Origin of the sequence: Thalassospira sp., assembly GCF_048059015.1 — a bacterium.
In the GTDB taxonomy this organism is placed as follows: Bacteria; Pseudomonadota; Alphaproteobacteria; order Rhodospirillales; family Thalassospiraceae; genus Thalassospira.
The window spans coordinates 230,686-286,266 of the sequence record NZ_JBLLNT010000002.1; the positions used below are offsets into that span (position 1 = coordinate 230,686).

General features: G+C 52.7%; 62 protein-coding genes and 1 pseudogene (2 of these 63 cut by a window edge). 27 read left to right on the forward strand and 36 right to left on the reverse strand.

Going from position 1 to position 55,581, the window contains the following annotated elements; all coding sequences use genetic code 11:
* The 4 genes from mnmG to ACMZ66_RS01720 all read right to left on the reverse strand — a co-directional run.
* Positions 1–1,415, reverse strand: partial view of a tRNA uridine-5-carboxymethylaminomethyl(34) synthesis enzyme MnmG gene (mnmG, locus tag ACMZ66_RS01705; RefSeq protein ID WP_416933836.1) — the 5' portion only. Its footprint begins 490 nt before the window's first position; only the first 1,415 of its 1,905 coding nucleotides appear in the window; the start codon lies at positions 1,413–1,415; its stop codon lies beyond the left edge, outside the window.
* A 142-nt stretch (positions 1,416–1,557) separates the two neighbouring features.
* A complete protein-coding gene (mnmE, locus tag ACMZ66_RS01710) occupies positions 1,558–2,931 on the reverse strand; it encodes a tRNA uridine-5-carboxymethylaminomethyl(34) synthesis GTPase MnmE (protein ID WP_416933838.1) in 1,374 nt (457 codons plus the stop codon).
* A gap of 205 nt (positions 2,932–3,136) precedes the next feature.
* Positions 3,137–3,460: a (2Fe-2S) ferredoxin domain-containing protein gene (locus ACMZ66_RS01715; protein WP_416933840.1), complete on the reverse strand. Its 324-nt coding sequence runs from the start codon at positions 3,458–3,460 to the stop codon at positions 3,137–3,139.
* A 5-nt stretch (positions 3,461–3,465) separates the two neighbouring features.
* A complete protein-coding gene (locus tag ACMZ66_RS01720) occupies positions 3,466–3,717 on the reverse strand; it encodes a DUF6489 family protein (RefSeq protein WP_416933842.1) in 252 nt (83 codons plus the stop codon).
* A gap of 216 nt (positions 3,718–3,933) precedes the next feature.
* On the opposite strand from ACMZ66_RS01720, the gene ACMZ66_RS01725 reads away from it, so the two are divergent.
* The 3 genes from ACMZ66_RS01725 (at position 3,934) to ACMZ66_RS01735 (ending at position 7,590) form a co-directional block, all read left to right on the forward strand.
* On the forward strand, positions 3,934–5,973 hold the full coding sequence (locus ACMZ66_RS01725; RefSeq protein ID WP_416933844.1) for a thioredoxin domain-containing protein: 2,040 nt from the start codon (positions 3,934–3,936) through the stop codon (positions 5,971–5,973).
* 42 nt (positions 5,974–6,015) lie between these two features.
* Complete coding sequence (locus tag ACMZ66_RS01730; protein WP_416933846.1) at positions 6,016–6,504, forward strand: methylated-DNA--[protein]-cysteine S-methyltransferase; 489 nt, start codon at positions 6,016–6,018, stop codon at positions 6,502–6,504.
* A 111-nt stretch (positions 6,505–6,615) separates the two neighbouring features.
* Positions 6,616–7,590 carry a quinone oxidoreductase family protein gene (locus tag ACMZ66_RS01735; RefSeq protein ID WP_416933848.1) on the forward strand — a complete coding sequence of 325 codons (975 nt, stop codon included), beginning with the start codon at positions 6,616–6,618 and terminating at the stop codon, positions 7,588–7,590.
* A 142-nt stretch (positions 7,591–7,732) separates the two neighbouring features.
* Here the strand turns inward: ACMZ66_RS01735 and ACMZ66_RS01740 are convergent, their stop codons facing one another.
* The gene (locus tag ACMZ66_RS01740) at positions 7,733–8,317 is read right to left on the reverse strand and encodes an HD domain-containing protein (RefSeq protein ID WP_416933850.1); all 585 of its coding nucleotides are present in this window, start codon (positions 8,315–8,317) and stop codon (positions 7,733–7,735) included.
* 111 nt (positions 8,318–8,428) lie between these two features.
* On the opposite strand from ACMZ66_RS01740, the gene ACMZ66_RS01745 reads away from it, so the two are divergent.
* A complete protein-coding gene (locus ACMZ66_RS01745; RefSeq protein WP_416933852.1) occupies positions 8,429–8,734 on the forward strand; it encodes a hypothetical protein in 306 nt (101 codons plus the stop codon).
* 37 nt (positions 8,735–8,771) lie between these two features.
* Here the strand turns inward: ACMZ66_RS01745 and ACMZ66_RS01750 are convergent, their stop codons facing one another.
* From ACMZ66_RS01750 to ACMZ66_RS01810, 13 genes are all read right to left on the reverse strand, one after another.
* The gene (locus ACMZ66_RS01750; protein WP_416933854.1) at positions 8,772–9,332 is read right to left on the reverse strand and encodes a GNAT family N-acetyltransferase; all 561 of its coding nucleotides are present in this window, start codon (positions 9,330–9,332) and stop codon (positions 8,772–8,774) included.
* Between the two features lie 188 nt (positions 9,333–9,520).
* The gene (gene rho, locus ACMZ66_RS01755) at positions 9,521–10,783 is read right to left on the reverse strand and encodes a transcription termination factor Rho (RefSeq protein ID WP_416933856.1); all 1,263 of its coding nucleotides are present in this window, start codon (positions 10,781–10,783) and stop codon (positions 9,521–9,523) included.
* A gap of 390 nt (positions 10,784–11,173) precedes the next feature.
* A complete protein-coding gene (locus ACMZ66_RS01760; protein ID WP_416933858.1) occupies positions 11,174–13,231 on the reverse strand; it encodes a methyl-accepting chemotaxis protein in 2,058 nt (685 codons plus the stop codon).
* 267 nt (positions 13,232–13,498) lie between these two features.
* Positions 13,499–13,858, reverse strand: a complete 360-nt coding sequence (locus tag ACMZ66_RS01765; RefSeq protein WP_416933860.1) for a helix-turn-helix domain-containing protein — start codon at positions 13,856–13,858, stop codon at positions 13,499–13,501.
* Positions 13,855–14,502, reverse strand: coding sequence for a Smr/MutS family protein (locus ACMZ66_RS01770; RefSeq protein WP_416933862.1), 648 nt, complete (start codon positions 14,500–14,502; stop codon positions 13,855–13,857). The genes ACMZ66_RS01765 and ACMZ66_RS01770 overlap by 4 nt, the downstream gene beginning before the upstream one ends.
* A complete protein-coding gene (locus ACMZ66_RS01775; RefSeq protein ID WP_416933864.1) occupies positions 14,480–14,638 on the reverse strand; it encodes an LUD domain-containing protein in 159 nt (52 codons plus the stop codon). Before ACMZ66_RS01775 ends, ACMZ66_RS01770 begins: the two co-directional genes overlap by 23 nt.
* 79 nt (positions 14,639–14,717) lie before the next feature.
* Positions 14,718–15,665, reverse strand: a complete 948-nt coding sequence (locus ACMZ66_RS01780; RefSeq protein WP_416933865.1) for an ABC transporter substrate-binding protein — start codon at positions 15,663–15,665, stop codon at positions 14,718–14,720.
* Between the two features lies 1 nt (position 15,666).
* Positions 15,667–16,380, reverse strand: coding sequence for a DNA polymerase III subunit epsilon (gene dnaQ / locus ACMZ66_RS01785; protein WP_416933867.1), 714 nt, complete (start codon positions 16,378–16,380; stop codon positions 15,667–15,669).
* A 17-nt stretch (positions 16,381–16,397) separates the two neighbouring features.
* Positions 16,398–16,982: a dephospho-CoA kinase gene (gene coaE, locus ACMZ66_RS01790; RefSeq protein WP_416933869.1), complete on the reverse strand. Its 585-nt coding sequence runs from the start codon at positions 16,980–16,982 to the stop codon at positions 16,398–16,400.
* 14 nt (positions 16,983–16,996) lie between these two features.
* Positions 16,997–17,440, reverse strand: coding sequence for a GNAT family N-acetyltransferase (locus tag ACMZ66_RS01795; RefSeq protein WP_416933871.1), 444 nt, complete (start codon positions 17,438–17,440; stop codon positions 16,997–16,999).
* A gap of 53 nt (positions 17,441–17,493) precedes the next feature.
* The gene (locus ACMZ66_RS01800; RefSeq protein WP_416933873.1) at positions 17,494–18,360 is read right to left on the reverse strand and encodes a shikimate dehydrogenase; all 867 of its coding nucleotides are present in this window, start codon (positions 18,358–18,360) and stop codon (positions 17,494–17,496) included.
* A 159-nt stretch (positions 18,361–18,519) separates the two neighbouring features.
* A complete protein-coding gene (locus ACMZ66_RS01805) occupies positions 18,520–19,119 on the reverse strand; it encodes a Maf family protein (RefSeq protein WP_416933875.1) in 600 nt (199 codons plus the stop codon).
* A 25-nt stretch (positions 19,120–19,144) separates the two neighbouring features.
* On the reverse strand, positions 19,145–19,969 hold the full coding sequence (locus ACMZ66_RS01810) for a pyruvate, water dikinase regulatory protein (RefSeq protein WP_416933877.1): 825 nt from the start codon (positions 19,967–19,969) through the stop codon (positions 19,145–19,147).
* 694 nt (positions 19,970–20,663) lie between these two features.
* Between ACMZ66_RS01810 and hemE the strand changes: the two genes are divergently transcribed.
* The 3 genes from hemE (at position 20,664) to hemJ (ending at position 23,589) form a co-directional block, all read left to right on the forward strand.
* Complete coding sequence (hemE, locus tag ACMZ66_RS01815) at positions 20,664–21,704, forward strand: uroporphyrinogen decarboxylase (protein ID WP_416933879.1); 1,041 nt, start codon at positions 20,664–20,666, stop codon at positions 21,702–21,704.
* A gap of 202 nt (positions 21,705–21,906) precedes the next feature.
* Positions 21,907–23,022 (forward strand): ferrochelatase, encoded by a 1,116-nt coding sequence (gene hemH, locus ACMZ66_RS01820; protein WP_416933881.1) that lies wholly within the window; start codon positions 21,907–21,909, stop codon positions 23,020–23,022.
* A 138-nt stretch (positions 23,023–23,160) separates the two neighbouring features.
* Complete coding sequence (gene hemJ / locus ACMZ66_RS01825) at positions 23,161–23,589, forward strand: protoporphyrinogen oxidase HemJ (RefSeq protein WP_416933883.1); 429 nt, start codon at positions 23,161–23,163, stop codon at positions 23,587–23,589.
* A 114-nt stretch (positions 23,590–23,703) separates the two neighbouring features.
* On the opposite strand, the gene secB is transcribed toward hemJ, so the two are convergent.
* Together secB and ACMZ66_RS01835 are read right to left on the reverse strand one after the other, a co-directional pair.
* Entirely contained in the window at positions 23,704–24,198 is a 495-nt protein-coding gene (gene secB / locus ACMZ66_RS01830; protein WP_416933885.1) for a protein-export chaperone SecB, read from the reverse strand.
* Positions 24,199–24,549: 351 nt separating this feature from the next.
* Entirely contained in the window at positions 24,550–25,146 is a 597-nt protein-coding gene (locus tag ACMZ66_RS01835; RefSeq protein ID WP_416933887.1) for an FxsA family protein, read from the reverse strand.
* 603 nt (positions 25,147–25,749) lie between these two features.
* On the opposite strand from ACMZ66_RS01835, the gene ACMZ66_RS01840 reads away from it, so the two are divergent.
* The 4 genes from ACMZ66_RS01840 to ACMZ66_RS01855 all read left to right on the forward strand — a co-directional run bounded on the left by ACMZ66_RS01840 (position 25,750) and on the right by ACMZ66_RS01855 (position 28,609).
* Complete coding sequence (locus ACMZ66_RS01840) at positions 25,750–26,445, forward strand: Tim44/TimA family putative adaptor protein (protein WP_416933889.1); 696 nt, start codon at positions 25,750–25,752, stop codon at positions 26,443–26,445.
* Positions 26,446–26,625: 180 nt separating this feature from the next.
* The gene (locus ACMZ66_RS01845; RefSeq protein ID WP_416933891.1) at positions 26,626–27,894 is read left to right on the forward strand and encodes a murein transglycosylase A; all 1,269 of its coding nucleotides are present in this window, start codon (positions 26,626–26,628) and stop codon (positions 27,892–27,894) included.
* Entirely contained in the window at positions 27,891–28,247 is a 357-nt protein-coding gene (locus tag ACMZ66_RS01850; RefSeq protein ID WP_416933893.1) for a Dabb family protein, read from the forward strand. Before ACMZ66_RS01845 ends, ACMZ66_RS01850 begins: the two co-directional genes overlap by 4 nt.
* Positions 28,244–28,609 carry a Dabb family protein gene (locus ACMZ66_RS01855; RefSeq protein ID WP_416933895.1) on the forward strand — a complete coding sequence of 122 codons (366 nt, stop codon included), beginning with the start codon at positions 28,244–28,246 and terminating at the stop codon, positions 28,607–28,609. Before ACMZ66_RS01850 ends, ACMZ66_RS01855 begins: the two co-directional genes overlap by 4 nt.
* 33 nt (positions 28,610–28,642) lie before the next feature.
* Here ACMZ66_RS01855 and ACMZ66_RS01860 read toward each other — a convergent pair whose 3' ends face one another.
* From ACMZ66_RS01860 to ACMZ66_RS01870, 3 genes are all read right to left on the reverse strand, one after another.
* Positions 28,643–29,533, reverse strand: a complete 891-nt coding sequence (locus tag ACMZ66_RS01860) for an EamA family transporter (protein ID WP_416933897.1) — start codon at positions 29,531–29,533, stop codon at positions 28,643–28,645.
* A gap of 182 nt (positions 29,534–29,715) precedes the next feature.
* Positions 29,716–30,954, reverse strand: a complete 1,239-nt coding sequence (gene rlmN, locus ACMZ66_RS01865; RefSeq protein WP_416933899.1) for a 23S rRNA (adenine(2503)-C(2))-methyltransferase RlmN — start codon at positions 30,952–30,954, stop codon at positions 29,716–29,718.
* Between the two features lie 260 nt (positions 30,955–31,214).
* The gene (locus tag ACMZ66_RS01870; RefSeq protein ID WP_416933901.1) at positions 31,215–31,778 is read right to left on the reverse strand and encodes an invasion associated locus B family protein; all 564 of its coding nucleotides are present in this window, start codon (positions 31,776–31,778) and stop codon (positions 31,215–31,217) included.
* A 13-nt stretch (positions 31,779–31,791) separates the two neighbouring features.
* Between ACMZ66_RS01870 and ACMZ66_RS01875 the strand changes: the two genes are divergently transcribed.
* Positions 31,792–32,031: a hypothetical protein gene (locus ACMZ66_RS01875; protein ID WP_416933903.1), complete on the forward strand. Its 240-nt coding sequence runs from the start codon at positions 31,792–31,794 to the stop codon at positions 32,029–32,031.
* Between the two features lie 25 nt (positions 32,032–32,056).
* On the opposite strand, the gene ACMZ66_RS01880 is transcribed toward ACMZ66_RS01875, so the two are convergent.
* The 4 genes from ACMZ66_RS01880 to ACMZ66_RS01895 form a co-directional block, all read right to left on the reverse strand.
* Positions 32,057–32,539, reverse strand: a complete 483-nt coding sequence (locus tag ACMZ66_RS01880) for a hypothetical protein (RefSeq protein WP_416933905.1) — start codon at positions 32,537–32,539, stop codon at positions 32,057–32,059.
* Between the two features lie 50 nt (positions 32,540–32,589).
* The gene (locus ACMZ66_RS01885; RefSeq protein ID WP_416933907.1) at positions 32,590–33,303 is read right to left on the reverse strand and encodes a bactofilin family protein; all 714 of its coding nucleotides are present in this window, start codon (positions 33,301–33,303) and stop codon (positions 32,590–32,592) included.
* 73 nt (positions 33,304–33,376) lie between these two features.
* Positions 33,377–34,054 (reverse strand): EI24 domain-containing protein, encoded by a 678-nt coding sequence (locus ACMZ66_RS01890; protein WP_416933909.1) that lies wholly within the window; start codon positions 34,052–34,054, stop codon positions 33,377–33,379.
* Positions 34,055–34,559: 505 nt separating this feature from the next.
* Entirely contained in the window at positions 34,560–35,258 is a 699-nt protein-coding gene (locus ACMZ66_RS01895; protein WP_416933911.1) for a LolA family protein, read from the reverse strand.
* A gap of 51 nt (positions 35,259–35,309) precedes the next feature.
* Between ACMZ66_RS01895 and ACMZ66_RS01900 the strand changes: the two genes are divergently transcribed.
* Both ACMZ66_RS01900 and gshB read left to right on the forward strand, forming a co-directional pair.
* The gene (locus ACMZ66_RS01900) at positions 35,310–35,513 is read left to right on the forward strand and encodes a hypothetical protein (protein WP_416933913.1); all 204 of its coding nucleotides are present in this window, start codon (positions 35,310–35,312) and stop codon (positions 35,511–35,513) included.
* Positions 35,476–36,420 (forward strand): glutathione synthase, encoded by a 945-nt coding sequence (gene gshB / locus ACMZ66_RS01905; protein WP_416933915.1) that lies wholly within the window; start codon positions 35,476–35,478, stop codon positions 36,418–36,420. Before ACMZ66_RS01900 ends, gshB begins: the two co-directional genes overlap by 38 nt.
* A gap of 87 nt (positions 36,421–36,507) precedes the next feature.
* On the opposite strand, the gene ACMZ66_RS01910 is transcribed toward gshB, so the two are convergent.
* Positions 36,508–36,807 (reverse strand): cupin domain-containing protein, encoded by a 300-nt coding sequence (locus ACMZ66_RS01910; RefSeq protein ID WP_416933917.1) that lies wholly within the window; start codon positions 36,805–36,807, stop codon positions 36,508–36,510.
* A 187-nt stretch (positions 36,808–36,994) separates the two neighbouring features.
* Between ACMZ66_RS01910 and ACMZ66_RS01915 the strand changes: the two genes are divergently transcribed.
* The gene (locus tag ACMZ66_RS01915; protein WP_416933919.1) at positions 36,995–38,464 is read left to right on the forward strand and encodes an alkaline phosphatase D family protein; all 1,470 of its coding nucleotides are present in this window, start codon (positions 36,995–36,997) and stop codon (positions 38,462–38,464) included.
* A 49-nt stretch (positions 38,465–38,513) separates the two neighbouring features.
* On the forward strand, positions 38,514–39,161 hold the full coding sequence (locus ACMZ66_RS01920; RefSeq protein ID WP_416933921.1) for a glutathione S-transferase N-terminal domain-containing protein: 648 nt from the start codon (positions 38,514–38,516) through the stop codon (positions 39,159–39,161).
* A 152-nt stretch (positions 39,162–39,313) separates the two neighbouring features.
* On the opposite strand, the gene ACMZ66_RS01925 is transcribed toward ACMZ66_RS01920, so the two are convergent.
* Positions 39,314–39,868 carry a carboxymuconolactone decarboxylase family protein gene (locus ACMZ66_RS01925; RefSeq protein WP_416933923.1) on the reverse strand — a complete coding sequence of 185 codons (555 nt, stop codon included), beginning with the start codon at positions 39,866–39,868 and terminating at the stop codon, positions 39,314–39,316.
* Positions 39,869–39,984: 116 nt separating this feature from the next.
* Here ACMZ66_RS01925 and ACMZ66_RS01930 point away from each other — a divergent pair, with 116 nt between their 5' ends.
* From ACMZ66_RS01930 to ACMZ66_RS01940, 3 genes are all read left to right on the forward strand, one after another.
* The gene (locus ACMZ66_RS01930) at positions 39,985–40,581 is read left to right on the forward strand and encodes a TetR/AcrR family transcriptional regulator (protein WP_416933925.1); all 597 of its coding nucleotides are present in this window, start codon (positions 39,985–39,987) and stop codon (positions 40,579–40,581) included.
* A 98-nt stretch (positions 40,582–40,679) separates the two neighbouring features.
* Complete coding sequence (locus ACMZ66_RS01935) at positions 40,680–40,916, forward strand: hypothetical protein (RefSeq protein WP_416933927.1); 237 nt, start codon at positions 40,680–40,682, stop codon at positions 40,914–40,916.
* Positions 40,917–41,030: 114 nt separating this feature from the next.
* On the forward strand, positions 41,031–41,531 hold the full coding sequence (locus tag ACMZ66_RS01940; protein ID WP_416933929.1) for a GNAT family N-acetyltransferase: 501 nt from the start codon (positions 41,031–41,033) through the stop codon (positions 41,529–41,531).
* 8 nt (positions 41,532–41,539) lie between these two features.
* Here the strand turns inward: ACMZ66_RS01940 and ACMZ66_RS01945 are convergent, their stop codons facing one another.
* On the reverse strand, positions 41,540–42,019 hold the full coding sequence (locus ACMZ66_RS01945; RefSeq protein ID WP_416933931.1) for a MarR family winged helix-turn-helix transcriptional regulator: 480 nt from the start codon (positions 42,017–42,019) through the stop codon (positions 41,540–41,542).
* Between the two features lie 120 nt (positions 42,020–42,139).
* On the opposite strand from ACMZ66_RS01945, the gene ACMZ66_RS01950 reads away from it, so the two are divergent.
* From ACMZ66_RS01950 to ACMZ66_RS01970, 5 genes and pseudogenes are all read left to right on the forward strand, one after another.
* A complete protein-coding gene (locus ACMZ66_RS01950) occupies positions 42,140–42,613 on the forward strand; it encodes a VOC family protein (RefSeq protein ID WP_416933933.1) in 474 nt (157 codons plus the stop codon).
* A gap of 58 nt (positions 42,614–42,671) precedes the next feature.
* Positions 42,672–42,854: a hypothetical protein gene (locus ACMZ66_RS01955; protein ID WP_416933935.1), complete on the forward strand. Its 183-nt coding sequence runs from the start codon at positions 42,672–42,674 to the stop codon at positions 42,852–42,854.
* 23 nt (positions 42,855–42,877) lie between these two features.
* Complete coding sequence (locus tag ACMZ66_RS01960) at positions 42,878–43,108, forward strand: YybH family protein (RefSeq protein WP_416933937.1); 231 nt, start codon at positions 42,878–42,880, stop codon at positions 43,106–43,108.
* 38 nt (positions 43,109–43,146) lie between these two features.
* Positions 43,147–43,554 carry a VOC family protein gene (locus ACMZ66_RS01965; RefSeq protein WP_416933939.1) on the forward strand — a complete coding sequence of 136 codons (408 nt, stop codon included), beginning with the start codon at positions 43,147–43,149 and terminating at the stop codon, positions 43,552–43,554.
* Between the two features lie 100 nt (positions 43,555–43,654).
* Positions 43,655–44,500: pseudogene (locus tag ACMZ66_RS01970) on the forward strand (YifB family Mg chelatase-like AAA ATPase); the annotation flags it as partial.
* Between the two features lie 367 nt (positions 44,501–44,867).
* On the opposite strand, the gene ACMZ66_RS01975 reads toward ACMZ66_RS01970, so the two are convergent.
* Entirely contained in the window at positions 44,868–45,368 is a 501-nt protein-coding gene (locus ACMZ66_RS01975) for a helix-turn-helix domain-containing protein (RefSeq protein ID WP_223304932.1), read from the reverse strand.
* A 658-nt stretch (positions 45,369–46,026) separates the two neighbouring features.
* Here ACMZ66_RS01975 and ACMZ66_RS01980 point away from each other — a divergent pair.
* Positions 46,027–46,353, forward strand: a complete 327-nt coding sequence (locus tag ACMZ66_RS01980; protein WP_255356165.1) for a TRAP transporter small permease — start codon at positions 46,027–46,029, stop codon at positions 46,351–46,353.
* 83 nt (positions 46,354–46,436) lie between these two features.
* Here ACMZ66_RS01980 and ACMZ66_RS01985 read toward each other — a convergent pair whose 3' ends face one another.
* The 5 genes from ACMZ66_RS01985 to ACMZ66_RS02005 form a co-directional block, all read right to left on the reverse strand.
* Positions 46,437–48,107 carry a methyl-accepting chemotaxis protein gene (locus ACMZ66_RS01985; RefSeq protein ID WP_063086832.1) on the reverse strand — a complete coding sequence of 557 codons (1,671 nt, stop codon included), beginning with the start codon at positions 48,105–48,107 and terminating at the stop codon, positions 46,437–46,439.
* A gap of 426 nt (positions 48,108–48,533) precedes the next feature.
* On the reverse strand, positions 48,534–50,456 hold the full coding sequence (locus ACMZ66_RS01990; protein WP_063086242.1) for a TRAP transporter permease: 1,923 nt from the start codon (positions 50,454–50,456) through the stop codon (positions 48,534–48,536).
* Positions 50,453–51,436 (reverse strand): TAXI family TRAP transporter solute-binding subunit, encoded by a 984-nt coding sequence (locus ACMZ66_RS01995; RefSeq protein ID WP_063086240.1) that lies wholly within the window; start codon positions 51,434–51,436, stop codon positions 50,453–50,455. The genes ACMZ66_RS01990 and ACMZ66_RS01995 overlap by 4 nt, the downstream gene beginning before the upstream one ends.
* 88 nt (positions 51,437–51,524) lie before the next feature.
* Entirely contained in the window at positions 51,525–53,006 is a 1,482-nt protein-coding gene (locus ACMZ66_RS02000) for an aldehyde dehydrogenase family protein (protein ID WP_063086238.1), read from the reverse strand.
* 186 nt (positions 53,007–53,192) lie between these two features.
* Positions 53,193–54,470, reverse strand: a complete 1,278-nt coding sequence (locus ACMZ66_RS02005; protein ID WP_063086236.1) for a Rieske 2Fe-2S domain-containing protein — start codon at positions 54,468–54,470, stop codon at positions 53,193–53,195.
* Between ACMZ66_RS02005 and ACMZ66_RS02010 the strand changes: the two genes are divergently transcribed.
* The gene (locus tag ACMZ66_RS02010; RefSeq protein WP_223304934.1) at positions 54,459–55,553 is read left to right on the forward strand and encodes a PDR/VanB family oxidoreductase; all 1,095 of its coding nucleotides are present in this window, start codon (positions 54,459–54,461) and stop codon (positions 55,551–55,553) included. The two genes, ACMZ66_RS02005 and ACMZ66_RS02010, sit on opposite strands and share 12 nt — an antisense overlap.
* Positions 55,537–55,581, forward strand: partial view of a Gfo/Idh/MocA family oxidoreductase gene (locus tag ACMZ66_RS02015; RefSeq protein WP_223304935.1) — the 5' end (the start) only. It continues 1,179 nt past the right edge of the window; the window shows 45 of its 1,224 coding nt (coding positions 1–45); the start codon lies at positions 55,537–55,539; its stop codon lies beyond the right edge, outside the window. Before ACMZ66_RS02010 ends, ACMZ66_RS02015 begins: the two co-directional genes overlap by 17 nt.

Consider the following 55,581-nt stretch of genomic DNA (forward strand, 5'->3'; position numbering starts at 1 on the left):
TCGCCCCAGACTTTCTCGCGGGTCGAAGCAATGCAGCCAATATTAAGACCACGATCGGTCAGTCGCTGATCAGCGTTATCGGCACGCAACATCAAACGATACTCGGCGCGCGAGGTAAACATACGATAAGGCTCGCGTGTGCCCAGCGTCACCAGATCATCGATCATCACACCGATATAGGCATCCGCACGATCAAGAACGAATTCGCGTTCGCCGCCTGCGGCGATCAATGCCGCATTCACACCAGCAATCAAGCCCTGCCCGGCTGCTTCTTCATAGCCGGTGGTGCCATTGATCTGACCAGCGAAGAACAGTGCCGCAACCTTTTTGGTTTCCAGCGTATGGCGCAGTTCGCGCGGATCGACGAAGTCATATTCGACTGCATAGCCCGGACGGAAGATCTCGACCTTCTCAAGACCTGGAATGGTGGCCAGCATAGCAAGCTGCACTTCTTCGGGGAGCGAGGTCGAGATGCCGTTCGGATAGACGGTGGGATCATCGAGCCCTTCGGGTTCGAGGAAGATTTGATGCTGATTCTTCTCCGCAAAGCGCACGACCTTGTCTTCGATCGACGGGCAATAGCGCGGACCACTGCTGGTGATCTGGCCACTGTACATTGGGGCGCGATGCAGATTGGCACGAATGATTTCGTGGGTCGCTTCGGTGGTCCAGGTCATATGACACGGGATCTGCGGAACCGTGATTTCCTTGGTCAGGAAGGAAAACGGATCGGGCGGGTTGTCACCCGGCTGTTCCTGCAGGCTGGCCCAATCGATGGTCCGCCCATCGAGACGCGCCGGGGTTCCGGTCTTCAGACGTCCAAGACGGAATTCGTATTTCTCAAGCGTGTCCGACAGACCCATTGCCGGGGCATCGCCAATGCGGCCTGCCGGCGTGGTCTTCTCACCGATATGAATAAGACCACGTAAGAATGTGCCGGTGGTCAGGACAACAGCACCGGCGCGATATTCAATGCCCTCGCCGGTGATCACACCGCCAACGCGATTGTTCTCGTCAATGATCAGGTCTTCAACACCACCTTCAAGGATCGTGAGGTTTTCCTGATTAGCGAGGATGTCCTGAACCGCTTCGCGATAGAGCTTGCGATCAGCTTGCGCGCGCGGGCCACGAACGGCCGGACCCTTGGACCGGTTGAGCATACGGAACTGAATGCCGGCGCGGTCAATCGCACGGCCCATCACACCATCAAGTGCATCAACCTCGCGCACCATATGCCCCTTGCCCAGACCACCAATGGCCGGGTTACAGGACATTTCACCAATGCGATCGGCGCGATGTGTGACCAATGCAGTATTGGCACCCATGCGTGCGGCAGCCGCTGCGGCCTCGCACCCGGCATGACCACCGCCAACAACAATCACATCAAAACGGTTTTGCAACACATTCTGTGACATCAAATTCCTCACTCAATCCCTGCGCGGATCATGGCTCGATCCAGCCGCAAGCATGAACCTTGTCTGGTTCAAATAGGCTTATCCGGTTCATCTGCTGAACCAGTGTTTCACGTGAAACAATCCTAGAGACTGTTTCCTGATCTTATTTGCCGATACAGAAATCCCCGAAGATAATATCGAGCAAATCTTCCACATCGACGCGTCCGGTAATCTTGCCGATTTCGCGCACTGCAAGCCGGACATCTTCGGCAGCCAGTTCGGCGATATCGGTCTGCATTCCGCGATCCAGATGATCGCTGGCACTTTCAAGTGCGCGGCGGTGCCGCAACCTGGTTAACGGTACAGGCCCCGCAAAATCGAGCCCCTCTTTTACGCGAGTCTCCAGCAGTTGCAAGAGGGTTTCCATCCCCTGCCCGGTCATGGCCGATATGGCCAAAACGGGAAGCTCAAGCCCGCGACCTTCAACCGATGTTCCCTGCCAGACCTTCGGGATTGATGCGCCTTCGTCCCCATCAACCTTGTTGATCAGAATGATGGTATTGCCATCAATCAATCGGGCTGCTTCGGGATCAATGTTGGGCCAGTCACCACGGTCGATGACGACAAGGCGGAGATCGGCATTCTCGGCCCGTTCGGTGGCACGACGCACACCTTCGGATTCAATCACATCTCCGCTTTCGCGCAGGCCTGCGGTATCGACCATGGTCACCGGAAAGCCACCGAGGTCGAGATGCACTTCAATCATGTCGCGCGTGGTCCCGGCGATCTCGGAAACGATTGCCGCATCACGTTGCGCAAGACGGTTCAGAAGGCTTGATTTACCGGCATTGGGTGCGCCAAGAATAACGATCTGAAACCCTTCGCGCAGGCGCTCGCCCCGGCGGTTATCCGCCAGATGTTTTTTGACATCACTATTCACCGCGATCAAATCGCCGCGCACAACCGGTACAATCCCGTCCGGAAGGTCTTCGTCGGGGAAATCAATATCGGCTTCGATATGCGCCAGTGCCTTCATCAGGCGTGCACGCCAGCCTTCGTACAATGATCCCAGCTCACCCGCCATCTGGCGCACAGCCTGACGGCGCTGGGCGGCGGTTTCGGCATCAATCAGATCGGCAATACCTTCGGCCGATGTTAGGTCCATCTTGCCGTTTTCAAAGGCGCGTCTTGTATATTCACCGGGTTCAGCGATGCGCAAACCATCCTGGCGCGACAGGCAATCAAGCACTCCTTCAATCACCGCACGCCCGCCATGCACATGCAGCTCAACCACGTCTTCGCCGGTAAAGCTTGCCGGACCGGCAAAATAGATCGCCACCGCATCATCCAACCGCTCGCCTGATTGCGGGTCGCGGATCGGCGCATAGATCGCATGACGTGCCTTTGGCATCTGATCCCGGCCCAGAAGCGCACAAAGGATCGGCCCCGATAACGGCCCGGACAAACGGATCACGGCGACACCTGCGCGCCCGGCCCCTGATGACAGGGCAAAGATGGTTTCTCGGCTTGCAATCATGATGGATCGTTCATTCTTGTGGTGATCGTCCCTGCGCGTATGCGCGGCCCGGGGCCGTAGGGACGGTTAAAAACATGCGTGCTGTCGATATCGTTCAGACAGCACCAAAGGTCAACATATCGAAGCTTTGGCAAACAGGGTTTTAACACGTTTCAAAAAACAAAACGGCCCCGAACGGGACCGCTTGTATTGGCTTGAACGCGGCCTATTGGTCAGGGCTGAGTTGCAATCTTTCGACGATCTGCCCGCCCACCAGATGGTCATTAAGGATCGCATCAATGTCTTCCATCGTCTCATAGCGATACCAGGTACCTTCCGGGTAAACCACCATCACCGGCCCCAATTCGCAGCGATCAAGGCAGCCTGCGGTATTGATGCGGGTTTGCGGGAGCCCAAGCTCCTTGGCCCTGACCTTCATATAATTGCGAAGCTTGGTCGCCCCTTTGAAATTGCAGCATCCGCGTTCATGGCCCGCGGGTCGTTCGTTCTGACAGACAAAAACATGTGCCTGATAGTAATGGTCACTCACGTTGATCAGTCCTTATCACCGCCGCCCGGCGTGCTGTTAAACTGGCCCCAGAATGCTTTTTGCAGCTGTTCCCAGTTCTGGATGCCCTGTGGCAGCCAGGTATTAAGCATGGTTTCCGGGTCCATTGCCGCCAGATTGGATTTCATGCGGTCTTCGATTTCCTGCATCATCGCTTTTTGCATCGGCTGGACATCGGGCAACCCGAAAAAGGTACGGGCCTCTTCCGGCGTGCAATCAATGTTTACAGTTACTTTCATCGCCCTGATCTCCTGTTCTTGTCGGTTCTTTTATCTGCATCGTTTGGCTGGGCGCCACAATATCATGGATTTGCGACAAAAGATTACAGGCATTTGCCTTTATGAATGAAGTCATTACCCTTAGACTCCTTCAAACAGCCTAACAAAGGGTTGCCGATCTTCGCCACGCCACCCGAAATGATAAACGCCGTCCCCCAAAACGGCACAGGACATGACATGGAACTCGCACGCAACAATCTTGGTTCGGAAACCAGCCCCTATCTATTGCAGCATCGCAATAACCCGGTGCATTGGCAGCCCTGGAGCGCAGAAATACTTGCCGCCGCCAAAGCCGCCAACAAGCCGATCCTGCTGTCGGTGGGCTATGCCGCGTGTCACTGGTGCCATGTCATGGCCCATGAAAGCTTTGAAGATGAGGGCATGGCAGCCCTGATGAATGATCTTTTCATCAATATCAAGCTCGACCGCGAAGAACGCCCTGATCTGGATGCGCTCTATCAAAATGCGCTGGCGTTGCTTGGCCAACAGGGCGGCTGGCCGCTGACCATGTTCCTGACACCCGATGGCGAACCGTTCTGGGGCGGGACTTACTTCCCCAAAGAAGCCCGTTATGGCCGTCCGGGATTTGGTGATGTGCTGAAGACGGTCGCCAAGATCTATGCCGAAAAGCCTGATGATGTGCGCCACAATGTCGATCAGATTTCAAACGCACTGGTTAAAATGAACAGTGCGGCGGTTGGCTCCGTCCCGACGCTTGAGATGATTGATCGCTGTGGTCATGGCTGCTTGCAGATCATGGACGGGGAAAATGGCGGCACATCGGGTGCGCCAAAATTCCCGCAGCCGAGCCTTCTGGCGCTGATCTGGCGGACAGGTGTGCGTACCGATGATGAGGAACTTAAACGCATCGTCAAACACAGCCTCGATCGCATGTGCCAGGGCGGCATTTATGACCATCTGGGCGGCGGTTTTGCCCGCTATGCAGTTGATGACCAATGGCTGGTGCCGCATTTCGAAAAGATGCTTTATGACAATGCCCAGCTGATTGATCTTCTGTGCGATGTCTGGCGGGCGGATGCCAATCCGCTTTATGCCAAACGGGTTGAGGAAACCATCACCTGGATCTTGGCTGAAATGCGCATCACCGGCGGTGCCTTTACCGCAAGTCTGGATGCCGACAGCGAAGGCGTCGAAGGCAAGTTCTATGTCTGGTCCGAGGTCGAGATTGATACCCTTCTGGGCTCTGATGCCGATCTATTCAAGAAGTTTTATGACGTCACACCGGGCGGTAACTGGGAAGGTCACACCATCCTGAACCGCACGGCGTCCGGCCTTGGTCTTGCCGATGATGCGACCGAACAAAAACTGGCTGAACTTCGCAGCAAGTTGCTGAGCGAACGGGCCAAGCGCATCCGTCCGGGCTGGGATGACAAAGCCCTGACCGACTGGAACGCAATGACGATTGCCGCCCTTGCCGAGGCCGCCCTAACCTTCAAGCGCCCGGAATGGCTTGATTACGCCAAGCTTGCCTATAATTTCGTGACCGGCACGCTGATGAAGGATGGTCGCTTCCTGCATAGCTACCGCGAAGGCAAGGCACAGCATGCCGGTATGCTCGAAGACTACGCGCACATGATCCGAGCCGCCCTGCGCCTGTTTGAATGCTTTGGCGAGGATGCGTATCTGCGTGAGGCCGTCGAGTGGTCGGAAACCGTCGAAACCCTGTTTGCCGATGCCAAGGGTGGCTATTTCCAGTCTGCATCTGATGCCAGCGATCTGATCATTCGCCAGAAACCCTATATGGACAACGCAGTGCCATCGGGCAATGCGATCATGGCCCAGAACCTGGCAAAGCTTTATGCACTCACAGGCGATACCAAATATCGCGATCGGGCGGAAATCACGCTTTCGGCCTTTGGCGGACGGATTGGTGACCAATTCCCCAATATGCCGGGCCTTCTTCTGGCGGCGGAAATGCTTCAAAACCCGGTGCAGATCGTACTGATCGCCAAGGATCGCAGCCAAGCTTACCTTGAAATGCGCCGGGCCATCTTTGCCAGCTATTTGCCCAACCGGGCGATCACCATCCTGGGCGATGGCGATCCCCTTCCCGACGGGCATCCGGCACAGGGCAAAACCGCGATTGATGGCAAGGAAACCGCCTATGTCTGTCAGGGGCCGGTTTGTTCTGCCCCGGTCACCAGTGCCGATGATCTTGCCAAATTGCTTGCCGATCTGCCTGCCAAGGCGGCATAAGGCAGCAATATTCATTTCTCGCCGCCCGGAAAGAACACACCAATGCCGCAAATCTCGATCAACAGCCCGATTGGTGCCCTGACCATCTTCGAGTTCGATGACCAGATCGTCGCCCTTGATTGGGGCTTTGTCGACGAGATGGAGCCAAGCCCGGTTCTGGAAGAGGCGAAAAAGCAGCTTAACGCCTATTTTTCCGGCCAACTGGGCCACTTTGACCTGCCCTTGGCACCCGATGGTACTGATTTCCAAAAGGCCGTCTGGGACGCCATGTGCAATATCCCGGCGGGCAAAACCGCGACCTACAAGGAACTGGCGGCTGCCGCCGGATCGCCAAAGGCATTTCAATCGGTTGGAACCGCGTGTGGTCTAAACCCGATCCCGATCATCATCCCCTGCCACCGCGTTCTGGCATCGGGTGACAAGCCCGGTGGTTATTCCGGTCAAGGCGGGCTTGAAACCAAGCGTGCGCTTTTGAAGATCGAAGGCGTTGATCTTTTGATTGGCAGCGATCAGGGCAGCTTTGATCTGTAAAGCTGCACGACTGTTCGGCATAAATCCGCTGCTGCAAAAATCACTTATCTGACCTACACTCGGCCCATTGATGAAACAAGCGTTCCAAAACGCACAGATGGGAGGTCACCAATGACCAAGGCATTCCGGTTCCATGAAACGGGCGGCAGCGATGTCCTGAAATTCGAAGATGTTGAGGTTGGCACACCGGGCGAAGGCGAAGTTCGCCTGGCCCAAAAGGCCGTTGGCCTGAACTATATCGATATCTATTTCCGTTCCGGCGTCTATCCGGCCCCGTCCCTGCCGTCCGGCCTGGGTCTTGAGGGTGCCGGCGTGATCGAGGAAATCGGTCCGGGTGTCACCGATCTTGCCGTCGGCGATCGCGTGGCCTATGCCGCACAGCCGCTTGGCGCCTATGCCGAAGCACGCGTGATGCCGGCCAAGGGTCTGGTGAAGATCCCTGATGATGTCAGTTTCGAGCTGGCGGCCGCCGCCATGCTTCAGGGCATGACCGCCCAGTACCTTCTGCGCCGGACCTATAATGTTAAAAAGGGTGACACCATCCTGATCCATGCCGCAGCAGGTGGCGTTGGCCAGATCGTTTGCCAGTGGGCCAAACATCTGGGTGCGACCGTGATTGGCACGGTGGGCTCCAAGGAAAAGGCCGAGATTGCCAAGGCCAAAGGCTGCGACTACCCGATCCTGTATCGCGAAGAAGTGGTATCTGAGCGCGTCAAGGAAATCACCGGCGGTCAAGGCGTTGAAGTTGTTTATGATTCGGTCGGTAAAGACACGTTTGAAGACTCGCTTAAATGCCTGAAACGTCTGGGCATGATGGTCTGCTTTGGCCAGTCCTCAGGGCCGGTTCCGCCGATCACGCTGGCGCAGTTGGCACCGGGTGGCTACTTCCTGACCCGTCCAAGCATCTTTAACTACAACGCTACCCGCGAAGAGCTTCTGGCAAGCGCGCAGGACCTGTTTGATGTTCTGAAATCAGGTGCGGTCAAAATCGACATCACGGCCACCTACCCGCTGGCTGATGCCGCCAAGGCCCATGAAGACCTTGAAGGCCGCAGAACCAACGGATCGATCATCTTTACGGTCTAAATATTTGATATCATGACATTTTCAAAGGCAGGGCTTGGTCCCTGCCTTTGGTGTTTGTACCTTTATCGTCGACATGCTGGTTTCCGGCCTGCGCGGGAATGACAAGGAATGGCCCCCTATGTATCGGAATCCATTCCCCGGATTATTTCCCTGCTTCTGCCTTTTGGTCTTCATGAAAGGCGCGCACATCGCGTGCAATCGCATCAAAGCGGTCTGACAGGCTGTCACTGACTTCACGGCACGGTGCGACGACGGCCTCTGCCCAATCAACATAGGCCAGTATCTGCTTTTCATCCCAGCCAATCGGGGTATCAGTCAGCATCGCACCGACATTGGCGACCTTGTCGGCCAGTCGGACGAGTTTTGCCCCGGCGGTCAGATGCGGGGCGGTTTCAACTTGCTTGGCTTTGCGTTCATCACGCGGCAGGGCCTTGTCATCACTGACTTCAAGGACGATGTCAGCAACACTGGCATTAAAGCATGCGGCAATTTCATCGCGGGTGGCACCACAATCCTCGATCACGTCATGCAAAATCGCGGCACACAGAATATCTTCATGCGTGCCCGGTTCACATTCGACAATCAGGCGGGAAACCTCAATCGGATGATTGATATAGGGTTCCTCGGCCGGGCCCTTACGACGCTGGTCACGATGGGCGCGCGCAGCGAAATCGACGGATTTGAGTAGAAGTTGCATCAAGCGCAGTAATGTAGTGAACGAAGACACCCAGATTCACATGGCTTTTGCGTTGTTTCAAGCCTTCATGACCTATCGACTTCGAAAATCGGGTCCCCACATACAAAACTGAGGTGTTTTTCAATCAGGAGGGTTCGATACGTGTCACAGGACATGCGACTGAAACTGACCTTACGCAATGAAAGCAGCCAAAGCCCCCTGCATCTGAGCACGTTGGCACCGCGTGCGGGCTGGAAGATCGATCCGCCCCATCATCTTGAGGTCGGTGATGCGGCAACCTGCGAGATCGAAACCGCAAGCGAGCTTGCCATCACCATGCGCTATGGCACCCATCATATCGGCCTGCATCTGGGCAATGGGGCATTCAGCTTTGAGCCGGGTGATGCCAAGGTCGAAGGCCAAAAGCTTGATGGGCATGTTGCAGAGCTGACACTGGTTTTGCCCTAACCGGGTAGACCGTGATGTTTCACATGAAACCACCTGATCACTTTGACTGCCACTCGGCACGCAATTGGGCATAGATAAATTCATCACCCCACTGACCGTTAAAGCAGTCATTTTCAATCAGATGCGCTTCGCGGCGAAAGCCTAACCGTTCAACAACACCAACCGAACCGCCATTTTTCGCATCAAGCCGGGCAAAGATCCGGTGAAACTCGAAATGATCAAAGCCAAGATCAACCATCGCCCGGACGGCTTCGGTGGCGTAGCCCTGCCCGGCAAATGTCGGATTGAAGATGTAACCCACCTCACCCTGGCTGGCATTGATGCTGGAAAGCTTTATCAAAACTTCTCCCAACACTGCGCCGTCGTCATCACGGGTCACCGCAAGGGTGAAGACATCACCATCCTTGTTGAAATCCGCGTTCAGCAGATCAGAAAACTGTTGTTTCAATGCATCGCCCGCCGGCGGATCGCAGTAAAGATACTGATAGACCAAAGATAACGCGTGATAGGTGGCGTATGCGTCAAAGTCAGAAGATACAAATGGGCGCAGGGTAAGTCGGCTGGTTTTAACCGGTGATGGTGGCAGGGATAAATTCATTGGAAAACAGTGATTTATTGAATGGACGCCCTATCTAGGCAGCCTCTTGTAAGGCTGCAAGTAGGCACTGTGACCTTGATCATGCAAGCACCCCCTTCAATCATCAGACAATAAAAAAACGGGGCCCAGAAGGCCCCGTTTAATCATCAGACGATTATCAAAAAATGGCAGAAATCTGCCGGTTTTCCTTATCCGTTCATGGAATCGAAGAAATCGTCGTTGTTTTTGGTCGATTTGAGTTTGCCCAGAAGGAACTCCATCGCGTCCTGCGGACCCATCGGGTTGAGGATACGGCGCAGCACCCACATCTTGGACAGCACACCCTTGTCGACAAGAAGTTCTTCCTTACGGGTACCCGATTTAAGGATATCAATCGCCGGGAAGATACGTTTGTCAGACAGTTTACGATCCAGGATAAGCTCGGAGTTACCGGTACCTTTGAATTCTTCAAAGATGACCTCGTCCATACGCGAGCCAGTATCGATTAGGGCGGTCGCGATGATGGTCAGCGAGCCGCCTTCTTCGATATTACGTGCCGCACCAAAGAAGCGTTTCGGACGCTGCAGCGCATTGGCATCAACACCACCGGTCAGAACCTTGCCCGAGCTTGGAACGACGGTATTGTACGCACGTGCCAGACGGGTAATGGAATCAAGCAGGATGACAACGTCATGCTTGTGCTCGACCAGGCGTTTGGCCTTTTCCAGAACCATTTCGGTCACCTGAACGTGACGCTGTGCCGGTTCGTCAAAGGTAGAGGAGATCACCTCACCCTTAACCGAGCGGTCCATGTCAGTCACTTCTTCCGGGCGTTCGTCAATCAGAAGAACGATCAGATAAGCTTCCGGGTGGTTTTCCTCGATCGCGTGCGCAATGTTCTGCAGCATCACGGTTTTACCGGTGCGCGGCGGTGCGACGATCAGGGCACGCTGACCTTTACCAAGCGGCGAGACAAGCTCGATCACGCGGTTGGTGGTGTCCTTGTTGCCTTCCTGATCCGTCTCGCGCTCCATATGTAGCGGCTGATCGGGATAAAGCGGGGTCAGGTTATCAAAGTTGATGCGATGACGGACTTTTTCCGGTGCATCAAAGTTGACCTTGTCGACCTTCAGCAACGCAAAGTAACGCTCGCCTTCTTTGGGCGAACGGATCTGACCTTCTACGGTATCACCGGTCCGCAGACCAAAACGCCGAACCTGGCTCGGGCTGACATAAATGTCATCTGGCCCGGCAAGATAGTTTGCCTCCGGGCTGCGCAAGAAGCCGAAACCATCGGGCAGCACTTCGAGAACCCCTTCGCCAAAGATGGCGTGATCGTTCTCGGCCAACTGTTTGAGAATGGCAAACATCAGCTCCTGTTTGCGGAGCGTGCTGGCATTTTCGATTTCGAGTTCCTCAGACAGGGCAAGCAGCTCGGTCGGAGATTTCTTTTTGAGTTCCTGAAGATGCATATGTGCGTTTAATGATCTGTGGTTGCCGGAAGGGCGAATATTTTGATGGGATTAGGATAGAAGGTGCGGTTGACCGTCAGGCAAGGCACTCAGGCATAAGCTGGGGCGTGCGGACGGTTCGAAACCTTGTAGTTGCAAGAAAGGCAGGGCATTTCATGTTTCTGGATCGAAACACCACCGATTGATACCCTCGAACTCCACAATAGTCAAACCGTGTTTGATGCAATGCAGCTATTTTGCTGCGGCCGTTGTATAAAAAACACAATTCTTCCGTCAATACAGAGCCATATGGGCATAAAATCTGCGATTTACAGGTTTGCCAAACGCATCGACCAGTCATAAACGTCGCTGACCTGCCTTTCCTGATTGCTTTACATTCCCAAACGGCCCTCAACCTGCTTGCGCTTCGTGGACAGAGTTCAGGAAGCCTTCGACTTCACGGCGCAGATCAAGCGCAACGGCCGTCACATTCTCACACGCGGTCAAAACATCGCCTGCTGCCTGTCCCGCCTGATCGGTGGCCACGCGGATTTCCTCAATATTGCCAGATACTTCGCTGGTCCCGTTTGAGGCCCGCTCAATATTGCTGGCAATTTCCGATGTTGCTGCCTGCTGCTGATTGACCGCAGCAGAAAGCGATGCCGAGGTCGTATCAATCACACCAATCCGCTCGCCAATCCGTTCAAAGGCGAGCACAGCCTGTTCTGTCGCCGATTGAAGGTTGCTCATTTGATCGGTGATTTCATCGGTTGCCCGTGATGTCTGGGTCGCAAGGTTTTTGACCTCGTTGGCGACCACAGCGAACCCTTTGCCTGCTTCGCCCGCACGGGCGGCCTCAATTGTCGCATTAAGCGCAAGCAAGTTTGTCTGTTCGGCAATATCGCGGATCAGCCCAATGACTTCGCCGATCTTTGCCGCCCCATTTTGCAGGGCTTCGGCAATCACATTTGAATTGCGGGCTTCTTCGGCGGCCTCGGACGCGGTATCGGCAGCCGCCGAAATCTGCCGGGAGATTTCCAGGATGGAGTTCGCCAGCTGTTCCGTTGCCGACGACACGGCAGAAACGTTCTCCGATGCCTCCAGCGCACTGGATGCCACCAACCCGGTACGCTCCCTGCTGCTATTGATCACCTTGGTCATGCCAGATGACGTGGTTCGCAAGCCGTCAGTTGATTTACCAATATCACCCAGAAGGGCATCAATATTGCCCTGAAACGCGCGCGCCAGGCTTTCGATCTGTTCGGTCTGAGCCACCCGACGGCGTTGATCATCGTCGCGCTGGCGGCTCATTTCCCGATTTTGTTCAAGGTTCTGACGGAAAATCTCGACCGCGCGGGCCATATCGCCGACCTCGTCACCGCGGTCTTTGCCCGAAATACTGTCTTTGGTGTTGCCCGCTGCCAGCTCCGACATGCTGGCTGTCATTTGCGCAATCGGGCCGGTAATGCTGCGCCCAACCGCAAGAACAAGGGCACAGGCCAGAATAATCACCACGACAAGCCCGGCCAAGGTGGCAAAGAAATAGGTTTCTGCCGTGATCAGCTTGCTTTGCGCCAAGGTATTGAGGTTTTCGGCAATATGGTCTTCCACCGCCTTGTAAAGATTGATCTTTACCGTGATCTTGCCAAACCATTCGTCACCACGAATGTCATTGGTTGAGCCCGATACCGGATAATCAAGCGCAATACTGCGCAGTTGTTCGACCTCGCCCACCGCCGGACTGGCCATCGTTTGTTCGTAGAACTGATTGATACCGGCCGGGGCAAATTCCTTAAACACCGACAAATAGGCGTTTTGCAGCGTGATCAGCTCAAGAAACCGGCGATAAAGACCCGGTTCGAACTTACCCATACCAAAGCCCGCCGCACCGGTTGCCCGTTCAAGGCCTGCGCGTTCCTTGGCCTGCATGAAATTGTTATAGGCGGCAATGACGCGCAGAACTTCGGGATCCTGACTTAGCGATCCCATGACATTCACGGTCGACAGCATGCTGGAAATGATCGAGGTATAAAAACCAACCACCTCGCCCAGCTTCATCTGTTGCGCATCGACTTTGCCGCGGGTGAGAGTCACCTGATCAAGCAAGCCGGTGAATTTGGAAATATCGCGCGCCAAAGATGCGTCATATTGCGACAGGTCGAAGTTACCAAGGATTGTGCGAAGTGCCGTGATGCGGGTATCTGAAAGATCGCGTTGCTGGGCCAGCTGTGGCCCGAATTGCGCCCCGCCGGATCCGATAAAGCCCGCGGATGCGCCGCGTTCCTTTTGCAATTCATGCACGGTTGCGCCGATATAACCGGCAACCTCGGTCAGGCCGCGAATTTTGCCAAGCTCGTCCATCTGTTGATAACGGCCGCTGACAATCACGATTGCCAAAATCACCAGACCAACCACAGGCGGCACCAGCGAAAGAACGATTTTTGGTCCAATACGAATAGAACTAAACATGTCTGACCCTCGAACACTTTGGTTTCGACGGCCGCCAGAAACTGCCCACTCCTGGGCGCAACGCCAATTATCCCGGTTCCCTGTCAGATACCGGCTATTGGATCATGTTTATTTGGTGGATGGCGCGATCACTGTCGCGATAGATATTGTGCCGCAATGCAAAAATACAAGCCCGGCCTGCGCCCATGACCAAACTTTTGGGCAGGAAATTCTGTAAATGATCCCAAAGGCTTGGTTCATTTCTCATACCGATGGCTGAAAAAACCTCTACGGATGGCGTTCGCGGACGATCTCAAGCATGCGGTTAAGCTGATCATCGCTTAAGCCGGCTATCCGTTCAGACAAAAGGTTGGCAAGCTCGGTTGCTTCGGGTTCGAGCCCTGCGGTATCCACGGTGATCTTGGGATGCGAGAGCTGGGCCAGACGTTTCACGTCATCGACCTCATCCCAGACCAGATTGAAATAGCCGCAAATCTGCTGCACCAGGCCCGGGCTTGGACGCCCCCGATGACCATGTTCCAAAGCCGACAGATAAGCTGGCGACAGCTGAAGCGCGCTTGCCATATCGGTCAGGGTGACATTGTTGCGCGCCCGCAGTTCCCTGATGCGATTGCCAAAAGGTGTCACGGGCGTCTCCGTTTCAACAAAACATAAAAGGCCCCGGCACCCCCATGCTGGATCTGGGCCTGATTGATCGCCAAAATGCGATTGCGCAAGCGCGGCGCACTTAACCATTGCGGGGTGCGTTGGCGCAAAAGGCCAGTCCGGCCATATTCATCGGCGCGCGACCCCTTGCCGGTAATCACTAGAACGCAGCGTTTCCCCGCGCGCCAGCTTTCCTCGATAAAGGCATTCAGCGCATTATGCGCCACATCCTGGGTCATGCCATGCAAATCAATCCGGCCATCGATCTGCATTTTGCCCTTTTGGAACTTGTTAGCGGTTGACCGGTCAATCCCGTCCGTCACACCCGGTTTCAGTTCCGCCAGGGATTTAACTTTCGTCTGCGGTCCCCGATCAGCATTGCGCGCAGATGGCAGATTGCGCGCCGCACGGTTTTGTTCCGACTTTTCGAGGTTATCGGCCAGATTATCGGGCAGTGGAATGGCGGTATCGCTGGTCGGGATGTCATCATCAGGCGAAAACAGCGCATCACCGCCATTGCGCTTTTTCTTACGCAATGGTTTCACGTCGCGGGTAAAGACCTCCCACAGGGTCTTTTCCTCGTCGCTGACGGTGCGGCGTCGCTTATTTGTTTTCTTTTGTGTCATCCACCAAGACGATATGCAGCTGGCGCGGTCCAAATGCGCCAAGCTGTATCGTCTGTTCGATATAGCCCGTCCGCGAAGGCCCGGTCACCCAAAGGAATAATCGCGGCATATTGCCGTTTCCTTCCTGTTCGCGCAACCACGCCCGCGCATTTTGGCCAAGACAAACGTTCCGTAGGGAAAATCGATTATGGTTTTGTGCAGCTTGGGGTCAGGACCTAGAGACCGCCCTCATTCAGATCAACACAACTCACACCGTTATTGCCAAGATCAAGCATCGCACGCAAAAACGAGCTGCCAGTGTCGGATGAAAGCCCATGCGCCTTGCGGTTTTCAATGAAAAACCCGTTGGTTTTAAACCCGTCAAGTGTGGTCTGAAGCCGGTCAATATCGCCATTGGGAACGTCTCCGCTGATCGCGATGTAAAGATAACAGGTGCGATAGGGTAAGGCGCCGTCAATGTCGGGCACGGGTTTGCTGCTATCATCAGCGCGGGCTTCGTCGATATAATGACGCAAAATATTGCCGCCAATGGCAATCAGATCGACCCGTTCGGCCAACATCATCGGCAAAAGAAGCTCTTCACGCGGCACAACAACAAGATTTGCTGCCCCGAGTTGACGCAAATAGGTTTCGCGTGCCGATCCCATCAAAACGCCAATGCGCGCATCCCGTAACAGGGTTTCCAAACCAAGTTCGGGCCAGCCGCGTTCTTCAAATCCATAAAGTTTCCAGATCGTTCGGCTGACCGGGCCCACCCATTTGAAGGCATTTTCACGATAATCAACGCGCGTGGTCGGATATAGAACATGGCCTGATTCATGCTCAGATAATTCCATCTGCCGTTTCCAGGGCATTTGATCAACGATGCGGCTTTTCAGGCCGGCCTGATCAAAAAGTGCAATTGCCAGACTGTCAAAATAGCCCGGTTCCGGCCGGTCAGAAGCACTGGGCCGATCACTTTCAGACAGATGAATGATGTATTCGCCTTCAAACGGCGTAGGTTCGGCCGGGGCGCTGTTGGAATAGTTTCCATCTTGGGCATGCGCCGATTTCTGCCCTGAATTTAGAGCAATTATAAAACCGGTAAAAAAGATCAGCGGGAATGCGCATTTCAGCAAATGCTGTTTGGAAAAACGGAATGAGAGCCAATCCCGTTCAAACATCTTATGCCTCTTGGTTCTTTAACCAGACCGCCTCTTTGACCTTGCTTTCGATATAGGCCTGATGAGCGGCCAGTTCTTCGTCACTGATCACGTGCGGTCTTGGCTCTAACCGGTTTGATTTCGGCCCCAAGCTTCTTGCGCCACCGCCTTGACCACCGATGTCGGCATTCTGGTCATTGGGATCAAGCGACAAACCATGCTGACGTCCGCCAAGCAGCTCAAGATAGACCAGCGCCAACAAATCAGAGTCAAGCAGTGCGCCGTGAAGGGTACGGTTGGAGTTATCGATCTTGAACCGGCGGCACAGCGCATCGAGGCTGACCGGCGAACCCGGGAATTTCTTGCGCGCCATTTGAACGGTATCAAGTGCGCGGTCCATGGCGATGCGCGGCTTGTTCAGCCATTCAAGTTCAGCATTCAAAAACTTCATATCAAAGGCGGCATTGTGAATGACCAGAACCGAATCATCGCCAATGAATTCAAGGAAATCATCGGCGATTTCGGCAAAGACCGGCTGATCTTTAAGGAAGTCATCGCCAAGACCGTGAACGTCAAATGCCTCTTTGGGCATCGGGCGTTCAGGATTGATATATTGATGATATTGCCGACCGGTCGGCATATGATTGATCAGTTCGATACAGCCAATTTCAACCAGCCGATGGTCGGCATAGGGATCAAGGCCAGTGGTCTCGGTATCGAGGACAATCTCACGCATATATCAGGGTCCGATGATCAGCTTAAATGGTCAACAATGCCTTGAATATATTGAAAAGTGACCGCACGCCCAAGTCCCGTCGGGATGATGAAATCAGCGCGTTTTCTCTTTTCAATATCGGGCATCTGTTTGCCTAGAATGGCGGAAAATTTATCATCCGTCATCCCCTGTCGCGCAAGAACACGCTGACGTTGAATAAAGCCAGGTGCTGTTACAACTGCAACCATATCACAGCGCTTCTCGCCCACCGTTTCATAGAGAAGCGGAATATCAAGCACGACCAGTTTGCGCCCAAGCCGTTGCTGATCGTGCAAAAACCGGATTTCAGCCGCACGAATCAGCGGGTGCAAAATGCCTTCAAGTTGTTTGAGGAGTGCGGGATCGCCAAAGACCTTCTTGCCCAGAAGCTGTCGATCAATCCGGCCATCACGGATGACGTCAGGAAAGGCATCGGCAATCGGATCAAAGGCAATACCATTTGGCGCCATCAAACGATGGTTGGTCGCATCGGCATCATGTACGGGCACGCCAAGATATCGAAACATCCCGGCCGCGGTCGATTTTCCCATCCCGATGGAGCCTGTTAAGCCCAGTATCACCATTCTATCTGTCCAACCTAAATCCGCTTACGCATCGAAACCGTATTGCCCTGACGTGCCGTTTCAACCCAGCCAAGTTTTTGATAAAGCTCAATATTATCCGTCATCTTTGCGTGGGTGTTTAGATGTAACTCACCATATCCTTGGGCACGGGCCTCTGATACGCCAAGTTCAATCAGCTTGCGGCCAATACCCTGACCACCATGTTCGGGATGCACCGCCAGATTGGCCAGTTTTAACACATCACCGAATATTGCCAGAACCAGACAGCCGATGATGGCGCCATCGCACTCAACGACCCATACCTGATTGGTGGTGATTTCTTCTGCGCAGCCTTCTGAAACCGGTGGCAGATCAGTGATCTGTCCCTGATATCTGGCATAGGCCGCATCGATGCAATGTGCCAATGCATCGGCATCATCAGGCGTTGCACGACGGATGGTAAATTGTTCTGAAGGCATGAACGCGTCCAAAAACTAGCCAGTAAACTTAATCTAGGATCAGGTGAGGATACTTAATCTGGCGAAAGAACGAAATCGCGCAGTTCCTGGGTCACTTCCGGATCAATCCCGAACCAGCGATGGAAGCCCGGTCGTGCCTGATGAAGCAGCATGCCCAAACCATCAACAATCGGATTGCCGCGTTTCTTTGCCTGCTGCAAAAGATCGGTCATCAGCGGCGCATAAACAATATCGGTTACCAAAGCTGATTGCGGAAGGCCTTCAAGATCAATCTCAAGCTTGGGCTGACCCACCATGCCAAGGCTTGTGGTATTGACCACCAAGGACGCATCGGCAAGGGCTTCGGGGGCAAGCGGCCAATCAACCACCTTGATGCGCGCATCATTAATCTCGGCCGCGAGGTCCTCGGCGCGTTTGCGTGTGCGGTTGGCAATGCGGATTTCCGGGCATCCTTCATCAAGGATCGCGACCAAAACCGCCCGCGATGCCCCGCCCGCGCCCAGCACCACCGCCGGACCGGATGCAAATGCGATATCCGGGGCTTCCTGACGCAGGTTTTCGATAAAGCCAAAACCATCGGTATTATCGCCCAACATGCGACCATCCTTTGCGAAGGTCACTGTATTGACCGCCCCGATGCGGCGTGCGCGATCAGAAAGCTCGTCACATTCGGGCATCGCCATTTCCTTTTGCGGAATGGTGACATTCACCCCGGAAAATCCAAGATTGCGCAGGGATGCCAATGCTGCCTGAAAGTTCTTTGGCTCCACGGGCAGCGGCATATAGCAGCCATCAATCCCGTATTTCGCCAGCCAATAGCCATGCAAACGCGGTGATTTGGAATGCGATACCGGCCAGCCCATCACACCTGCAAGGCGCGAAGTTCCTGACAATGTGCGAAACGGTATACGGGCTGTCATGATGGGGTGGTTCCTGCCTGAAAGATGTTTTTGTTTTAAGTGATGTGCCAAGCCTTGGGGACTCCCGCCTTCGCGGGAGTGACGGTTCTGAACAATTCGTTGCTCGTTTCGTCATGCCCGCGCAGGCGGGCATCTTCAAGGTTTATCATCCTGCTTTAATTATGCTTTTAGAACGCCGTGATCGCGCAAGAATCCGATCAGCGGCAAGAGCGGCAAGCCAAGAACTGTGAAATAGTCGCCGCGCACTTCAGTAAAGAGCTGCGCACCAAGGCCTTCAAGCTGATAACCACCCACACAATTGAAGATCTCTTCACCGGCGGCATCTAGATATTCATCAATCCATTCCTCGGTGAAGTTGCGCATGGTCAAATGGGCGGTATCGATCGTTCCCCAAATGCGCGAGCCCTCTTTATATATAACAGCAGCAGAGACCAACTGATGGGTCTTGCCGCGCAAGGCCAGAAGCTGGGCGCGGGTATTGTCGCGGTCCTTTGGCTTGTCAAACCAGATGCCGTTACATTCCAACATCTGATCGGCCGCAATGACGATGCCATCGGGGCGCTGACGATACATGCGCAATGCCTTCATCTCGGCCAGGGTCTCTGCGGCCTGCGCGGCATTGGCACCTTCGGCCTTCATCGCCTGTTTGTAGCCTTCTTCGTCAATCATCGAGGCAATGGCTTCGCATTCGACACCGGCATTTTTCAGCATGGTGTGACGGGCTTTGCTGCTTGAAGCCAGAATAAGACGATGATTCATAGATAAGATATCCTGTTCGTATCCATTAATGACCGCGACGGTCATACATGGTGGCCATGATCATGGCCGCGGTTTCTTCGATGGATCGGCGGGTCACATTAATGATCTTCCACCCGCGATCGGTAAAATAGCGTCTGGCCTGATGCACTTCATCACGCACGGCAACCGGATCAACGTAATCACCGCCCTCGCCGCGCTCAATCTGGCGCAGACGGTTTTTGCGGATCGAAACAAGCTGATCGACATCCTTGATTAGGCCGACCACCAATGGCTTTTTAAGCTGATCAAGTTCGGTCGGTAACGGGCAGCCCGGCACAAAGGGAATGTTGGCAGTCTTGATGCCACGATTGGCCAAATAGACCGAGGTCGGCGTTTTTGATGTACGCGACACCCCGACAATCACCACATCGGCTTCTTCCAGATCCCAGCCCGATTGCCCGTCATCATGTGACAGCGTGTAATCGATTGCTTCGATCCGGCTAAAATATTCTTCGTCCATTTTATGGAGCGCGCCGGTCCGGCCGCGCGATTGCTGACCAAGGTATCCGGCCATCATGGTGACGGTATTATCAAGCACGTGGCTATGAGGTACCTGAAGCCGGCGGCAGCCTTCTTCGAGTTTGCGGCGAATGTCACTGTCAAAGACGGTGTAAAGGACGATGCCCGGATTGCGTTCAATATCGGCCAAAACACGGGCCAGCTGCGCATCGGTACGGATCAGCGACCAGACATGTTCATGGGCACGCACATCAGGAAATTGGGCAATACAGGCACGAGCCACCCCATCAACAGTCTCACCTGTTGAGTCCGAGACCAGGTGAAGATGAAAGATATTTTCTGCCTCGACCATTGCCTGTCCAATTCGATGACCGATTTTTGGTCCATTTTTCGCGACGCAAGTCCGCATTTATCCACTTTTTGCGAACCAAGCGTTTTCTCAAACTTTTTTCGAACGCCAATTTTGGTGTTCAAAATTTCGATCACTAGCCAGACGGATAAGGCGTTTTAGCCCAACCCGAAGTTAGGGGGTCGGAGTCGGCCCTGTGGATAATTGTGGATAACGGGAGCGACTCCGGCCCGATTTTTTCCACAGGAATTATCCTCCCCCTCATACAAACTTTCTTAAAGGCTCTATCCCGACCGGGATAAGTGATCAATTTTTCCCGTAATAGCAGGGATAAGACGGCAAAAACCAGCCTTATTCACCTTATCCCCATTATTCAAAATCGGCTTTTCCCAAGGTAGAGTCTGGGAGTCGTTCGGAGTCGTACACAGTTTTCCCCAAATCGACTTGAGATGAATTATTTTTCCCGAGTCGGAATGTGAATAAACTGTGCGCTAAATTTAATCCCTGTTATCCACAGGTATCCACCTACAAACAACATCCTTTTTTATTAAATAAGGTTTTGTTAGGCAGAACGTGGAAAACGTCTTGGCACAGGTCTCAGGACAAAATTCACGGGATAACGAAACTGGGTCCGTCCTTTGGGTCAAAGGTTGGAACCAGATAAAAAAGCGATCGGGACAGACGAACAGGAAAGCCTATGCCCAACACTCAAAAGACGTTCTTGCGTGCCCTGAACGGTGAAACCCTCTCAGTGCCGCCGATCTGGCTTATGCGCCAAGCAGGCCGGTATCTTCCGGAATACCGTGCAACACGTGGCGAAGCAGGATCGTTTCTTGATCTTTGCTATAATCCCGATCTTGCCTGCGAAGTCACGTTGCAGCCGCTACGGCGCTATGATTTCGATGCGGCTATTTTGTTCTCCGATATCCTCGTTATACCGCAGGCACTTGGACAGCATTTGGCATTCAAGCAGGGTGAAGGCCCACAGCTTGAGGCCATCCGCGATGCTTCAGGCCTTGGCAAGCTTTCCATTGAAGGCATCCATGACACGCTTGGACCGGTCTATGAGACGGTTTCAAAGCTTTCACACGCCATCCCATCCCATACGGCCCTGATCGGCTTTGCCGGCGCTCCATGGACCGTTGCGACCTATATGGTCGAGGGTAAAGGCTCCAAGGACTTTGCCAATATCCGTCGCTTTGCCTATGGCGATCCGGACGGCTTTGCAAAACTGATCGACATCCTGGTCGAAGCCACGACCCAATATCTGCTCAAGCAGGTTGAAGCGGGTGCAGAATGCATTCAGCTGTTTGAAACCTGGGGCGGTGTTTTGTCTGAAACCGGCTTTAAACGCTGGGTGATTGAACCGACCAAACAGATCGTTGCCAATTTGCGCGCTGTTCATCCGGATCTGCCGATCATTGGCTTCCCGCGTGGTGCTGGTTTGCATCTGATTGATTTCAAAACTCAGACCGGTGTGACCGGTGTTGGCCTTGATAGTGGCGTTCCGCTGAACTGGGTTGCTGAAAACCTTCAGAAACTTGGTCCGGTGCAGGGCAATCTTGATCCGATGCTTTTGATTACGGGCGGGGATGCGATGTTTGATGAAACCAAGCGCATTCTTGATACGCTGGGCAAGGGGCCGTTCATCTTTAACCTTGGTCATGGCATTACGCCGGAAACGCCGCCGGAACATGTTGGCCAGCTGGTGGACTTCATTCGAAATTACAAAGGTTAAATGTAGGCAATTGCTGCATTTTATTTTGTGATTTTTGAAATCAATCAAATCGATTGAAAAATTCAATGCGTATGATGGGTTAAATCCGTTGCGCTCGGGACCTGTTTGACCAATATAGGCCTTCGGAGCGGGACGGGTTTATCCATCGACAAGATTTCCGGTTAGCGGGAACTGGTCACAATGCCATGTAAGGATAATCCTAATGTCCGAGACTACGCGTAAGAAACGCGCCATTGTACTTTTCAATCTCGGTGGCCCGGACAGCCCGGAAGCCGTCGAACCATTCCTGTTTAATCTGTTTAACGATCCGGCAATCATCAGCCTGCCCAACCCTTTCCGGTTTTTGCTGGCAAAGCTGATTTCGCGCCGCCGCGCGCCGATTGCGCGCGAGATTTATGACCATATCGGTGGCAAATCGCCGCTTCTGGAACTGACCCAGGAACAGGCGGACGCGCTTCAAGTAGCGCTTAATGCTGAAGATGACGGATATGAAAACCGCTGCTTCATTGCCATGCGCTATTGGAAGCCGTTTGCCGATGTCACAGCGGCCGAGGTCAAGGCATGGGGGGCGGATGAACAGATTTTGCTTCCGCTTTATCCGCAGTTTTCAACCACGACCAGCGGATCGTCGGTCAAGGACTGGAAACGCGCCTGCCATAAGGTTGGGCTGAGCGCACCGATCAAAACCGCGTGCTGCTATCCGACCAATCCGGGCTTTGTCGATGCATCGGCCGAGATGATCAAGGAAGGCTATGAACGTGCGGTGGCCAAAGCAACCGAGCTTGGCATTGATAAGCCGCGTATTCTGTTTTCTGCCCATGGCGTGCCAAAGGCCGTGATCACCAAGCGTGGTGATCCCTATCAGTCGCAGATCGAAAAAACGTCCGCCGCGGTGGTTGAGAAGATGGCGATCGAAGGCCTTGACTGGAATGTCTGCTATCAAAGCCGTGTCGGTCCGATGGAATGGATTGGCCCTTCGACCGAAGACGAGATCGAACGTGCAGGCAAGGAAGGCAAAGCCATTGTGGTGGTACCGATTGCCTTTGTGACCGAGCATTCGGAAACCCTGGTCGAGCTTGATATCGAATATGGCGAACTGGCCCACGAGAAAAACGTGCCGGTTTATGAGCGTGTCCGCACGGTGTGCTCCCATCCGAAATTCATCAATGGACTTGTTTCGGTTGTAAAACAAACGCAGGTCGAACTCGATGAAAAGGGTTCGGACGATTACACCGTCGAGACGCGTGGTTGGTGGTGCCCGGATGAACATTCCTGCGCGACAGCCAAGCAGCCCGGACTTAAGCCCGCCGGGGCATAATCAAAAAACGCAATGAATTCAGGCCAGTTCCGCTTAGGGGCTGGCCTGTTTGCTGTTATGGTTCGTCGATAACATTCCTGATCCAAACCCGTATTTGGATTTTGCCACGACATTCACCGCAAATCAGAGAAGAGAGAGATGGATACCTATAGCGTTATCAAATCACTGCATGTCATCAGCGTGATTGCTTGGATGGCCGGGCTTCTCTATTTGCCGCGACTTTATGTCTATCACTGTGAAGTGGCACCGGGATCGGAAGCCAGTGAAAAGTTCAAGATCATGGAACGCCGCCTTTTGCGCGCCATTATGAACCCGGCAATGATCGCGACCTGGCTGTTTGGTGGCTATCTGGTGCATGCGGCCGGTGTGATGTCGGATGGCTGGTTCCACGTCAAACTGTTGTGCGTTGTTCTGATGACCGCATCACACATGATGATGGCGCGCTATCGCCGCGCGTTTGAAGCGGATGCCAATGAGAAATCACAGAAATTCTTCCGTATTCTCAATGAAGTACCGACGATCCTGATGATCATTGTCGTCTTTATGGTGATCGCCCGCCCGTTCTGATTGATCGGCTTTCAGGCATCTAATCGGAAAAAACGTTTCGATTTTAAAATAAAAAGGCCGCCAAACCGGCGGCCTTTATTTTGGTATCGAACCAAATATGGAATTTTAAGTCAATCAGGCGTTTCCAGCCGGCTGACCTTCCATCTGTTTGGCGAATTTCTTGCGGAAAAGATCAGCAAAATCAATCTGCTGCATCATCAGCGGCGGGAAGCCACCATCGGCAGTCAGGTCTGCGACGATCTTGCGCACATACGGGAACAGCAGGCGCGGAACTTCGATCATGAGAACCGGTAGGCGATGTTCGTCAGCAACGTTCAGCGTTACGACAGAGCCATATTGCAGTTCAGCGATGAAAGCGACCTTGTCAGCAACGTCGGCTTTGACGTTGATTTTCAGGGTTACTTCGTGAAGTTTCTGGTCCTGGGTGGTGCGTGCCTCGACATCGACATCGATGTTGATTTTCGGCTGCTGCTGCAGGGCAACGCTTTCCGGTGCATTCGGATTTTCAAACGAAAGATCCTTGATGTACTGGGTATGGATCGTGATCGGATTTGCGGCCGGCTGCTGCTGCTGTGCGCCGCCTTCTGCACCGGTGGTATTCTCGGCCATTAAAGTCTAGCTCCCTTAAGTCATTCGGTCTTGATCAGAAAAAAGCCTTCGAAGCTGCCCTGATTGGTGCGTGATCGCTGGGCCTAGGGGATTGAACCCTGCCTGAAATGCTTGTTTCTGACGCCGCGTGATCGCGGCAGATCAATTGGCCTAGCACGGATGACACGTGCGGGCAAGCCAATCAAACTGTACGCAAATCGCTTATTTCTGCGGGTTTGGGTGATATAGCGCGTGTGCTGCCGGCGGCAAGTCCGCGCAATGCATCATGGATTTCAAAGTGCCATGAAAAAAGGCTGGCCAAGGGATTGGCCAACCTTCTGATTTTGTGATTTTCCTGTGAAATCCGCTGCCTTAGTTCTGTGGCGGCAAATTACGCGGATTGTTGGGATCAGATGCATCATTTGCCGAAGATCCCGGCTGATCCTGGTCATTAGTGCTGACATCTTCGAAATCGCCATCAATGATCGGGCCAGCACTGCGCGAACGCGTTCCACCTGATCCGCCAGTTCGACCAGCACCCGTTGCACCATGAGGGCCACCGGGATGGCGTGCGCCAAATCCGCCGCCACCAAAGTTTGTCCGGATATTGCCTGACTGAACCAGTTTCATAATCACTTTTGCGCCGATCAGCTGGCGTAGCGGTGGTACGAGAAGCAGGAAACCAAAGGTATCGGTGACAAAGCCCGGTGTCAGGAGCAGCACACCAGCGACCAGAATGCAGATGCCATCAAACAGTGCGCCGATTGGCATTTCACCCTGATCCATCTGGCTTTGCGCTTTGGCGAGCGTCTGCAACCCTTGGGCACGCATCAGAGAAGTTCCGATAATCGCGGTAAGAACGACGACGCCAATGGTCGGCCACAGACCAATCAATTCGCCGGCCTGGATAAAGACCGCGATTTCAATGATTGGCATGGCGACGAATATCGCGAGAAAGTAAAAACCCATTTCTTCTCCGTTTTTTGGCGACGATGACCGCGACGATCTGTGGGGTCCAAACTCATTCAAATGACCGTTCCGGTCTCCCGAATTTGTGCGGATATGCGAAGCAAAATCGCGGGAAGATATGCATCTTTCAAGATTTTGCGACAAAGTAGCCCGTACAAATTCGGGTGATCCGAAGGACAACTGATATGAGAGAAAGCCTCTGCGTCAAATCCCTTGATTGGGGATCACCCCAATATGCGGGATTTTCCTTGCTTTTTCTCTCATATCAGTTGCCGGATCGATCATTTGAATGAGTTTGGACCCCAGTGTTTGCCCCTATTCTAGCGGCAAACCTGAACACATGCTGAAACTATTACAGAAAACAACTTGGATTTCAGTGATTTCCCATTAATCTGCAGTATGTATTGGTCGGGAAATTAGTGACCCAACACGACAAAAATGCGGCAGATCGTCTGTAAAAACCCCATATGAGGGTGAAGACGATCACATCAAATAGTGTGATCACTGGTTGCCCTTGCATTTGGTTGGGTTCATACCATCTCTCGACCACGGTTGTGATGTAAATCCGACCTGTTTGAAACCACTAGGATCAAGAGATCGGTCTTGCAGTATTTCGATATCTTCTTATTCGCACTGATTGCTGTTTTTCTTGTGCTGCGTCTGCGCGGCGTACTTGGCCGTCGCACCGGCAACGAAAAACAGGGGCCTTCCGACATTTTTGGCCGTCAGTCCCATGAACGTGATGCGCAGAATGACGCAGCACCGAAGACAGACAATGTCTATCGCCTGCCTGATTCTGGAAACGATCAGAACGCATCAGATGTTCCTTCGGGCACCTTTGCGACCCTGCAGCAGATCCAGAAACACGATCCGAACTTTACCCAGCAGGACTTCCTGAATGGCGCGCGCATGGCGTTCGAAATGATCGTCGAATATTTTGCCAAGGGCGACAAGGATGGCCTCAACCCGTTGCTGTCAGCCGAAGTTTACAAAAACTTTGCCGCAGCCATCGATGCGCGCGCTGAAAAGGGCGAGCATGAGGAAACCACCCTGGTCGGTATTAAAAGTGCGACGATCCATGATGCCAGCCTTGAGGGCCGCACGGCCTATGTCACGGTAAAATTCGTCTCCGAGGAAGTCTCGGTCATTCGCAATGCGGATGGTGACGTTGTTTCGGGCGACCCGAACAAAGTGATCGAAGCCGAAGACCTTTGGACCTTCGCGCGCAATATCGAAAGCCGCGATCCGAACTGGCAGCTGGTTGCGACCGAAACCCCGGAAGAAGAAACCGCAGAATAAGCGATTTCGAAATCCGAGAAAATTCAAGGCGATCCGATCACATCGGGTCGCCTTTTTCTTTGGCAAAGCCCGCGCTGTGAACTCGATTATCGGCTTGTTAAGCAAGTTTCGGGCATGATCGGGCCTATCTCGCCGTTTCACAAACGGCACTGTCTGCCTTGCCAATGAACGGGTTCCATCTTGAAACGACGTCTGGTTCTTTCGCGTAGTCTTTCGCTTATTTCTGTCCTGTTTGGTGCCGGTGCGGCCCTGATCTGGATGTTCTGGCCGCAAATCACCGGACAGATCGAAGAGCCGCCTGCCACGGTTGAAGATAACCTGTCGCTGCGCCCGGCCAGCTTTGCCGATCTGGATGGTTGGCAAACAGATGATATGCGTGGATCGGTGCGTGCCTTTGCACGGTCTTGCAAGGCGATGCTGCGCCGTGATGATACCAAACCTGTCGGGCCGGATCCGCGCATGGGCACGATTGGCGATTGGCGAAAAGTCTGCGAAATCGCGGTTTCGATTGATGTTGACGCCCTTCGCAAGGAAGACGCGCGTGCCTTCTTCCAAAGCGATTTCAAACCTTATCTGAGCGGCAATAACGACAAGGCAGAAGGTCTGTTCACCGGTTATTACGAGCCGGAATTGCGCGGTCAGCTGACCCGTGATGAGACGTTTAAAACCCCGCTTTATCTTAAGCCTGATGACATGGTCTCGGTCGATCTTGGGGATTTCCGCGATGATCTTAAGGGCACCAAGCTGGTTGGGCGGCTAAGTGGCAGCAGCCTTAAACCCTATTACGACCGTGAAGAGATCGAAGAAGGTGCGCTTTCGGGCCGCGATCTTGAGATGGTGTGGGTCGATGACGCGGTTGATGCGTTTTTCCTGCAAATTCAGGGCTCTGGTCGGGTGGTACTGCCAGATAGCAGTGTGCTTCGTGTGGGCTATGCTGCGACAAACGGGCACCCCTATTTCGCAATTGGTCGCGAGCTGATTGAACGCGGTGCTTTGACGCGTGAAACAGTGTCACTTCAAACCATCCGCAAGTGGCTGCACGAAAACCCGGCTGAGGCCGATGCGGTCATGAATACCAATGCGTCCTATGTCTTCTTCCAGCCGTTGAAATCCGACCCGAATGATCCGGAAGCAGGTCCGCTTGGATCACAAGGTGTTCCGTTGGAACCGGGGCGGTCATTGGCGGTTGATCGTCGTTTCCATGCCATGGGTGTTCCGGTGTGGCTTGAAACGCAAGATCCGATGAATGTGGACCGGAATTTCCATCGTCTGATGATTGCCCAGGATACCGGCGGTGCCATTCGCGGGCCGGTGCGCGGTGATATCTTCTTTGGGCCGGGTGAGGACGCAGCGCTCTTTGCCGGGCATATGAACCGGCCGGGTCAGAAATATGTCCTTTTGCCCAACACGGTTGATCCGAAAAACTGGGGGGAGACGCCCACTCAATGATCCGTCACGTGGTTTTGCTGCAGGTATCTGATGCGGTCAGTCGCACTCATGTGGATGAGGTGCTTGGACGACTGGAAGCCAATGCCTTGGCAACGCCCGGGATCATTGCCTTTGTCGGTGGCAAGAAGCTTACCGATAGTTGGTTGGGACAAGGTTTTACCCACTGCTATACCATCGATTTCGTTGATGAAACCGCGCGCGATATTTATCTCGACCGGCTGGATCAGGACGAGACCTGCTGGAAACTTTCTGACATCATGGTTGGCGGCCTGGGGGGTATTTTGTCGATGAATCTCGACATCACCGATATCCGGTTTGCCGATGAGGTCCGATTGGAAAGGGATATGCAATGATCCGTCATATCGTCTTGTTGCAGGTTTCAAGCAGTGAAACACCTGAGACGGTTGCCAATGTGCTGACCGGTGTCGAAGCCGCAGCCCTTGCTACATCAGGCGTTGTATCCTTTGCCGGTGGCCCGAAAATGTCGGGAAGCGGGATGAGCCAGGGCTTTACCCACGGATATACGATCGACTTCTTTGATGAAGACGCCCGCGACCTTTATCTTTCGGAACTTGATCGCGATGGCATTGGCCGCCGATTGTCGGACATCGCAGTCGGTGGATTGGGCGGGATCCTTGTGATGAACATCAATATTGCCGATATCCGCAAGCCCGATGATGCCAGATCCAAGAAGCTTCAACTTCGTTGGGTTTAGGTTGTTTAGCGATAAATATTAAATCCTATTTATCTAAAATTCGCTTTTCGATCGTGCAAAAAGCGCAAACAATTTCCCACCGAAAACGTTAATCACAAGTCCGGTCATCACCAGTATGGCCGAGATGATTTTGATCGGACCGAAATCCTCGCCCAGAACCAATGCCGATGTTGCCATGCCGACAATTGGCACCAGAAGCGTAAAGGGCGCGACAAGCCCGACGGGCAAGGTCGCCAGCAACCGGCCCCAGATCGCAAATCCAAGTAATGTGACCGGATATGCCAGATACAGGATCGATCCCATGCCGATCCAGCTGATCTGATCGGTCAGAACGCCAAGATCTGCGCGGTCTTCAGTCAGGAAGGACAGGATGGCAAGCGGGATCGGCGGAACAAGGCTTGACCACACGACAAAGGACAGCATTTGAACCGATCCGGCCTGTTTCATGATGATATTGGCAACACCCCATGCCGCGGCAGCGGCAATCACAAGTATCAGGCCAATGGCCGTGATCGAGCCATCAGAGACAAACAACAGCAACCCAACGCCAAAGAACGCCACCAGCATCGCCAGATAGCGGTGCGGTCCGATCTTTTCACCGAGAACAAAGAAGCCAAGGATCAGGGTAAAGAAGGCCTGCAGCTGCAAAACAAGCGATGAAATTCCCGCCGATAAGCCAAGATCCATGCCCAGAAACAGCAGGGAAAACTTGATACAGCCCAGAACCACGCCAAAGCCAACGATGTATTTCCAATGGCATTTGGGACGCGGCAGGAAAAAGACAGCCGGCAAAGCCGCAAAGGCAAAGCGCAAGCTCGACAGCAGGATTGGCGGCATTTCACCCAGACCAAGCTTGATCACGGTGAAATTGGCGCCCCAGATGGTAACGACCAACAGGATTGCAAAGAACTGTCCGACTGACATGGCTGAAACCTGGCAAAATTTCGTGGGGAACTTCACGCTATGCCGGTCGCCTGAGTGCTACAATCAAAACAATGTCACGGCGACAATTTTGCGCAAGGTTCTGAAAAAGCCTGCAAAACGAAAAACACCGGGCAGCCAAGCTACCCGGTGTTGATCAATAAGTACCTGTATTTCGGCCAGATTTACTGGGCGGCAACAACGCCTTCGTCGCCAGCACCCGATTTGCCACAGCCTGAAACGCGTGATTTACGCTGACGCTGGCTTTCGGATTTCAGCTGACCACAAGCAGCCAAGATGTCGCGGCCGCGCGGCCAGCGGATCGGTGCTTCATAGCCGTTATCAAGCAGGATCTGTGCGAACTTCTTGATATCGTTGGTCGGCGTGCATTCGTAATCCGAACCCGGCCATTTGTTGAACGGGATCAGGTTGAACTTGCAGTGAATGCCTTTGACCAGTTTGGCAAGAGCGCGGGCGTGTTCCGGTTTGTCGTTCACGCCCTTAAGCATCACATATTCCATGGTGATCGGCCGCGAATTGGACATGCCCGGATAGTTCCGGCAGGCATCCATCAGTTCTTTGAGCGGGTATTTCTTGTTGATCGGCATGATCTCGTTACGCAGATCATCATCCGGTGCGTGCAGCGAAATCGCCAGACCAACACCCAATTCTTCACCACAACGGACGATTTCCGGGACAACACCCGAGGTTGAGAGCGTCACACGGCGGCGCGAGATCGAAATACCTTCGCCGTCCATGGCAATGCGCAGGGCATCGCGCACGTTTTCATAGTTAAACAGCGGCTCGCCCATGCCCATCATGACGATGTTTGACAGGCGGCGGATGCCATTGGCCGGTGTTGGCCATTCGCCGTAGCTGTCACGTGCGACCATGAACTGGCTGACAATTTCGCCCGGGGTCAGGTTACGGACCAGAAGCTGGGTACCGGTATGGCAAAACTTGCAGGTCAGCGTGCAGCCAACCTGGGATGAAATGCAGACAGCACCACGGTCTTCATTGCGATCCGGGATATAGACCGTCTCGGCCTCGTTCCCGTCATGGAACTTCATCAGCCATTTATGGGTATCGTCGGTGCTTTTCTGATCGGCTGTCAGAACCGGGCGACCGATATAGAAATCCTGAGAGATGCGATCACGCAACTTTTTGGAAATGTTGGTCATATCGTCGATGTTGGTCACACCGCGGTTATAGATCCAGTTCCAAAGCTGTTTGACGCGGAACTTGCTTTCGCCCATGTCGGCCATAAGCTCGGTCAGTTCTTCGCGGGTGATCCCCACCAGATCGCGACGACCGTCGGCAGCCTGCCCATTGGCGGCGCGCGTAACAAAGTCGGAAAGCGACGGTCCATCCTGCGAGATGGATGCGGTGTTCTGGGTCGCGTTTTCGGTCAGGACGTCAGTCATCCCGGGCTCTCTCTCTTGGTTCTGGTGAGTCTGCCGATCAGAATTGGTAATCCATTCTTGTCTGGCGTCTGCGGGACTATACCAGAAAAATCACCAAAATGCGTCGGGCACATAAACATGTTTATAAAGCTTGGCCCCGCATATAGCGGGGCCGGGCCGATTTAGAAACGATAAATTTCACATTGCTGCCATCACGCATGTGCAATCGCGGTTGCAAAGGGCGGTATCAAACCATCATCAGCCGGATCGCTATGGTGGTGTCAGCTGACCGGCTTGGTGTTGCAAGCCTTTGAAATCGCGTTATAGGCGGCGGTGAAGCCCGACAGCGAATAGGTGTCGGTGGTTTTGGTCCCGCGCGACGATTCACCAACAACAACCATGGTGGAGCCCGATTTCATCGACGACACCAGCTTGCGGTCTTCTTCGCTGTTCACAGCCCAGGCGGAATCGTCATGGGTGAACAGCTTGAATTTCTTGGAATCGATTCGAAGATCAACGTCGCTGCCCGATTTATAGGTGTAACCGGTGATGAAGCTGACTTCGTTGAGCAATTTCAGGGCAGGACGGTGGGTAACCATCACATAAATCTTGCCGCGCTGGGTATAATCGCCTTTGGCCGATGTCGGCTGGCTTCCCATATAGCAGACCTTTTGTCCGTCTTCGGAGTAGGTATAGGCTTCCCACTTGCCATAGACATCAATCAACTGGGGTGAGTTTTGTGCCAGGGCTTGGTTGGCAGGCAGGCTCACAGCCAAAAGAGCGGCAAATGCGCAGAGCGTTGCGGCGAACGAATTTCTGACGAAACGATGGGCGTGTTTTTTCATGAGGTCGCGTATCGTGTCTGAAGTTTCGGGATCGGCCCAAAAGGACCATGACGGACATATCAAAGCCACAGGATATGGCAAATTTATGAGGGTAGTTATCCGAGCCTGCCAACAAAAGGTAAAGATTAAACCAAGGAAACTGGCGCAATCTGGCAAAATTCTAAAACGCGGGAAATTGCATCAGGCAGGTAGGTTGGATTTAGGTCAATTTTGCGCCAATCCTTATGCATCGGTTGGTCGCAAGTTCGCGTAACTACTGCGTAATTTCTGCACTTGGTCTACTTGCTGGCCAGATGCAGTTTAAGCACCTGATCAAGACAATCCTGAACGGAAATCGCCTGATTGCCGCGCCGCATGCGGGCTAGCATGTGACGCAGTTCACGTGGCGCCCCTTCGGTTTTAGGCACAAAGAACGCATCAAACGAGCATTGCTCGGAGCGATATTGCCAAACCTGAATTTCCCCTTCGCCACGGACCATTTCAGGCGCGCCGATTTTCTCTTCGACGGCGTCTTCTGACAGGCCCTTAAGCGTGTCACTTGGAATGGGTTTGAACGGGATCATCGGACCAGCGGCCGAAATTTCCGGTTTACGCCGAACAACCGGGCGGGTTGCGCGAATATTGCCCTGACTTGTGGTCTGACCATAGGTGGTTTGGCCATATTCGGTATTGGTTGTGCCCGGCGGCACAGTTGACCCGCCACAGGCACTTAAGCCCACAGCGATCAGTGCCAGAAGCAACAACACCCCGAAAGGACGCAATTGGGCCGATCGGGGTGTTTCTATGACTGAATTACCTGTCCGCACGGGGATCAGGATTCTTCCGTTTTGCGCGGAATGGTGATGGCCGGCGTGTTGCCGCTGCGTGAGAAGCCATCATCGCTGCCTTCGACATAGTCGAGTTCACCCTTGATGCGCGCGCCGTTTTCAATCTGCAGCGAGCCATAGGTGATTTTACCGCTGATTTCCGCAGAATTGATCACGGTGACGCGACGTGCGGTCAGATCGCCGTCGAACTTGCCACTGATTTCTGCTTCTTCAACCTGAGCTGAACCGATGAAGGAACCACCGTCGGAAACTTCCAGACGGGTGCAATCCTGAATCTGGGCTTCGACAACACCTTCAACGACCAGAACGTCGCACGAACCGATCTCGCCCTTAAGCGTGATGTCGCGACCAACCGTCAGCTTCTTGCCGTCGGCATTGTTGCCAGCACTTGCCGGGCGGCCGGAACCACCACGGGTCGGGATTTCAAGCGGACGCTTGGGGATTTCCGGGCGGAAGCTGGTGGAATGCGGTTTACTGGACATTTGCGGTTCATCCTTTGTGCGCGGCTTGGTGAAGAGCTGCGGCTCAGTTCGTTTTTCTGTTTTTTCGGCAGTGCCGGTATCCGTTGACGGTGCAGTCGCCGTCTCTGCGGGTTTGGTCATGGTCCCGGAAAGCGCGTCTGATCCACCTTTGGATGATGTATCGGACGAAGCCGCACTGCTGTCGACTGTTTTATTGGCTTTTTTCTTTCCAAACATTTAGCTGACCAAATCCTTGAGTGTTGCAGTTTCGGTTCAATGGTCCGTTTCGTTGCGGGCCGTGGGCGACCTTTTAGGCGGTTTTGGGCACGTAGGTTCCGAGGCGAACAGAATAATGGACCATAAAGGCGGTGGCGATAATCGGGGCGACCAAATTGACGACCGGAATGGTCATCAGGAAGGTCAGGCCAATCCCGGCAAGCCAAAGCTTTTTCTGGCGGCTTTTGCGAATGGTTTCGACAGTCCGCGCATCATAGCGGCGCGTGGCCACCAGTTCAAAATATTCGCGCGACAGAAGATATCCGTTCATGGTGTAGAACGCGATGATATAGAGCGGACCAGCCAGAAGAAGCGGCAAAATCAAAATGTTAAGCGCAAGTGCGGTCAGCGCAAATTTAAGGCCACTGATCAGGGCCTCAAAAATTGGCTGCGGGCGGGTTTCCGGCAAGGTCGGGTAATGTTTGTCTTCGACTGCTTCGGCAATCTGATCAAGCAGCAAGCTTGAAATCAGAACTGTGGCCGCAGGAAACAGCAAGATCACCAGAAGTGTCAGGCCAATACCCAAAATCCAGTCAACAGCACTTTCAAGCCAACCGCCATCGGTAAAGAAAGTGATCGAGTTCAGGCCAAACCAGATCAGCAGCCACAAACCAATGATGGTCGCAAGTGCACCGGCAACGCCAATCAGAACGACTTTGCGAAAGCGCGGGTCGGAAAACTGCGCAACGGATTTCAGAAAGTCATTGATCATCGAAGGTGTCGGTCCTGTTGTGTCATGTGTCGTCAAATTCCATGCAAGGGAATCATGCCTTGGATTCCTAGGCAATGAAAATTAACAGCCTGTGAAATCATCTGGCAGATGAACAAATTTTCGCAATTCCAACGGCAGAGATTTTTGTCATAGCGGATGCGTCAGGCGAAAAAAAGGCGTCCGGCCAGGGGGGAGAACCGGACGCCAGCGCTCCGATGATCTGGAGCGTGAGGAAAGGTAGGGGAGACCTTTTCCTCACACCGGGCTCCCATCATTTAGGGGAGCCTTGTGACAGACTCACATATAGGAACCAGTGGCCTTTCCTGCCATAGGGTGAAGCCCCGAAAAGCCGAGAATTTTCGAATGTTAGAATGATTCCAAAGCATGGGTGATTTCGTTACGAAACCACAATATCGCCAAGGGCTTGAATCAAGGAATAATTGCGATCCCGTGGCCTGATTTTCAAACCGGGTCTTCTCGTAGGAGGAACGAAAAAATTTTGTGATCAGCTGCCGCGTTTGGGCCAGACGCGCTCAAATTTGAACAGTTCGGGATCAAGTGTCATGCCCTCTTCGGTGTTGAAAAGGGTCACTGTGGTTTCAATGCCGGTCGGGTCGGTGACGTTCCATTGGCGGAGCTGCATCGGCTTTTCCTGGAAGACCAGCGTCACACTGCCAGCACCCGGATCGGATTTGCGCACCAGCTCAACACGGATGGTTTCGGCCGTCTGGCGGAAATCGACCACGTTGACTTTATCGGTCAACGAGATGTTTTCAGCCAGAATGATGCCAGCCGGGGTCTCGTCGATATCGAAATAGGTCGGGGCGTTGATTTCCTTGTCGTAGTAGATGAAATCATGCCCGGTCGAGACCAGAAGGATCTGGGCCGGCGGGTTATATTCAAAGCGCATCTTGCCCGGGCGTTCCATGTAAAGATCGCCTTCGGCAGCACCGCCATCTGATGAAATCTGAACGAATTCGGCCTTAAGGGTCGTGATATTGGCCAGATAGTTTTCAATCTTTGCGATCATCTCGGGCGAGATTTTTTCCGATGACTGGGCATGGGCCGGGCTGGGCAGCATCGCGATGCTGCCAACTGCGCCAAGTCCAATGGCAGATGCAATGACACCAGCCGCAATAAAGGAACGGCCTTTTTTACCGATCATTTTCAGTCGAGATTGCGGATTTTTCGAAAAAAGGGTCATCGGTTTGCCTGGTCTTCGGAACAATTAGGTGATCACGATTGCGAAAGTGGAATGGCGGATGATAAAAATCGAGCCATCTATTACGCGAAATACATATCGCATCATTTGGCCGTGAAGGCCAGCCGGGTCAACGCTTGCCCGCAAATGACCTTAATTGGCCGGTTTGAGCCATATTTGCGCAAAGCCTTGATTAGCGGTGAGAAGGAGAACGCGTTTAATGAGCCGTATCGTCGCCATCCAGATGGACCCGATTGAGAGTATCGATATCAAAGGGGATTCCTCCTTTGTCATGGGCCTAGAAGCCCAGGCGCGCGGATATGAACTTCTGCATTACCATCCCGATGACATGTTCTATGACCGAGGCCAGATCAAGGCGGAAGTCCGCCCGATGGCTTTGCGTTACGAGCATGGCAATCACTATGATCTGGGTGCGCCAAAGATCATTGATCTGGCAAAGGAAACCGACGTGATCCTGATGCGTCAGGACCCGCCTTTTGACATGAATTACATCACCGCCACACATTTGCTTGAGGCGGTCCATCCGGAAACCTTCGTGGTCAACCATCCGGGTCATGTGCGCAATGCGCCGGAAAAGATCTTTGTCACGGAATTTCCCGATCTGATGCCGCCGACCCTGATTACGCGGTCGGCTGCACGCATTCGTGATTTCCGCGAAGAGTTCAAGGACATCATCGTCAAGCCGCTGTTTGGTAATGGCGGGGCGGGTGTGTTCCACCTTAAGCCCGGTGATGAAAACCTGAACTCGCTTCTGGAACTTTTTGCGGCCCAGTCGCGCGAGCCTTTGATGGTTCAGGCCTATCTGCCTGATGTGCGCAAGGGTGATAAACGCATCATTCTGGTCGATGGCGAGCCGGTTGGTGCGATCAACCGCGTTCCGGCCGAAGGCGAAGCACGTTCAAACATGCATGTTGGCGGTGTTGCGGAAAAATCGATGCTGACCCCGCGCGAGCGCGAGATTTGCGAACGCATCGGCCCGGAGCTTAAGAAACGTGATCTGATCTTTGTCGGGATTGACGTGATCGGCGATTACATGACCGAGATTAACGTCACCTCGCCGACCGGCCTTCAGGAAGTGAACCGTTTTGACGGTGCCAAGCTTGAAAGCCTGATCTGGGATGCGATTGAAACCCGCCTTTCGTAAGCGGGTCGTGGCTGATCGCTAGATTGCCAAAGGGCAGAGATTCAATACGGGTTTCTGCCCTTTTTCATTGGCGGGCGTAATCCGCGATCAGGGTTGCTTGGCTTCGATCTCGACAAAGGTAAAGGCGAAGTCGTTATCATTGATCACGTTATGTGCGACCCCGGTTTTCCGCGCATAGGATTTCCCGGCAATCAGCGATGACGTCACGACCGTGCCATCATCCATTTCAATCGTCAGTTCACCGGTGGTCATGGGCACAACCACATAATCCATGCCGTGGACATGATCGCCGGTTTCGGCACCGGGCGGGAAATGCCATTCCGTAACGCGGAAGGTGTCATCATCAACTTGCACGGTCGGAATGGCTTTGGGGCGATTGTCTGCCAATGATCTTCTCCAAGCTTTGCGTGAAAGTTTGATGATAGGGGTTAGTGAACAAGGTCGCTTGCCCTTTTTAGTTCCAATTGCTTTGCTGATCTTTAAGCCATCGGTCAGGTTTCCCGCCTATGCAATGGGAACACGACGCCCGATCAGACGTATATTTGATGTCCAAAGCCACAGGTAACAGCCCCGCATGACAGATAAAAACCAAACACCCATCGCCAAAGATCAGCTGTTTGGTCCGTTCCTGTTTGCGCGTGGTGGTGATGAAAAAACATCGCGGATCGCAGCCCTTGTTGTCGCGCCCGAAGGCTTGGACTTGCCTGAGTTTCGCGTTTTAGAGCAAGGCGCTATCACCCCGGTTCTGCTGGCAACGCTTTATGGCCGCTGCTATTGGCGGTTTGATTTTGACCTGCCTGCGAAATCCGATACGTCATATAATTTCGATAACGAAACTTATTCTGTTTGTGCGGATTTGACCAAAGATGTCCGGTTTGGTTTTGTGTCCTGTAACGGGCAGGAAGACGGTGATCTGGACCGCCCGTTGGAAGATCGCAATGCGCTTTGGATTGACCTTGCCAAACAGCATGAAGAGCAGCCCTTCTCGCTTCTGCTCCATGGTGGGGATCAGATTTATGCCGACGGGGTTTGGGAATGCCATCCCGATATCATCGCCTGGGACAAGGCGCGGCGTCGGCAACGGCTTGCAACCGCATTTTCAGACGAGATGCGTGATGCGGTTCTGAAATTCTATCTTGATCATTATCTGGCGATCTATGGCCAACCCCAGATCAGCCACATGCTGGCACGGGTGCCATCCCTGATGATGTGGGACGACCATGATATTTTTGATGGTTGGGGCAGTCACAAAAAGTGGTTTCAGGGATCCGCGGTGGCGCGTGGCATGTTTGCCTGCGCGCTCGAAGCATTCTGCCTGATGCAGTTATGTACTGCACCCGATACCACGCCTGAAAACTTGCCCGATATGGTGCTGGATCGGGATGGGCAAAGCCTCGCCTGGAAGGTGGATTATCCCGGTGTCAGCCTGATCGCGCCTGATCTTCGGTCCGAGCGCACGCCAAGTGACATTATGGGCGATCATGGTTGGCGCGATCTTCTGGCCGCCCTTGAAACCATTCCGGATGGCAATCGGGTGTTGCTGATGTCGAGCGTGCCGGTGATTGGCCCGCGCCTGTCGCTGGTTGAGATGTTTTTACATCTGCTGCCATCGGCCCAGAAATATGAAGATGATCTGCGTGATCAGTGGCAAAGCCGTTGGCATCGCCGTGAATGGTGCCGTTTTCTTGAGTTGTTGGAATCTGTTGCCAACGAACACGATCATGAGATCACTCTGCTGTCAGGTGAAATTCACGTGGCAACGCGCGGTACGTTTGAAACACGGGGCAAAACCATCCATCAATTGGTGGCATCGGGTATCTCCCATACGGCACCACCGGCTATGTTTGCCCGGGTTTTGGGGCTTCTGGCCTGGATCGGTGATCATCCGCTTCCTGAACGGCCGACCAAACTAAAACCGCTGCCGGGTCGGATTGGGACCTATTGTGCGGCGCGAAATTACCTTACACTGGCCCGTAAAGGTAATAGCTGGGATGCGAACTGGCATCTCGAAGGGATCGGCTGGACACCGGATTTGACGATCTAGGATCGTCATCGGAAGACGCGCGTCCGGTCACGGCAAGGGGCTTTGAACCATGATGCAGCTTTACTATTCACCGACCTCACCGTTTTCGCGCAAGGTGCGCGTGGTTTCGCGTGAGTTGGCACGCGACAAGCAGATCAATGAGATTCTGATCGATCCCTGGACCGATGCGGCGCTTAGAACCCTAAATCCCCTGTCAAAAGTCCCGACTCTGATCCTTGAAGATGGCATGGCGGTTTTTGAATCTGCTGTGATTTGCGATTATCTGGATCAGCTTGCACGTTCGTCAAACCCCAAAAGCGGGGTCATTCCCAATGATGGCGCCGAACGCCTGAGCGCCTTGAAATGGCAGGCCTTGGCCGATGGCATGATGGCGGCAACTGGGCGTCTGTTTGCCGATTCAAAGCGTGCAGAGACAGATCGTTCCGAATTCGTAATGGAACGACAGGCCTATGCCATTCAAAGTGGCATTGATGCGATCCTAGACGGTCTGGCCCAGCTGCGCACCGAAGAGCCGCATATCGGCACATGGTCGGTTCTGATTGCGCTTTATTACGTTGATTTTCGCTGGCCGGATCGGCGGTTTGACATTCCGGTGCGTGTGCGCGACTGGATGGCGATCATGTCCGAACGAGAGTCACTGGCCGAGACGATTTTTCACCTGCCCCATTTTGATGACGACCAGAAGTCGATTGCCTGAAACAGGTTGCCGTCTGCTTTCTGACCCCAAAAGATTAAAGAAACGGCCCGGCACAAGGCCGGACCGTTCGGGCTGCTGACTGGATCGGGGTGGGGGAAATGGGGTCCAGTTCACCAACCAGGATGGTAGATCGGCTGTGCGCCGGTCGGTGATTACTGCGCCTTTTCCCAGGCGAATTTCTGGAACGGCTTATCAACCGGGGTTTTGGCGATGTGATTGACGTAATTTGACATCACTTTCTGCGCCAGACCCAAAATGATCTCAAGCACCTGCTGCTGGCCGTAACCCGCTTCATAAAAGGCATTGAGCTGTTCTTCACTGACATTGCCGCGTTCGCGGGTAACGGCAAGGGTGAAGGTGCGCAATGCTTCAAGCTTTGCGGTCGGAAGCGGGGTTTCATCGCGCAGGGCATCAATGATCGCGCCATCAACCTTCATCATATGGGCAATGCCGGTATGGGCCGGAACGCAGTAATGACAGGCATGTTCAACATTGATGGACAGCCAGACGACGGTAAGTTCCTCGGCGTCAAAGCTTGTGGTTTGAAACAGGCGGTGCAGGTTCTGATAACCATCAAGAAGTGCCGGGGCTTCGGCCATGACAGCATGCAGACCGGGGATCATCCCAAAGCCATCAATGGACTTTTGCAAAAGCGGCTTTGAGTTGGCAGGGGCGGTTTCGATATCGTAGAGGGTAAAGTCAGACATGGTCTGTGTCTCCGGGATTGTTGAGTGATTGCTCAATAACTATGAGCGAACGCTAACTTGACGGTTTTCAGATTGCAAGCTATTTTTGAGTAATCACTCAATAACAAGGCAGTGGCGTGGCCAGACCCAGTTCATTCAATCGCGAAGATGCCCTTTCAAGTGCGAGGGACCTTTTCTGGCGCAAGGGGTTTCATGCGACCTCGTTAAAGGATATCGAAGCAGCGCTTTCGCTTAAGCCCGGCAGCATCTATGCCGCCTTTGGAAGCAAGAAAGATCTGTTTGCCGAGGCGCTTGAGCATTATTCCCAGGGCGTTCAGGCAGAATTTCAAACTTACGTGGATGCGGCGGGATCGCCGTTGGATGCCTTAATCAGCTATGTGCGCAACATCACCGCATCGCGCGATCAATGCGTGCCATCAAATGCCTGTATGATATTCAAAACCACGCTCGAGCTGGCAGATGAAGAGTCTGATCTTAAGCAACTGGCAAATGCACGTTTGTCGGGCATGGCGAAACTGTTTGCACAGGCATTCGCGTTGGCGCAGGAAAAAGGTGAGATTTCCCAATCAGTTGACCCGCATCGCGCTGCGCTGCAGCTGCAAGCCAGCATCACAGGCGCACGCGGAATGATCGAGGGTGGATTGTCTGAGGAAGACATCGATCACCTGCGCGAAGATATCGTTTCTAATCTGGAACGACTTCGCGCCGGGTGAAAAAATTGGGTACCATCCCCAATTAAATACGACAAACCTGCATGGGCATGATATCGCCCTGACCTTTGATCTTTTGCCATCGAACGAAGAAATCAGACATGACCGAACCGACAATCACCAAAGCCATGCGTGAACGTGCCTGGGCCCGTGCTGCCCGGATCGATGGCGAAGACGCCAGCGAAGTGCGCAAACATGCCGCCAGCGGCATCACCATGAAAAAGGCAAGCTTTGGCAAGTTTCGCAATTTCGGCTGGACCGTGGTCGATGAAGAAGCCGTTCCGTGCCGTAAGGAATTCTTGCCCCCACGCGACACTGACGGCGCGACCAAGGACTGATACCCGCCAAGATGTGATGGCCTGTGATGGGCTTGTCGATTGACAATCTGGCTGCCAAACGGCGCAATGGAGTTTCCCGCTCCTTGCGCCTTTTGTTTGTCCGGTCTTGCCCAGATGCCATCGAAGTTCAGAACGCCCGTATTTGATCAGTCGATCCGCTTTGTCCGGTTAGAAGACATCGCACCGGAAACGATCATTGAACATATGTCAGATCCGCGCATGGCAGAACATATGCCGCTGCTGGATGGGCCGTGGGGTATGGCGGATTATCAGCGGTTTATCGCGGTGAAAAATGACTATTGGAAGCGTGACGGTCTTGGGCATCTCGCCATTCTGATCAATGATGACTATGTCGGATGGGGTGGTTTTCAGAAAGAAGGCGATGACTGGGATTACGGACTTGTTTTGCGCCCTGATTGCTTCGGGCTTGGCATGGCGATTACACGCAAGGCGCTTGAAATTGCCAGGGCAGATACCCGCATTCCTTCGGTCACCTTCCTTTTGCCACCCACGCGCACAAAGCTTGGTGCGTTAAAGCGGATCGGTGCGGTGTTTGAAGAAGATATTTGTTTCGAAAATCAAACGTTTCAAAAATTCCGGCTTCAAACCGCCTAGCGGGTTTTCTATTTCCCGGATTCTTGCGACAGGCTGATCAGATCAGAAAGCAGCTGTTCCGCGTTGGAGCTTGCAACAAGGCTTTCCAGATCGCGCTGGGTTTTCTGCCAGATCGGAAAGGCACGTGCCAAAAGTGCACTGCCATCCTTGGTCAGGGTCAAAAGACGCCCGCGTTTGTCCTTTGGATCGGGGGTGATTTCAAGCAGTCCGCGCCGTTCAAGCGGTTTGAGATTGGCGGTCAGGGTCGTTCGGTCCATCGCCAGAAGATCAGCGACGTCTTTCATATGCGGTGGATAGGGTCGGTTTAGTGACATTAAAAGTGAATATTGCCCGCTGGTCAGATCAAGCGGACGAAAGGCATCATCAAACCGTCTTGCGATGGTGCGTGCCGCCCGTCTGACATGCAGGCAAAGGCACGAGTCCCGCACCATTATGGTATCGGCAAACGGGACCTTCTGATCGCTATGGTTGAAATCTTCTTTTGACATGGGATAATTATGTTGATATCAACGTTTTTGTCAAACGGGAAAACAATAAAACGCTGATAAATGCACCGTTTGATCGCTGCCGCCCAACCGACCCATTCTGCCAGGCAAGGAGGATGCCCCATGCAGAAGATCAGCCCCTTTTTGTGGTTCAATCAAACCGCAGAAGAAGCCGTGAATTTCTATTGTTCTGTTTTCGCCGATGCCAAGATTGGCAAGATCATGCGGGCAAGTGCCGCTGGTCCCGGCCCGGAAGGAAGCGTTCTGACGATCGGGTTTGAACTGTTTGGGCAGCATTTCACTGCTTTTAATTTCCCGTCAGATTTCAGGTTTACCGAAGCCGTTTCATTCGTTGTTGATTGTAAGGATCAGGCAGAGGTCGACTATTACTGGGATTGCCTGTCCGAAGGCGGCGAGCCGCGCGATTGCGGCTGGGTAAAGGATCGATTTGGTGTTTTCTGGCAAATCACCCCGACCCGCCTGATCGACCTTATGACTGATCCGGACCCGAACATTGCCGCGCGTGCCGCGACCGCGATGATGACCATGCAAAAGATTGATATCGCAGCCCTTGAACGCGCGGTCCAGCCCGGCTGAAACACTAACGACTTCAAAGACCAAACTCCCTCGCACCACCAACGCAAGGATATGTCGGATGTCTGAAAAACAGTCCAAGGATAAGCAGGCAATTGCCGAATTATTCGACCAATGGGCAAACGCCAATCGCAACATGGATATCGATGCGATCATGGACCTATATCACCCTGATATCTGTTCCTATGACGCGGTTGCACCGTTGCAATTTACGGGACCACCGATTACCGCGCACATTGGGTAAAATGCCTGCCCAAAGACGCGGACATGATTGTCGAAATGCAGGAACCCGATATTCGTGTGTCGGGCCATCTTGGTGTTGCACGTTTCCTGATCCGATGTGGCATTCGCAAGGATGATGGCACCGAACAGGCAAGCTGGATGCGCTCAAGCTACCACCTTGAAAAGCGCGATGGCCAATGGCGCATCGCCCATGAGCATTTCTCTGTGCCGTTTGATTTCGACAATGGCGAAGCCCAGTTCGGACTGGAGCCATAAGCCGTGCCCACCAAACCAAATTTACAAAGGAAGCCCCGATGAAAGTGATCAGCTACTTGAACTTTGATGGTAATTGCCGCCCGGCGATGGAGTTTTATCAATCCGTTCTGGGTGGGGAACTTATCACCATGGCCTATGGCGAGACCCCGATGGCAGGCGACATGCCCGATCTGGCCGACAAGATGGCGCATGCCTGTCTGGTCGGCGATGGTTGGAACATCATGGCATCAGATTGCCCGCCGGGTAATTTTGAGGTCATGAAGGGCATGAATATTTCCATCCACGCGCCAAATGCCGAGAAGGCGCGCGAATATTTCGACGGTCTTGCGGCCGGTGGCACGGTGATCATGCCGTTTGAAGAAACCTTCTGGTCAAAAGGTTTTGGTCTTGTAAATGACAAGTTTGGCACGCCCTGGATGATCAATACCGATATGGAACCGGCATAAGCCCGATTGCCAGCCAAGTTCCTGTCATTGAACGATATGTTGCCTTGATCCCCATTTCCCGTCAAAGTAGTGCAACTTGGGGTTATGGGGGTCAGGCGAATTGACAGCACGGGTTACCACAGTTGCCTTTGCCGGGATTGAAACCATCCCTGTTGATGTTCAGGTGCAAATGGCAAGTGGCCTGCCGTCCTTTACTGTGGTCGGCCTGCCTGACAAGGCCGTGTCCGAGGCCCGCGAACGGGTCAGGTCTGCCCTTTCGGCCATGGGATTGGCCCTGCCACCCAAACGGATCACCATCAATCTTGCCCCGGCGGATCTTTTGAAAGAAGGATCGCATTTCGATTTGCCGATTGCGCTTGGCATTCTCGCCGAGATGGATGTGATCGGGCATGAGGATATCGAACGCTTTCTGGTGCTGGGCGAATTGGGTCTGGATGGCAGCATCACCAAGGTTGGCGGCGTTTTGCCTGCCGCCATGGAGGCCGGGATGCAGGAATGCGGGATCATATGCCCGCACCTCAATGGAGCCGAAGCCCTTTGGGCTGGTGATCTTGAAATTCTCGCCCCCAGCAATCTGATCAGCCTGATCAATCATTTCAAAGGAACGCAAATCCTGTCACGTCCGCGTCCGCGTGATGAGGGTGAAGTGCCTGATTTCCATGGTGATTTACGTGACATCAAGGGCCAGGAAAGTGCCAAACGTGCGCTTGAGATCGCAGCAGCAGGTGGCCATAACCTTTTGATGTCGGGGCCACCCGGATCGGGGAAATCAATGCTGGCGGCCCGCCTGCCCGGTATTTTGCCCGACCTTGATGCCAGACAGGCATTGGAAACCACAGTCATCCATTCCGTATCCGGAATGTTACCGGAAGGCGGACTTATTCGCACACGACCATTTCGCCAACCTCATCACTCTGCCTCTATGCCAGCCCTTGTCGGCGGTGGTGTAAATGAACACAAAATATGAGACTGTAAAATTAAATATGAGAACTTGTGTCGGAAAATATGAGAATGCCAAAATGGTACGGGTGAATCTCAAATTTTCGTTGTGAAGACAGTATTCAGTTTCACATACGAATTTAATTGAACAGCACCATATAATTTTTATATTAGTCATAGTGTGAGTTGCGGGATCAGTTCCCTCGTGCTAGCGAGAAAACCCTGCAGCAAGAGAATTGGAGCGGGTGACTTAGGTTGCGCCGCTTTTTTTATTTAACTTGATTTATCCGATGCGGACGCCCTAGTGATCGTATCAAACGGAGTTTTCGGGATCGCTTTGATCCGTTGAGAACTCCGTCGTATCGGCTAGCTATTCAGATACCCCTGTCTGTTTTGCTGCTGTTGTATTTCGAGATCGATTTTATCAGTTCAAATATCCGTTCACGCAACACATCATCCTCAACACCGTAATAACTGCGTACAAGTTCTAAAGTTTCTCGCCGCTGCATAGGGTCCTCACGAGAAACGAAGAGTTGAGTAACAATCTTGTTGCGTTGAGCAATAGACTTGTCAGTAAGATCGCGTGGTATGTCATCGTAGAAATAACTGACCGGAACTTTGAGTGCTTGGGCAATATCATATAGCCTTGATGCACTTACTCGATTGGTTCCCCGCTCATACTTTTGAACCTGCTGGAAAGTAATACCCAAAAGTTTAGCAATTTCTGTCTGCCCGAAACCGTTAAGCATGCGGAGCTCGCGCAATCTTCTACCGACATGAAGATCAATTGGGTGAGGTCCTACTGTTTTTGTTTTTCGCCGTCCGTTACGCATTGGTTTGCGACGGCGATTATCGTCTGGCTGTTTAGAAGGCATGCTTGTCTGATTCCGCGGACGCATTGAGAGAATAATATTCTAAATAATGCAAATTCGGGAGCTGTTGCTATTCATGTTTGAGCATTTTGATAGTGAAGAAATGTAAGTGATCAGCTCTCTTCTGCACTATTAAAGCGCAATCAGCTTATCTACATTGTGCTGCCTTTCAAATTTTCTGAGAATGGAGCTCTCAATCATCCTTCCTCAAACGGGGTGTGGGAGAAACTATCGGACGTTTTGCGTGGAGGATTGCAAAGCTTTTCGTCTCGGTTATCTGCTGACAATTAGATAGGCTACTGCAGAAAATCCGTTGGCGCGCTGACCTTTCTAAAACGCAAGAAGCCGCCTACCAGGTGGTTAGTCTGGATCAAAGGCGGCTTCTCTAATTGAGAGGTGATTGCTTTAGATAGAACCAACTCGGTATCAGCTGAACCAATGTGTGATTTATTGACGGTATTGTCAATAAATCCCCGATCACAAAACACCCCAGGTATGAGGTCTGTACAATCAATAAATCGCCCATTAAGCGTGCTCAAAACAACACCTTTGAAATCAGACTGACATGCAGTCACTCTCATCATGAAACAAAAAAGAAAATCAGGTTGAACATCGGGTATCATTCATAACCGGTATAATGCTCCGTCTCTAGATTGAAACAATTGTTGGCTATGCAATCATTGTCGTGAGCTTCGTGGGTATCAGTATCGGCATCCGGCTCGGAAGTCATATTTCGGTCGATTTCCTTGATGCTTTTGTCCCGGAAAAATACGTTCCGGCGTTACATGCGATTGCCATGGCCCTCGGGATTATATTTGCCATTGCGCTAATCTATTATGGAGGAAAACTCTTCCTGCCCCCTTGGGCGCGGTCAGTTATCCCCGCCTCTTACAGCATGATCCGGAGACTGATTTTATCATTACTGACAGCACTGCGCACTGAACTGATTGAAGGTAAGTCGAGGGCGCTCACCCCGCCATTTCCATGACAAAGACAAATGAATCACAAGCAACGGATATCACTCAAATAACTTTTATCTCGGCCCTGACACTTCGAAAGGATGTTTGACAGTTAGACTGCTCGAACAGAACTCAGGAATGCTTGCACTTTCTCACGCAATTTGTCTGTTTCATGTAATAAACTGCCCGAAGCATCTAATACTTGTTCAGCTGCTCCACCTGTCGAAACCGCAGCTTCATTCACACTAATAATACTACTAGTGACTTCGGTGGTACCCCCAGCGGCTTCTTGGACGTTGCGAGTGATCTCGAGTGTAGCAGCTCCCTGTTGCTCAACAGCGCTTGCAATTGCTGCCGAAACTTCACTAATCTCCGAGATAGTGGAAGAGATTGCAGCGATTGCCTCAACCGCACCATCAGTCTCACTTTGGATATTTGAAACCTGCGCAGTAATCTCATCAGTTGCTTTTGATGTCGCTGTCGCCAAATTCTTGACTTCTGCAGCCACCACAGCGAAACCCTTACCCGCGTCACCAGCACGAGCAGCCTCAATCGTCGCATTTAGAGCAAGAAGGTTAGTTTTCTCGGCAATATCGCTAATCAGTCCAACAACGTCACCAATCTTTTGCGCTGCATCCGCCAACCCACGTACCCGGACATTCGTTTCTTCCGCATTTACAACGGCTCGAGCTGCAACCGTGGATGACTGCCCCACCTGTTGATTTATTTCGCTAATCGAAGCGCTTAACTCTTCAGTTGCACTCGCTACTGTTTGAACGTTAGTCGAGGCCTGTTCGGCCGCTGTCGCAACTATCCCAGCTTGCCGACTTGTCTCTTCTGCAGTATTGGTCATTCCAGTCGCAGTCGATTGCATTTCCTTGGCCGCAGTTACGAGGGCTTTGAGCACAAAAGCCATTTCACTGTCAAACTCGGCGGTAAGTTCGCTTATCTTCTCGGCTCGTTTTTCTCTTAATTTTAGCGCTTCAGCTTCTTTCGTGGCAAGCTGATCAGCACGAATCATGTTTTCTTTGAACACCAATACTGCTTGAGACATTTCTCCAATTTCATCTCCACGATGCTCACCTGGAACATTTGCTTCTTTGTCCCCCGCAGCTAACTTTTTCATCACTTCAGTAATTTGCACGATAGGTTGAGAGATGCCCCTCCCAATTAACCACGCGAAAATTACACCAATGATGATTGCAGCACCCGCTAGTATCTCGCTGATCAAAACAGATCTTTTAGATGCAGCAGCAGCGCGCGGGCCGATCTCATCTTGCTCTGCTTTTACGTCAAGCTTGAGGTCTTCTAACTCACTGGCAACAATCGGCCCGATACGCTCTAACTCATTGGAAACCAAATCGCCACGTACTGGATCAAAAACCGAGAGCGAAACGATTTCTTCAAAAGATTCAGAATATGCTGTCAAGTTATCTGAAACTACTCTCGAGGCCTCTTTTCGGTTTCCTTCGGACAGTAAAGACCCTAGTTCTTGATTCAACAGCTTAGTCGTGTCGAGCATATCAAGTACTATTTGGGCATCTTCAGGGCTATTGCTTAATAGATAATCTTTAACTGCCACCCGTGCCTCCAACAGCTTCTCCTGCACACGGACCGCTTGATTTGATTGGAGAACAACTTCTCTGTAACGCGTAAAGTCTGTCCCCACACTACTCATGGAAACGACGCCTAACACGGCAACGGTTGCCAGAAGCAACAGGATGAGCGCAAAGCCTCCGAAAACTTTTGTCGAGATTTTTAAGTTACGCATTAGATTAGTCATCGCTTTCCTCCGAACGGCCAGCATTCGCTGGCTGCTGCTTCCAATTGTTATTCTAAGCCAGATGTGTCATTGGCCCTTTTATAATTAGAGATCGAAGATATTATGCCATTTTATTTCAGTAAATGAAGTCGCGTCAGCCAGGATAAACATCTCCTGAGGCTGGAAATAGACATGCGCACGCGAGTAATCCGCTACGCACAAAACTAACCGCGACGCTTACCCTAATCGACGGTCGGGATGCAGCACTGGGATAACTATAGACGAAACGGGATCGGTAAAATGCAGTGACCATGAGCTCCGCAGCATAAAGCTGCCGGTAAAAAGTCCAATCTCGGGAAAATGCAATATCAAACAGCCCTATGACATCGCGAAAAAAAGGGAGGCATGAAGCATATGCGCACACCTCCCTTGCACAACTGGAACGCATCAAGCTCCAGGAACTTTTTGATCCTTCGCCTCTTTCGCTGAGGAGGGTGACGTTGAGAAGTAGTTTCGTGCAAGTAGTGCACTGCCCACAACAATCGCACCCAAAGATACGAGCATGTACGGCGCGACACTGCCAACAGCGACGCAAATGAACAGGCTTCTCATTAGCCGCGACAGAGTGCCATTCATATAGCCCTCTATTGCAGCCGCCAGTGAAATCGTTCCGATAACACCGCCGATCACGGCAAGCCCAATCTCAATGGATGAACCGGAACCGATGATAGCAGGATTCCAAATAAAGACGAATGGCAGCAGAAAGCCGACTGCGGCAAGTTTGACTGCATCAAACGCAATCTTGAATGGATCCTCTTCTGCAATGGCCGCTGCCGCCAGCGCCGCAACCGCAATCGGTGGCGTCAAGGCCGACAGGATCGCGTAGTAAAGCAAGAACATATGAGACTCAAGAAGCGGATATCCCAACTTTGAAAGTGCTGGCCCAACGAGAACTGCTGCAAGAATGTAAGCACTTGGTGTTGGCATCCCTAAACCGAGAATGATGGTCACCACAGCGGAAATCATCAAGGTGATAACCGGATCCGCACCACTGATTGTCATGATCACGTTTGCCGCTTTCATGCCAAGGCCCGTCATAGACAGACCTCCGATTACAAGTCCCGCAGCCGCGCACGCGCCAGCAACGGGGAGGATGCGCAGTGTGGTTTCACCAAGGCCTTCAACTACACGCCAAACGCTCATGCGGGTTCGCGCAGAGCAAGCCGCTGCAATGACGACAGAAGCAGCTCCCAAGCCTGCCGTCATGGTTGGCGAATAACCAAGCGACAGTGCGAGTATGATCACCGCGATCGGGACAATAAACATCCAGCCATTAATGAGGGTTGCCTTAAGCGTAGGGACATCATCTGGATAGGAGCGCAGATCGCGTTTGACCGCGCGCAAGTGAACCTGCGAGAAAACGCCAAGATAGTAAAGGATCGCTGGAATAATCGCGGCGTAGACGACTTCGCGATACGCAAACCCTGTGTACTCAGCAAGAATGAACGCGGCTGAGCCCATGATAGGCGGCATGGCGCTGCCACCTGTGGATGCAGCAACTTCAACTGCGCCGGCGAAACGCGATGAATAGCCAAGGCGCTTCATGATTGGGATCGTTATCGAGCCCGTCGCGACGACATCAGATACGGGACTGCCTGAAATCGTTCCATACATGCCTGATGAGATAACAGCGACCTTTGCTGGACCACCGGGGCTCTTTCCAGTCAGCGAGGCAGCAAGGTTAAAGAAGAAGTCCCCTCCGCCAGCAAATGACAGCAACGTCCCGAACAGAACAAATAGGAAAACATAGCTAGCGACAACCTGGATCGGGACACCAAAGACACCGTCCGTTGTAAAGATTAGCGCATCCAGCAGGTAGGTGTATTCGATCACTCCGTGCCCAAAGGGCGGGGGTAGCAAGTGACCGAACAGGTTGTAGGCCATAAAACCGAGAACAACGATCGTAAGACCTGCACCCGTCGTGCGACGCGTCGCTTCAAGTGACAAGAATAGAAGTGACGACCCGAAGAAAAGTTGAGCAGGTGTAAGCTCTTCAAGCAAAGTAATCCGGCTTGAAATCACACTTGCATTCACAAGGAAAAACACTCCGGTAGCGAGGCTCAGTACACTTAACACCCAATCAATAATGGTCGGTTTGTCCCGTGCATTAGTTGTTGCACCGACCACCAAGAAGAGCATCGAGAACAAGGCGCTAAGAAACAGAATGCCAATTATAAGCGGGTCCGAGATAACGAAGAGGTTGCCGTAAATAACCCCGATCGCAAATAGCGCCGCCAAGCTGATCAGAACTTTGTGGGGTAGGGCCGCAAACGTACGTTTGCGGCCTGTGTTTACAAGTGACTTCATCATTTGAGAAGTCCTGCCTCGCGATATGCCCGTTCTGCACCGGGATGGAACGGCAGAACATCCTGATCAGCCATAAGCTCCGGGGTCAGCGCCTTCATAGAACCGTGAACCGCCTTGATCTCGTCAACATTTGCAATCAAAGCCTTGGTAAGGTCATATGCAGTTTCTTCCTCCATCTGATCCGTCGCCACCAGAAGAGCACCAAGGGCCGACGTTTCGACATCATTTGGCTGATTGGAATAACTTCCTCCGGGGATTGTATAAGTTTGAGTTCCGAAACGGGCATTCGTGGCATCAATTACATTCTGGGGAATGTCGAGGACAATGACTTCATTGTTTTCGTCAATTGCGCGGAATGAGGAATGAAGAACAAAGACACCATTGGTAACAATGTCGATACGACCATCCTTCAGCAGTTCTGCCTGGTCGTTTGCCCCGGCCTGAACAATGCGTCCACCATTTGCCTCAACAGCTTCCGTGGTTAACCCAGCTTGTTCGAGCATGAACAACGCTACGTTGGACGTAATGTTACCCGAACGGTTTACACCAATACGCACCGGTGCTTTTGCTGTTGCAAGATCGTCGAGGCTATCGATGTTGTATTCGTCGGCAATCGACTTCGCCAAGAAGAAATGCATCGGCGCCCAATTATACATGTAACCAATTGCACGCATGTTGTTTACAGGAGCCTTGAAGGGTTCTTCACCTGCCAGAGCAATCTTCACTTCAGCGTTGTGAACTAATCCCGTATCCGTCCGGTTTGCTCCCAGCAAACCAATATTTGCAAATCCACCACCAGTTGCCTGATATGTTACAACGGAATTTGGGTCTGATTGTTTTACGGCACGGTCGATACCTGCGCCGAGAAGGGACCACAAGCCACCCGGATTGCCACCTGAGAGCGTCAGGTTTACCGGTTCAGCCTGTGCAGTGTTAACGCCGAAGGCCAGTCCAATAGCCGCGGCAAGAGTTAAAAGCCTCATTCTTTCCTCCCTAATGGGTAAGATCTCAATTTATAATTTCTGTTATTTTTATTGGATGCCGACCGTCAAAGGTCCCACTGGAACGGCATCAGGCCTCGAAAGTGATATTGACGTTCTTTTGCTCGGTGTAAGACAGCATCTCGCCCAAGCATTCTTCGCGTCCGATGCCGGATTGCTTCATCCCGCCATACGGTGTGCCAAGGAAATGGTCGCTGGAATTGTTGACCCAGACATACCCGGCGCAAATGTCATCAACTGCACGCATAGCTTGTGAGATATCGCGCGTCCAAACCGAGGCAGTGAGCCCGTAATCAACCCCATTTACCGCTTCGATCAGGGAGTCATAGTCACTCCATTTGAGGACGCTCAGCACCGGTCCGAACACTTCTTCTTGCGCAATGCGCATATCGGGGGTGACGTCAGCAAATACAGTCGGTCGAACAAAGAAGCCATGAGACAGCTCTTCGGGTACATCGCCGCCCGCCACCATCCTGGCACCTTCATTCTGCGCTATTTCTATGTAACCGCGGACCTTGTCATACTGACCGCGCGTCGAGAGACAGCCCATTTCGGTACTAGGTGAGAGTGGATCGCCCGGCTTTACTGCATCAAATGCGGCGGCCAACTGATCAACGACGGGATCATATAGGCTTTCATGGACGAATACCCGACTGGTCGAGCCACAAGACTGTCCTGCTGTCCATGGCAGGTTCATGCCCTTGACCGCGCTTTGAACAGCCTTTTCAACATCCGCATCCGGGAACATGACAAGTGCGTTCTTTCCGCCCAGTTCCAATGACACATGTTTAAGTGTATCGGCAGCCTGACGCATGACGGCACGCCCGGTTGCGGCACTGCCGACAACGCTGACGCTGGCGATACCGGGATGGGTTGAAAGTCCTGCCCCCAGATCAGGGCCGCCATTCAGCACATTCAAAACGCCTGGTGGGAAAAGTCCGCCAATAAGTTCGGCAACCTTTAGGCTTGAAAGCGGTGTTTCTTCCGATGGTTTGATGATCACACTGTTGCCAGCCATGATTGGCGGCGCAAGCTTTGCGCAGGCGAACATCAGCGGGTGATTAAATGGGACGATGCGTGCCACGACACCAACAGGCTCTCGCACAACATAGTTCACTTTCCCCGCCCCAACCGGGACGGTCTCACCTTTAATCTCCGTGGCCAAGCCCGCAAAGAATTCCATCAAGGTAACTGCGATATCCACGTCAAACAGCATCCCCCGCAACGAGTTACCGCTGTCGAGAGCGTCAAGTCGCGCGAGTTCTTCCTTGTGCTCCTTGATCTTGCTTGCAGCTTCGCGCATAACACGCGACCGTTCCAAAGGGATCGTCTTCGCCCAAATTTTCTGACCTGCAGTTGCAGCTTTTACAGCGGCTTCAAGTTCTTCCTCGCCGGCACTGTCAACTTTGGCAACTTCTTGTCCGGTCGATGGGGAATAAACCGGTATCTGCTGGCTAGAACTTCTATGCCAAGCTCCACCATAATAAACCCCTTGGGGGAGTTTGTTGGGCAATGTGCCCAGGGCTGCAGAAGCGGCGACTACCTGCTTCATGTGATTTTTCCTCCCGGGAATTTCCGTGTTTATTATTTTTTGTAATCACGGAAAGGTCTCTCTGGTCTTTTTTATAAGATATCTAAATTAAATGGCAGCAAAGGAGATCAGTCAACCATAAAATTAGATATCTTAGTTTTGTTCGAAAAAAATAGCAGGCTCACAAACGAACCTGCTATCAAAACCTTATTCGGCAGCGACACTTTTCTCTTCCACAAGAGTTCGCCAATCCACTGTCTGCGGATAGACCCCCTCGCGCGAAGCGATGTCTGCATGCGGAATTCTTGGCTCGACGGTACCGATCGCATCGCCACCGGCAGCAACTTTTCTGGCTGCATCAACCATCAAGCGGCGAAACTCGACAATCGCGAGATCGGAAGCCCCAAGAATATCTACCGATCGATCAACAATGGCACCCATAGATACCCACATCACAATATCCTGATTGGGAATACCCTTAACACCCGTGAAACTCCCGAGCTTCATAGCCTGGCGATCCTGCAGGAAATTATTGTGCAATTGACGCTGGGAGACCCAACGATCATCAAGGTGAATGCCTTTTTGTGCGTGATTGAATTTTCGCCACTCTTCGGTTGTCGGACAGGCCTTTCCACCCCAGGCAATGAAATGGAAATGAGTGGTTTCATCGTCAATAGGAACGATAACACTCGCAACATTATAATTGTTATTCGGCGGGATCAGAGATGTATAGGGTGCAATATACTCGGTAATACGAAGATAGTTATGGGTACTAGGATTTTTGATCGGCTTACGGATCGCAGCATAGTGGAAGCCGTAGCTGGTCGTTTGGGTCTGCATGCGCGGAGATTTATCCGTCGAAGGGCGGTACCATGCCTGATCATCCGCGGAAGCGCCTTCAACGCGGGCCGGCTTCATATCCGATGAATGCAAACTGGACGAATGTGCGGAATCGATCTGCCCTTCGGTAATCTGCGCCCAGTTGGCCGGAATCCTGATTTTCAGGATTGAAACCTGGGTATCTTCGGTCGGGGCAAATGCAGGTGGCGAAAACGGATACATGTCTTCTTCTTCGCCAAGCCATGCCCAAACAAAGCCCCCCCATTCGACGGTCTTGTAAGACTTGTGCTTTACCTTCTCATGTAGCGGACTGCCTTCGGGTTCGGACGACATGGCAACACAGTTGCCTTCAACATCGAACTTCCAGCCGTGATAGAGGCACCGCAGTCCGCAATCTTCGTTACGACCAAAAACCAGAGATGCACGTCTGTGCGGGCAGAGCTCATCAAGAAGACCAAGCTTTCCGTTTGAATCCCGAAAGGCGACATAGCGATTGCCAATCGCCTCCACCAGCAGCGGTTTGCCATCCGCTTCGGCAACTTCTTCAATGAGGCAAACCGGCGTCCAGTGCTGGCGCATCAGCTTCCCCATTGGCGCATCACCCGAGACGCGGGTTAACAGGTCATTCTCTTCATGGCTGAGCATAACGTGAACTCTCCTCCTTTGTGTTTTCTTAGATATCAAAGAATCAATATCACATCATTACAGGCATCTAGTGACTTGACAAGAATTATTAGATATCTAATTTATTCATCAAAGTTACTTCGGGAGGAAAAAATGTCAACAGAATTAGAAAGCATAAAAATGCGCGTAGAGGCACGGCGTCAGCTAACGCCTTATATTTGCGAGTTTACGCTTTCCCCCGTGGATGAGATCGAACTCCCTGCCTTTGCGCCGGGATCGCATATCACCGTCGAAACGCCATCCGGCGCGATGCGCCGCTATTCGCTTGTTAATGATGGGGAATTTCCGGAAACCTACGTGATTGCCGTGAAACGCGAGCCTGAATCGCGTGGCGGATCATCCTCAATGCACGAGTCAGCTACTGAAGGTAGCGAGATTACAATTCAGGCACCCGAGAACTCGTTCGCACTCAAAAATGCACCGAAATATTTGCTGATTGCAGGCGGAATCGGGGTCACTCCAATTTACGCAATGGCCAATCACCTGTCTGCGCAGGGCAAGCCGTTCGAGATGATCTACTGCACCCGATCTGCCGAGGAAACTGCATATCTGGATGATATCAAAAACGCATTCGGATCACGCGTTAAGTTTCATCACGACAATGGCGATCTCAATCAGGTTTATGATTTCTGGGATCACTTCGAAGAGCCCGGTGCCGGGCATGTCTATTGCTGCGGTCCATCCCCCTTGATGGAAGAAATCAAAGCCATCTCAGGCCATTGGCCGGAAGGGCGTGTGCATTTCGAAGACTTCAAAGCCGTCGATGCCGTGCGCGAAGACGATAAACCGTTTGAAGTGAAAGTCGCCAATCTCGATACCACCATCACGGTTCCTGCTGACAGGTCCGTTCTCGAAGCACTTCGTGATAATGGCATCAAAACGGTAAGCTCTTGTGAAAGCGGCACCTGTGGCACTTGCCGCTGCAAGCTGATCGAAGGGGATGTTGACCATCGCGACATGGTCCTGATGGATGAAGAAAAAGACAGCCAGATCATGATTTGTGTCTCCCGCGCAAGGGAGGGAAATCTTGTCATCGAACTCTAATCAGCCGAAGCTTGAGGCGCCCTTGCGC

Coding starts and splice junctions, on each gene's coding strand:
- ACMZ66_RS01920 (WP_416933921.1), top strand. CDS start 38,514: ATGATGCAGCTTTACTATTCACCGACCTCACCGTTTTCGCGCAAGGTG.
- mnmE (WP_416933838.1), bottom strand. CDS start 2,931: ATGATTGCAAGCCGAGAAACCATCTTTGCCCTGTCATCAGGGGCCGGG.
- hemH (WP_416933881.1), top strand. CDS start 21,907: ATGTCCGAGACTACGCGTAAGAAACGCGCCATTGTACTTTTCAATCTC.
- ACMZ66_RS01995 (WP_063086240.1), bottom strand. CDS start 51,436: ATGAGGCTTTTAACTCTTGCCGCGGCTATTGGACTGGCCTTCGGCGTT.
- ACMZ66_RS01770 (WP_416933862.1), bottom strand. CDS start 14,502: ATGACACAAAAGAAAACAAATAAGCGACGCCGCACCGTCAGCGACGAG.
- ACMZ66_RS01730 (WP_416933846.1), top strand. CDS start 6,016: ATGCCGCAAATCTCGATCAACAGCCCGATTGGTGCCCTGACCATCTTC.
- ACMZ66_RS01965 (WP_416933939.1), top strand. CDS start 43,147: ATGAAAGTGATCAGCTACTTGAACTTTGATGGTAATTGCCGCCCGGCG.
- gshB (WP_416933915.1), top strand. CDS start 35,476: ATGAGCCGTATCGTCGCCATCCAGATGGACCCGATTGAGAGTATCGAT.
- ACMZ66_RS02010 (WP_223304934.1), top strand. CDS start 54,459: ATGGCTGAGCATAACGTGAACTCTCCTCCTTTGTGTTTTCTTAGATAT.
- ACMZ66_RS01915 (WP_416933919.1), top strand. CDS start 36,995: ATGACAGATAAAAACCAAACACCCATCGCCAAAGATCAGCTGTTTGGT.
- ACMZ66_RS01885 (WP_416933907.1), bottom strand. CDS start 33,303: ATGTTTGGAAAGAAAAAAGCCAATAAAACAGTCGACAGCAGTGCGGCT.
- ACMZ66_RS01975 (WP_223304932.1), bottom strand. CDS start 45,368: ATGCCTTCTAAACAGCCAGACGATAATCGCCGTCGCAAACCAATGCGT.
- ACMZ66_RS01960 (WP_416933937.1), top strand. CDS start 42,878: ATGATTGTCGAAATGCAGGAACCCGATATTCGTGTGTCGGGCCATCTT.
- ACMZ66_RS01925 (WP_416933923.1), bottom strand. CDS start 39,868: ATGTCTGACTTTACCCTCTACGATATCGAAACCGCCCCTGCCAACTCA.
- ACMZ66_RS01890 (WP_416933909.1), bottom strand. CDS start 34,054: ATGATCAATGACTTTCTGAAATCCGTTGCGCAGTTTTCCGACCCGCGC.
- ACMZ66_RS01835 (WP_416933887.1), bottom strand. CDS start 25,146: ATGGGTTTTTACTTTCTCGCGATATTCGTCGCCATGCCAATCATTGAA.
- coaE (WP_416933869.1), bottom strand. CDS start 16,982: ATGGTGATACTGGGCTTAACAGGCTCCATCGGGATGGGAAAATCGACC.
- ACMZ66_RS01760 (WP_416933858.1), bottom strand. CDS start 13,231: ATGTTTAGTTCTATTCGTATTGGACCAAAAATCGTTCTTTCGCTGGTG.
- secB (WP_416933885.1), bottom strand. CDS start 24,198: ATGGCCGAGAATACCACCGGTGCAGAAGGCGGCGCACAGCAGCAGCAG.
- ACMZ66_RS01945 (WP_416933931.1), bottom strand. CDS start 42,019: ATGTCAAAAGAAGATTTCAACCATAGCGATCAGAAGGTCCCGTTTGCC.
- ACMZ66_RS01750 (WP_416933854.1), bottom strand. CDS start 9,332: ATGAATTTATCCCTGCCACCATCACCGGTTAAAACCAGCCGACTTACC.
- ACMZ66_RS01805 (WP_416933875.1), bottom strand. CDS start 19,119: ATGAATCATCGTCTTATTCTGGCTTCAAGCAGCAAAGCCCGTCACACC.
- ACMZ66_RS02000 (WP_063086238.1), bottom strand. CDS start 53,006: ATGAAGCAGGTAGTCGCCGCTTCTGCAGCCCTGGGCACATTGCCCAAC.
- ACMZ66_RS01725 (WP_416933844.1), top strand. CDS start 3,934: ATGGAACTCGCACGCAACAATCTTGGTTCGGAAACCAGCCCCTATCTA.
- ACMZ66_RS02005 (WP_063086236.1), bottom strand. CDS start 54,470: ATGCTCAGCCATGAAGAGAATGACCTGTTAACCCGCGTCTCGGGTGAT.
- ACMZ66_RS01800 (WP_416933873.1), bottom strand. CDS start 18,360: ATGACAGCCCGTATACCGTTTCGCACATTGTCAGGAACTTCGCGCCTT.
- ACMZ66_RS01795 (WP_416933871.1), bottom strand. CDS start 17,440: ATGCCTTCAGAACAATTTACCATCCGTCGTGCAACGCCTGATGATGCC.
- ACMZ66_RS01955 (WP_416933935.1), top strand. CDS start 42,672: ATGTCTGAAAAACAGTCCAAGGATAAGCAGGCAATTGCCGAATTATTC.
- ACMZ66_RS01950 (WP_416933933.1), top strand. CDS start 42,140: ATGCAGAAGATCAGCCCCTTTTTGTGGTTCAATCAAACCGCAGAAGAA.
- ACMZ66_RS01855 (WP_416933895.1), top strand. CDS start 28,244: ATGATCCGTCATATCGTCTTGTTGCAGGTTTCAAGCAGTGAAACACCT.
- ACMZ66_RS01780 (WP_416933865.1), bottom strand. CDS start 15,665: ATGTTTGAACGGGATTGGCTCTCATTCCGTTTTTCCAAACAGCATTTG.
- rho (WP_416933856.1), bottom strand. CDS start 10,783: ATGCATCTTCAGGAACTCAAAAAGAAATCTCCGACCGAGCTGCTTGCC.
- rlmN (WP_416933899.1), bottom strand. CDS start 30,954: ATGACTGACGTCCTGACCGAAAACGCGACCCAGAACACCGCATCCATC.
- hemJ (WP_416933883.1), top strand. CDS start 23,161: ATGGATACCTATAGCGTTATCAAATCACTGCATGTCATCAGCGTGATT.
- ACMZ66_RS01735 (WP_416933848.1), top strand. CDS start 6,616: ATGACCAAGGCATTCCGGTTCCATGAAACGGGCGGCAGCGATGTCCTG.
- ACMZ66_RS01895 (WP_416933911.1), bottom strand. CDS start 35,258: ATGACCCTTTTTTCGAAAAATCCGCAATCTCGACTGAAAATGATCGGT.
- ACMZ66_RS01870 (WP_416933901.1), bottom strand. CDS start 31,778: ATGAAAAAACACGCCCATCGTTTCGTCAGAAATTCGTTCGCCGCAACG.
- ACMZ66_RS01720 (WP_416933842.1), bottom strand. CDS start 3,717: ATGAAAGTAACTGTAAACATTGATTGCACGCCGGAAGAGGCCCGTACC.
- ACMZ66_RS01990 (WP_063086242.1), bottom strand. CDS start 50,456: ATGATGAAGTCACTTGTAAACACAGGCCGCAAACGTACGTTTGCGGCC.
- ACMZ66_RS01900 (WP_416933913.1), top strand. CDS start 35,310: ATGGCGGATGATAAAAATCGAGCCATCTATTACGCGAAATACATATCG.
- ACMZ66_RS01860 (WP_416933897.1), bottom strand. CDS start 29,533: ATGTCAGTCGGACAGTTCTTTGCAATCCTGTTGGTCGTTACCATCTGG.
- ACMZ66_RS01935 (WP_416933927.1), top strand. CDS start 40,680: ATGACCGAACCGACAATCACCAAAGCCATGCGTGAACGTGCCTGGGCC.
- ACMZ66_RS01985 (WP_063086832.1), bottom strand. CDS start 48,107: ATGACTAATCTAATGCGTAACTTAAAAATCTCGACAAAAGTTTTCGGA.
- ACMZ66_RS01940 (WP_416933929.1), top strand. CDS start 41,031: ATGCCATCGAAGTTCAGAACGCCCGTATTTGATCAGTCGATCCGCTTT.
- dnaQ (WP_416933867.1), bottom strand. CDS start 16,380: ATGCGTGAGATTGTCCTCGATACCGAGACCACTGGCCTTGATCCCTAT.
- hemE (WP_416933879.1), top strand. CDS start 20,664: ATGCCCAACACTCAAAAGACGTTCTTGCGTGCCCTGAACGGTGAAACC.
- ACMZ66_RS01810 (WP_416933877.1), bottom strand. CDS start 19,969: ATGGTCGAGGCAGAAAATATCTTTCATCTTCACCTGGTCTCGGACTCA.
- ACMZ66_RS01850 (WP_416933893.1), top strand. CDS start 27,891: ATGATCCGTCACGTGGTTTTGCTGCAGGTATCTGATGCGGTCAGTCGC.